We start from the raw sequence: 57,671 nt of genomic DNA, 5'->3' as shown, positions 1-57,671 counted from the left end.
ACGGCGACGCCCGCCTCGGACATGATCTGGTCGACGTCAGCGTCGGTGCACGACACCGCGGCCGGGTCGCCCTCGTACGCCTCGTCAGTGGTGCCGAGGAGGAGGTGGCCCTCCCACGGGATCGCGAACGACACGCGCACGTCGTCAACGGGGATGGTCAGCGCGGCCTTCCACTCCGACGACGTCCGCATCACCAGGTGCGAGCCCTTCGACAGGCGGATCGACGGGTCCGCGGCGGGATCCTCCATGCGCCGCAGCACGTCGAGCCACGGGCCGGTCGCGTTGACGACGACTTTGGCGTTCACGCCGAACTCGCCCAGGGAGTCGCGCAGGTCGACGCCGGTCACCTTCGCGCCGGTCTTGCGCAGGCCCACGACCGAGATGTGGTTGAGCAGCACGGCGCCGGCCTCGGCGGCGGCGCGCGCGGCGGTGATCGCCACGCGGCTGTCGTTCATCTGGTGGTCGTAGTACATCGCGGCACCGCGCAGACCGTCGGCGCGCAGGTCAGGCACCCACTCCACAGCCCTGCGCGCCGACAGCACCTTCCCCATGCCGTCGCCGAAGCCCGACAGCGCGGAGTACAACGTGACGCCCGCGCCCAGCACGAACCGGCTGTGCGGGCCGCCCTTGTAGACGGGGACGAGGAACGGCAGCGGGCGCACCAGGTGCGGAGCGAGGTGGTCGCCCAGCGCGCGGCGTTCCTTGTGGTTCTCGTGCACCATCGGCACGGCAGACGGGCCCATCGCGAGGTAGCGCAGGCCGCCGTGGACCAGCTTCGACGACGCGGACGAGGTGGCGCCCGCGAAGTCACCGCTCTCCACCAGTGCGACCCGCAGCCCCGACCGCGCCGCGGCCCACGTGGTCGCGATGCCCAGGATGCCGCCGCCGATCACGACGACGTCGAACTCGCCGTGCTGAAGCTCTTCACGGGCGCGTGCCCGCTGGTTCAGGTCAGTCATCGTCCTCGTCCATCCACCCGACGGTCCGCTCGACCGCCTTCTTCCACTTCCGGTAGCCGCGTGCTCGCGCCGCCGGTTCCATCGACGGCTCCCATTCGGCCGCCTTGTGCCAGTTCGCTTTCAGGGCGTCGGTGTCCGGCCAGTAGCCCACCGCCAGACCGGCCGCGTACGCCGCGCCGAGGCACGTCGTCTCCGCGACGATCGGGCGCACCACCGGCACGTCCAGGACGTCCGAGAGGAACTGCATGAGCAGGTTGTTCGCCGTCATACCGCCGTCGACCCGCAACGTCGTGAGGTCCACACCGGAGTCGGCGTTCATCGCGTCCACGACCTCGCGGGTCTGCCACGCCGAGGCCTCCAGCACGGCCCGTGCGAGGTGTCCGCGCGAGATGTAGCCCGTCAGTCCGGCGATCACGCCACGCGCGTCACTTCGCCAGTGCGGTGCGAAGAGTCCGGAGAACGCGGGCACGAAGTACGCACCGCCGTTGTCCTCCACGGTCCGTGCGAGCGTCTCGATCTCCGCGGCCGACGAGATCAGGCCGACCTTGTCGCGGAACCACTGCACCAGCGCGCCCGTCACCGCGACGGCGCCTTCCAGCGCGTACGCGGCGGGTTGGTCGCCGATCTTGTAGCCCACGGTGGTCAGCAGGCCGTTCTGCGAGTGCACGGGCTTGTCGCCCGTGTTGATCAGCAGGAACGCGCCCGTGCCGTACGTGCACTTGCCCTCGCCCGGTGCGAAGCAGGTCTGCCCGAACAGCGCGGCCTGCTGGTCACCCAGCGCCGACGCGACCGGGACGCCCTCGTGCGAGCCGTACACCTCGGAGGAGGACCGGATCTCGGGGAGCATCGCTCGGGGGACGTCCATCGCGGACACCAGCTCGGGGTCCCAGTCGAGGGTCTCCAGGTTCATCAGCATGGTGCGCGACGCGTTCGTCACGTCGGTGACGTGGCGGCCGGTCAGGTTCCAGATCAGCCAGGTGTCCATGGTGCCGAACAGGACCTCGCCGCGTTCGGCCCGCTCGCGCAGCCCGTCGACGTTGTCCAGCAGCCACCGGAGCTTCGGGCCGGAGAAGTAGGTCGCGAGGGGCAGGCCCGAGCGTTCGCGGAACCGGTCCTGGTCACCGAGCTGGTTGATCAACGCGTCGGTGCGCGTGTCCTGCCAGACGATCGCGTTGTGCACGGGCTCGCCGGTCGCTTTGTCCCACACGACCGTTGTCTCGCGCTGGTTCGTGATGCCGAACGCGGCGATGTCGGCGTAGGTCAGTGAGGCGTGTGCGAGGGCGTCGCGCACGACGGCCCGCACGTTCGCCCAGATCTCGGTCGCGTCGTGCTCCACCCAGCCCGGCTTGGGGAAGATCTGCCGGTGCTCGCGCTGTGCGACCGACACGATCCCGCCGGTCTGGTCGAACACGATGCACCGGGACGACGTCGTGCCCTGGTCGATCGCCGCGATGTAGCTCACCGTGCACACTCCTTTGTGCGGACCATTCGACAATGTCGAACGATTCCACACTACTACCAGGAGAGCCCGCCCAGCTCCCTCGAGACGCTGCGAGCTGCCTCACGTACGTAGGACACGAGTTCGAGCCGCGGCGGCTGATCGGGTGACTCGCACAGCCGCTCGACCGGCCCCGAGACGCCGACCGCGCCCACGACCACGCCGCGTTTGTCCCGGATCGGGGCGGCGACCGAAGCCTCGCCCTCCACGAGTTCGTGCAGGTCGTAGGCCCAGTCGCGGTCGCGGACCTCGTCCATCGCGGCCTGCAGCCCGTCGGCGTCGAGCGTGTGCCGGGTGAACCGCTGCAGGTCGCTGTCGGGCCACTCGCCGAACGCGACCAGCGCCTTGCCGAGAGCCGTCGCGTGCCACGGCAGGAGCGCGCCGGTGTCCAGCGTCTGCCGGCTGTTGTCCGGCCGGAACACGTGATGCACGACGAGCACGTGCTTGCCGTGCATCACCCCGATGCGCACCGCCTCACGTGCACGCATGGCCAACGTGTCCGACCAGTTCAACGCCTTGGCGCGCAGCTCGTTGCCGTCCAGGTAACTCGTGCCGATCTGGAACAACGCGGCGCCCAGCCGGTACTTGCCGCCCTCGACCTCCTGCTCGACGAAGCCGACCTCCTGCAGCGTCCGCAGAATGCCGTGCACCGTCGGTTTCGCCAGGTCGAGGGCACGGGCGATCTCGCCGACGCTCAGCTGGTGCGCGCCGCCGTGGGCGAGCAGCTTGAGCACCTCGGCCGCGCGCTGAATGGACTGAATAGGTCCGGGCACAACAGGCACTCTAGCTGCGAACGTTCGACAATGTCGAACAATCAAGCCTGGGCCTCGAAGTCCCGGAACGACTCGGAGCTGCGCGGGCCGGTCGCACCCTGGTACTTGCCGTCGTAGAGCTCGATCTCGCCCTCCGGCACCCAGAAGGTGACCTGGCCGATCCGCATGCCGGGGTAAACCACCAGGGGCTGCACCGCGTGGAACTGCAGCGTCCAGTTGTTGTGCGAACCGATGTCGATCAAGTCGGCCGTCATGTTCACGAACAGGCCGAGTCGTCCGAGTGAGGACTTCCCCCGGATGATGGGCACGTAGTGATCGCTGCCCATCCGCTCCACCGTGGATCCGAGGTAGACGCGATCCGGTGCCATTGTGAAGCCCGACTCGCCGATGGTGATCGTGTCGACCTTGTTGGGCAGCCGGGCGTCGAGTTCGAGGTCCTGGTAGACGAGCAGTTCGAAACCCAGCCGGAAGTCGTAGCTGTTCGGGTTGACCTGGTCTTCGTGGAACGGATCGATCTCGATCCTGCCCAGCCCCACCTGACGGGCGATCTCGCTGCCGGTAAGTATCACTGTGACCTCGTGAGCCGATGGGTGTTCAGGTCAAACTCGTCGGGAGAGCAGGCATCGGCGCCATGGCATCGCCGTACGCGCCACCGTACGCAGTCACGGTTCCTGAGGTTCGCCAGAAACTGACCTGGCCCAGCCGCATTCCGGCGTAGACGCGCAACGGCTGGACAACCGTGAGTTCAAGGGTCCACCGGTGGATCGCTCCCTGATGCCCGAGGTCGGCCGTGACCTGGACGAAGAGCCCGAGCCTGCCCATCGACGACCGGCCGATCAGGCTGGTCACGAAGGTGGTGCTGCCGATCACTTCGGCGGTGGTGGCGAGGTAGAGGCGTCCGGGTCGCAGCAGGTATCCCTCGTCGGGGATGCCAGTTGTCAGCCAGGGTGCGTTGGCTTTCGCGTCCAGAGTCTTCTGAGTGGTGAAGCGGATCTCCTCGCCGAGGGAGTAGTTGTAGCTGTTCGGGTTCAGCCGGCCCGCGTCGAACGGGGTGATCGTGATCTCTCCCGCCTCGACCGCCTTGGCGATGGCACTCCTGGTGAGAATCATGCCGGCATACCGTCCAGGAGGTCCCAGACCGCGGAGTCGAAAGCCTCCAGTGTCCCGTTGTTGTCGATGACCAGATCCGCGTCGGAAGCCCGGAATCCGGTCTCGGTGGTGTGGTTCGTCGCGCCCAGGGTCAGGTCGCCGCGCAGAACTCTCCGCCTCGCCGACGTCGCCGGATCCACGTCGATCATGACCAGTTGGAAGAGTTCCTGCCTGAGGTAGCCGAAGTCGGCGGGCCGGGCATCTGTGCACACGACGAGAGTTCTGCCCGTGTGTGGATGGCGCGAGCTGATTCTCTTCAGCTCCAGCAGGAAGTGCTCTTCCAGAACCGACGGGTTGATCTTGCGCAGGTGCGAGCCGAGGAAGTTCAGCAGTTCGCCGTCCTGAACGCTTTCGTCGTCGAGCGGCCTGCCGGCGATCTGGTAGACAGCGGCCTGCGCGCGGTACAGCGGGGTGGCCAGCGTGATCGTCTCGATCTCGTGGCCGCGATGGGCCGCCCAGCGCTGAGCGGACTGGGTGAACGTGCCTTTGCCCGCCCCCGGCAACCCTGTCAGGGCGATTCTAGTCATTGACGGCCGAACCCTTCGATTGCTGTGAAGCGTGCCGGTCCAACGCTGTGACCGCCGCTGTCACGGTCGCGCGGAGCTGGCTGTCCGACGCGTTCTCGAGAACCGTTCCGGTGAAGGGCGGTGAGTTCATCCCGAGCAGTGACCAGGGGATGTTTGCGACCTCGTGGTGGGGGTGGATCGACACCGGCACAACCGGATACGCACCTGGATCGGGAATTCTTCGGTCGTGCATCGTCCTGATTTCGTGCATTATGTTGCCGTTGAGCTGGTTGGAACAGCGTCCCTGGTAGGCGCGGGAAGCGATGATGATGCAGCAGTCCGTCTGCAGCACGCCGTCGATGCTGTTCTGCGCGGTGGTTCCGCCGATGCCCTGGTTCGGCTCCAGGATCACGTAGTAGCGGCGGCGTGCGTTGTGCAGTTCTTTTACTATCCGTTGTACGTGGGCGGTGTCGTCCACACAGTATGAGACAAAAATCGATGGCCCGGTGAATCCGCGCGAACTGCGGGTGTCGACCGGGATTCCTCCCCATTCGTTTCGTATCTTCGCGAGGAGCGCGGACCTGAGGCTTCGCGCGCGGTAGGCCTCCTTGATGGCGGCGAAGTCCCGGCCGCGGTCGTGCTGAGGGTAGAACATCAGCACGTCGCCCAGGATGGGCATCGTCACGCGAGGACTGCGGGCCACCTCGAAGTACGGTCCGTTCATGTCGTTGATCGCGGCGAGTTCGGGTTCCCCGGTCGGTGCGATGGTCTCGAACCGGATGCCGCTCGGTCTCGGTGTGCTTTCCTCGAACGCTTCGAAGAAGATCTCGTTCGGGATGGGTATCGTGGCGCTGTCCGCAGTGTCCGGCTCGTTGCTCTCCCGTAGCCAGCAGTGCGCGTATGCGCTGGAAGCGGTGGTGAACTCGCTCAGTGCGATGGACGTCCTCTTGTCCAGGCGTGTCTTGGACTGGCTGGTCTTGAAGCCGTTGATCTCAGCCTCCAGCAGCACGTCGTCGAGTTCGAGAAAGGACTCGAGCGTTACCTTCTTGGTGGCGAGGACCGATGAGTGGTGAAATGTCTCTGGTAGCTTTCGGACGCCGTCGAGAATGCTCCTGAGCAGCATCACGCGAAATCTGTTCTGTGGTGAGAAGTAGACGATCGAGTACAAGTGTGCACGAGTGGCGAGGAAATTTCCCAACGGGGCCGGGTCGGAACAGATCGGACCACTGTCGTCGTACGAGAGGATTGCCGAGATGACGTCCTGTGAGGTGCTGAGAACGCCGACTGTGTGATGGGCGTCCCGGTGCACGTAGTCGATCCGGTCAGCGTCGATCTCGCCGTCGAGCATGTGGCGAAACGGCAGGAACCTCGGTTTCCAGGCAGGGTCGGTCCAGCTCTCGGCGGAGATGAGGAACGCGATGAAGTCGATGTTGAGCGGTGCGAGAATTGTCTGGAGGTCCGTGTCGAGCACGCACCCCAGGTTGAAGACCGGCTTCGGCGGCCAGAGCGAGACGTCTTGGTCGATCTTGCCGCTCACCCATGCCCGGAGATCCTCGTCGGGGACGAAGTATCCTTCGGTCGCGTTCTGGTACGGCAGTTCGCCGATGTCCTGTAGGAGCGCAGCTACCAGCACGTGCTGATAGACGAATTCCGCGGTGACCGGTTTGGTGGGTTTGTACGCCTCTTCGTATTGTTTCAGCAAGCTCGTTCTGAATGCCGAATGAGCACCGCCTACCTGTTTCAACAGGTTTCGCATCACGTGCATGGTGCCGAGGGCGTGCGCGTAACGGCTGTGGTCCGCCGCGACATAGCTTTGGGAGGCGAAGCCGAGCTGTTTGATCCGGCGCAATCTCTGGATCGCCCGTGACTGGATCAACTGGGCGATGATCGGCGGACCGGGGGTGTGCAGGTCGGAGATGTCGATGAGACCGTGCACCGCATCGCGTATCGAGGACTCGGGCTGACCGGTGCCTCGATGCGGTGCATGGCTCATCAGGTCCCCCCGCCGCTTGGAGCTCGTCCAACTACGTGACCACGTCGTCGAGCCCGGCGCCAGTGCTGTTACGGGCGGTAGATGCCCAGGCCGGCCGCACGCGAACGGAACTTGAAGTGGTTGCCCCGCTCGCGCACCTCGCCGTCCGTCGCGATCGAGATGGGGGCGCCGTGGACCTCGACGTTCAACGAAGCCACTTCGAAGTGCTTGTACATGCGCGAGTGCTCTAAGGCTCCGAGCAGGGCGCCCAGGAAGAACCTGGTCCGCGAGAACTGCCGGTCCGCCCGCACGAACCGCACGTCGAGCAGCCCGTCGTCGAGCCGCGGGCGCATCGTCGGCGCGAAGCCCTTCGGCCGGTACGGCCCGTTGCCCACGAACAGCAGCCACACGAGGTGCTTGTCGCCGTCGATGGTCATCTTCAGCGGCTTGGCCCGTTGCAGCACCCGGAACAGCGCCATCGCCGCCGCCGGCCACTTGCCCCAGCGCTTCTCCAGCTTCTCGCGGATCCGCACCATGTCCGGGTAGCCGCCGAGGGACGCGGTGTTGATGAACCACTGGTCGTTGACCTGCGCTATGTCCACCCGGACGCCCACGCCGTCCGCGACCGCCTGTGCCGTGTCGTGCAGACCGGTGATGCCGACGTCACGCGCGAAGTGGTTCAACGTGCCGGAGGGGATGAGCACCAGCGGTAGGTCGCGCTCGACGGCTATGGCTGCCACGGCGGCCACGGTCCCGTCACCGCCGGCCACCCCCAGCGCCTTCGCGTCCGGCAGGTCGGAGAGCTCCTCGACCGAGACGATCTGCGCCTTCGGCCACTCCTCTGCGATCTGCGGCGTCGGATCCGGCCCGATCCCCGAGTACGGGTTCACCACCACGACCAGCCCGTCGCCCTCCTGCAACGACGTCAGGTCGGCGTGTTCGTAGGCCGAGGCGGGCTCGTTCAACCCGAGCGGCCACCAGCGGCGCGTAAGCAACGCGGCACCGACACCCGCCGCCGCGCCGGCCGCGACGTCGGTCGGCCAATGAACGCCCGTGTGAACGCGTGAATAGGCGACAGCGGCCGCGATCGGCGCCACCACCGCGGCCGCTTTGGGGGATTCCATGGCCACCGCCGTGGCGAAAGCGGCCGCTGACGCGGAGTGACCGGACGGGAATGACGACGACGTCGGCCGTTTGGACAGACGCCGCTCGACCGCGAGCAGATCCGCGGCGGGTCGCCGTCGCGGGAAAAGTGACTTGCCGACGAGGTTCGCGCTGGCAGAGGCCCCGGCGATGGCCGCGAGACCTCGCATCGCACCACGCCGGAACGGGCCTTTCCGGGTGGCCAGAATCGCCGCTATGACGAACCACAGCACGCTGTGGTTAGCGGCCTTGGAAAGTCTCTTGAAACCCCTGTCGAGCCTGCTCGGAGGCAGTCCGGCAGACGAGCTCATGAGCTTCTTGTCGAGAGCGCTGACCCGTTTCCACACCCCTCCGACACTAAACCGCAACCGGCGTGCCGCCCGAACGGATCACCCTGCTCCGCCTGCGAGTCGCCTACTGTTGAGGCATGCAGCGGCGGATCTTCGGCATTGAGACAGAATTCGGGGTGACCTGCACCTTCCACGGGCAGCGTCGTCTGTCCCCGGACGAGGTCGCGCGGTACTTGTTCCGCCGCGTCGTCTCGTGGGGACGTTCTTCCAACGTGTTCTTGCGCAACGGCTCCCGGCTCTACCTCGACGTCGGCTCGCACCCGGAGTACGCCACGGCCGAGTGCGACGACCTGGCCCAGCTCGTCACGCACGACAAGGCGGGCGAGCGGATCCTCGAGGACCTCCTGGTCGACGCCGAGCGCAGGCTCGCCGACGAGGGCATCGGCGGGGACATCTTCCTGTTCAAGAACAACACCGACTCGGCGGGCAACTCCTACGGCTGCCACGAGAACTACCTGGTCGCACGGGCCGGCGAGTTCTCGCGCATCGCGGACGTGCTGCTGCCGTTCCTGGTCACCCGCCAGCTGATCTGCGGCGCCGGCAAGGTGCTGCAGACCCCGCGCGGCGCCGTGTACTGCCTCTCGCAGCGCGCAGAGCACATCTGGGAGGGCGTGTCGTCCGCGACCACCCGGTCCCGCCCGATCATCAACACCCGCGACGAGCCGCACGCCGACGCCGAGCGCTACCGGCGCCTGCACGTCATCGTCGGCGACTCGAACATGTCCGAGGTGACCACGCTGCTCAAGGTGGGCAGCGCGAACCTCGTGCTGGAGATGATCGAGCAGGGCGTCCAGTTCCGCGACTTCTCCCTGGACAACCCGATCCGCGCCATCCGCGAGATCTCCCACGACCTGACCGGCCGCCGCACGGTGCGCCTGGCCGGCGGCAAGGAAGCGTCCGCGCTCGACATCCAGCGCGAGTACTTCGAGAAGGCCGTCGAGCACACGGCCAAGCGCTCGCCGGACCCGATGGCGGAGCGCGTCCTCGAACTGTGGGGCCGCACGCTGGACGCCGTGGAGTCCCAGGACCTCACGAAGATCGACCGCGAGATCGACTGGGCCATCAAGAACCGCCTGATGGAGCGGTACATGGCCAAGCACAACATGGACCTGTCCAACCCGCGCATCGCCCAGCTCGACCTCGCCTACCACGACATCCGCCGCGGCCGCGGCGTGTTCGACCTGCTGCAGCGCAAGGGCCAGGTCGAGCGGGTGACCGACGACGGCGAGATTGAGGCCGCCAAGGACACCCCGCCGCAGACCACGCGGGCCAAGCTGCGCGGTGACTTCATCGCCGCCGCGCAGGCCGCCGGTCGCGACTTCACCGTCGACTGGGTGCACCTGAAGCTGAACGACCAGGCGCAGCGGACCGTGCTGTGCAAGGACCCGTTCCGGGCGGTGGACGAGCGCGTCGAAAGGCTCATCTCGTCGCTTTAGTCGAGTGCGAAGCCGAGCTTTCGCACGCGCTCGAGCACCTCGCCAGGTGATGTCCGCGTCCGGAACGCCGCGGACATCACCTGACCACGAGGAAACTTCGAGTCGACGCTCCTGAACGGTTCGCGAACGCCGGGCGAGTTGCTCAGCAATGCGAGATCGATCTTGTCGACCGAGATGGGCAGGTCAACGGCGTCCTGGACCGGAATGCCGAGTGCGGTCAAGCGACGGGCGGCTTCGGCTGGTGCCAGCCCGGTTCGCTCCGCGCAGATGAGCAGGTGCAACCGGTCAGCCGGAGTGCTCTTGCCGAGCCACAGGAATTCGGCCGGCCGGGAGATCTGCCAGCTGCCGAGATCGACCGCCCTGCCGAGCAGTCTTCCGTCGAGCGGATCGACAGCGGAGGGAAGCTCCGCTGTCTCGCTGCGAAGCCCCAACGCCTTCAGCCGTGCGGCCACCTCTTCCGGGGGACGGCCGAGCAAGCTCGCCGCGGCGAGCACATGACCGAGCGGTAGCACGACGCCGGTTCGCCTCAAGGCCGGATGGTCGTCCGTCAGCCAGGGGGGCCTTTTGTCGAGGGCGCTGCTGAGCAGCACCAGGTCGTCGGGCCCTGCGTCGAGGTCGGGCACGCCCTCCGGTGGTGTGGTGAAGCCGAACAGGTCGAGCCTGCGTGCGACGTCGCGCGGCGACCTGCGGGTTCTGGCCGCCGCGATCATGATGTGCTGGAAGGACACTTCCGCACCCGCGGACAGCCAAACGTTGCGGGGGTCGCTGTAGCCATGCCCCTTGTCGGATCCGATCGCGGTGCTCACCAGTACGAGGTCGTCTTCTTCCACCTCGTCAGGTATCAGGTCTAGCGGCGGCGGCGTGTAGCCGAGTTCGACGAGCCGCCGCCCGACCTGGCTCGGCGGCTGCCCGGTCTTCAAAGCCGCTGACAACACATGACCCATCGCGACCACGTCCTGGACGTGCAACCCGTCGGACCGAAGTCCGTCGAGCGTCTGCACCTTGGTCAGGACCAGGTCGGACTGAGTGATCTGGTCGGGTGTCACATCGCCAGGGGGCACCTCGAACCCCAGTTCGGCGAGGCGCGCGGCGACCTCCGCAGGTGACCGGTCCGACTTGATCGCGGCGAGCGTGATGTGCAGCGATGGAACTGGACTTTCCACGTAGAGGCGCGCTGGCCACTTGGTGTGCGCGGTGAGGACGAACTCGTCGCCACCATCGCTCTGGTCCGGCAGTTCTCCCAGGTCCGGGACGCGGTACCCGAGTTCGGCGAGGCGGCCTGCCACTTCGGCGGGTGTCCGGTTGGTGCGGGCGGCGGCGATCAGGACGTACGGGACCGGAACCGGCTCCTCGATCCGCAACACGCGAGGCGGCCGATCTGCCTGGATCAGCGCTCGATCGGCCGGGTACATCTCAGAGGGCAGTTGCGCCGGGGCCAGAACGCTGTAGCCGAGCTCGGTCAGTCGCTCCGCCGCGGCACGAGGGGAGAAGCCTGCGTTGATCGCTGCCAGGAGCACGTGCTGGTGCGAGACCCGCACATGTGGACTCAGCCACGGCGGCTTGCCCGGCTGGAGCAAGCCGAGCAGCTGGAGATCTGCGGCTCTGGCGTGCGAGGGCAGTTCCACTGGCACCGTGTAGCCGAGCGCTGTGAGCCGTGCGGCGACCTCGGCCGGTGAGCGTTGCGCCCGGAGCGCCGCCGAGATCAGGTGTCCGGTGTCCACTGACGCGGTGTCGGGCAACCAGTCGCGAAGGGACTCCGAGCTCGGGATGGAGCCGCTCGTGAGGAGGATCTGGTCCGACGGACGTGCCGGGATCACCGATCTCGCCGCGTTCGGTGATCCAGGCCGCGGATTCGCCTGGAGCCAGGCCTCAAGCCTCCAGGCCCCGATGTGGTCGCTCCACGTCGGAGGAATCACTCCGCCGCCCAAGAGCACGTATTCGTCGAACGGGAAGCACCCGACGACCTCGATCGGCATCTCGCTGCCGGCGACCAGCCAGGGCTGGTACCTGGCGTCGACAGCGTGTTCGCAGATCTCGTCGGCGAGCCGTGGCATGTCATCGGCGAGAGCGGACAGCCACCGGTGCGACAGCGGTGAACGCTCGGCCTCCAGCAGTGCCGGGATGGCGGCCCGCATCAGCTCCTCCACCCGCGCGTGGTCGATGTCGATGATCGACTTGCGGTCGATGGTGAGCCTGGGCATGTCGTGACGCGCGAGGTTGACGACCGCGCCGAAGAGGCCCGTACCTGCCCAGATGCCGTCAGCGAGGACGGCTCCGTTCGTGTTGCACCACCACACCTTGCCGTCGCGCGTGGGCACGACCCGGCTGGCCGTTCTGCGAGCGTCGTCCGCCAGCGCGTCCGAACCGACAGGCGCCATCGTGGACAGCTGGTGAGGATCCCAGGTCTGCCGCCCGCTCATGTCGTCCGAGGTGACCTCGTAGTCGCTGAGCCAGAGGATGCGCCGCAGCAGTTCCGTGCAGTGCAGAGGAGTGTCCGTCTGCCGCAGCCACAGCCGCACCACCGTGCCCGCCTCGACGCCCTCACCGAGGTCGCGCACGCGGAACAGTGCGCCAGGACCGGCTATGTGCACTTCGAGTCGGCGGCCTGGGTTGCCCTCGCGGTCGAGCCGGCAGGTCGTCACGGTGATCTCGTCCGCCAGCATGAAGTAGCTCAGCACGCCGATGCCGAAGCGGCTGTTGGGGAACGACTCGATGCCCTCCTCGGCCCAGTCGGCCTGTTCTTCGACGTACTCCGGCATGTCGGCGAACCTGACTCCCGCGCGGGAGAACACGTCGACCAGCTCGCGATCGCCCATACCGATGCCGTTGTCGGCGCACTCGACGAACTTGCGTCCATGATCGTCGGCACCCTGTCGGAAGCTGATGCGGCCGCTCCACGACGACGGTGTGCCAATTGTCTTCGTCAGATAGGCCGTTCTGGCGTCCCGATAGCGACAGGCATCGAGCGCGTTCTGGTACAGCTCGCGGATCGCGAGCTCTGGAGTCCCGTACAGCTGCTCACCCATGAGCAGCTCCTGGATCCGGTCTTCCGCCAGCCTGAACCGGTGTCCCAGCGCGGAGGGCGGTAGACCGTGCTCCGCACCCGCCGCCAGCACCACGCCGTCCGCCGCGGCGTGCACCGGCATGGCCTTGAGGGGCGCGAGCCAGACCGATTCCTCCTCCACGACTTCCACGATCTCGGTGAGCACCGAGTCCACCATCGCGGCCTGAGCACGCAACGCCAGCGCGGTCGCGGGATGACCGCAGCTGGTGCACAACGTGAGAGTCCGGTTTCCGTTCCACTCCACCGCCATGATCGACGCGAGCGCCTCCTCTGGAACCAGTCCGTCGCGGATGCCGACGTGGTTGACGACCACACGAGACAACATGGTCGGATCGATCGCCGTGCGGTGCGCGAAGACCAGCAGATAGCCGATGAGCTGCTCGCGGACGGTCTGCTGCCGTGCGGTGCCGCCCGCGACGCGTACCACGGGCTTGAGCTTCGTGGTGCGGTCGGCACGGCGCAGGAACGCGGAGTCGATCTGCACGACTCGCAGCAGCTCCATGAGCCGTGCGGGGCTGAACACGGAGTTCAGCGGCGATGGCAGCTCGGCCGGGAGCAACGCGGCGATGTTGTCCGTGTGGTAGCAGTCTGAGCGCTGCACGAGCCATCGGTGGAACAGCCACCACCCGATGCCAGCGGCGGCGTCGGTGTTGCCCGCCCGCGCGCCCCTGCGGTGCAGGGTGCCGTGCTCGGCGGCGAACGAGCTGAAGTCCGTCGTTCCTTCGGCCTTGCGGAACGCTCCGACCGCCGGATCCAGTCCATGCCGCAACACCTTCTCGGCTTCTTGCGCCCAGAACGCCTGGTGCAGGTGGGGGAACGCGACCAGCAGCGCCACCTCGGCCGCGGTCAGCTCGAGCTCCTCACCCGGTAGAACCAGGTCGATCACCCACCTAACCCTCTCCGCGAAGCGCTCAGCGAACGTGCGGTCGAACCACGGGTCCTCGTCGAGCAGCGGACGAACCTTCTCCCAGCCAGCTGCCAGTTGCTGCACGATCGCGGCGGTGGAGTTCCGCGCCTCCTCCGTCCGCTGGGCGGGCTTGAGACGGTCCCACCCTTCGTGCTCGATCGCGCCTTGTGACCACGGATGGGGCTTCGTCATGTCAGCGAACGACCTGTCCGGCTGGCTGGCGCTGATGGGCGGCTCCTGGTCGCTGTCGGGCATGAGGAGATCTTCGTCCGCGACGACCGGTCGAGCCGACCGCCGATCGGGGCTAGGAAGCGGTCGTCGGCTCTACGAGAGTGTCCGCATGAGGATCATTGCGGCGGCACTCGCTGCTTTTCTGGTTCTACCCGGCGTGGCTTCCGCCTCGGCCGACTCCTACTGGGAGCTCAAACCGACCGGCACCGACGCGCGCCTCAGAGGCCTGTCCGCCGTGTCCGGGCACGTCGCGTGGGTCAGCGGCTCGAAGGGCACCGTTCTGCGCACCACGAACGGCGGCAGGTCGTGGGACTCGGTCGGGCCGCCCGGCACGGAGGCGTTGGAGTTCCGCGACATCGAGGCGTTCGACGCGCGCAACGCGGTGGCGTTGTCGATCGGGGAGGGCGAGTCGTCGCGGATCTACCGCACGTCGGACGGCGGTAAGAGTTGGCAGGAGTCGTTCCGCAACACCGATCCGAAGGCGTTCTACGACTGTGTGGCGTTCTTCGACAGGTTTCGCGGGCTGGCGTTGAGTGATCCTGTCGACGGCAAGTTCCGGGTGCTCAGGACGTGGGACGGCGGTCGGTCGTGGCACGTCAACGACACGAAGGGCATGCCGGACGCGTTGCCGGGTGAGTTCGCGTTCGCCGCGAGTGGGCAGTGTGTGACTACCAGTGGCAACCACGCGTGGATCGCGACCGGCGGCGGCGCGAAGGCACGGGTGTTGGAGTCGCGGGATGGTGGGCGGTCGTGGAAGGCGTCGGACACGCCGTTGCCGAGTGGGGAGGCGGCTGGGGTGTTCGCGGTGGCGTTCAAGACGCCGTGGCGGGGTGTGGCGATCGGTGGTGACTACCTGAAGCCGACTGATCCGACGCCGGCGTTCGCCACCAACGACGGGCGCGGGTGGAAGGCAGGGAAGCAGGCGCCGGTCGGGTACCGGTCCGGGATCGCCTATCGGGGCAACGGGCTGGTCGCGGTCGGACCGTCGGGTACGGACACCAGCAAGGACGGCAAGTCCTGGAAGGTCGCGGACACGGGAAGTTTCGACACTGTGGACTGCGTTGGTAACACCTGCTGGGCCGCCGGCGAAAAGGGACGTGTCGGCCGCGCTGCGCAGGGGTAGCCGGTACGAGTGTTCGAAGGATTCTCGTTGCGTCGCAGGGACGTCGGCGAGGCCGTGTTGCGAGTGAGGACCGGTGGTGCAGGGCCGCCGGTCCTCCTCCTGCATGGCCATCCTCGTACTCACACGACGTGGCACCGCGTTGCGCCGTTGCTCGCCACGGACCACACGGTTGTGTGTCCGGATCTGCGCGGTTATGGCGAGTCCAGCAAGCCCGGTGACTACTCGAAACGGGCCATGGCTCGCGACTTCGTGCGGCTGATGAGCGATCTCGGGCACGAGCGGTTCGCGGTCGTCGGGCACGACCGGGGTGCGGCCGCGGCGATTCGGCTGGCGCTCGACCATCCGGGCAGGGTCACCAAGCTCGCCGTGCTGGACGGGCTGCCGATCGGGGCGCATCTGCAACGGTGCGACGCGCGGTTCGCGCAGTCCTGGTACCACTGGTTCTTCCTGGCGCAGCAGGAGCTCGCGGCCGCGATGATCAACCAGGACCCGGATCTCTTCTACGGCGGGCGCTACCACGACACGCCGCTCGCGATGGGCGTGGAGAACTGGGCCGACTTCCAGCGCGCCATCCACGACTCCGCGACCGTGCTCGCGATGTGCGGCGACTACCGGGCGGGGCTGGAGGTCGACCGGCATCATGACGACGAGGACCGGCGCGCGAAGAAGAAGATCGCGTGTCGTGTGCTGGCGTTGTGGGCGGCCAAGGACGACCTCGGCGAGTTGTATGAAAATCTCGCGGACGTGTGGGCCGAATGGGCCGATGACGTGCAGGTACGTGCCATCGACTGTGGACACCACATGGCCGAGGAAGCGCCGGTGGAGCTGGTCAGGGAGTTGCGCACGTTGCTCTGAACGGACCGTTCACAACAGGTGATGTCAGGCTTTCCAAGCGCACAGGGTTAGGGTTTGTCCGTGGCCATCGCACGCGCCGAACGCCTCGTCAACCTGGTGCTGTGCCTGCTGTCGACCCGTCAGTACCTGACAGCGGAGCGCATCCGCGCCATCGTCCCGGGCTATCACGAAGCGCCGACGGACGAGGCGTTCTTCCGCATGTTCGAAAGGGACAAGTCCGAGCTGCGGGATCTCGGCGTACCGCTGGAGACCGGCCGGCAGTCCAACGCGGAGGGCGCGGAGGACGGGTACCGCATCGCGCGGCGCGACTACGAGCTCGGTGACATCGACCTCGAACCCGACGAGGCCGCCGCGGTGGCGCTCGCCGCGCGGCTCTGGGACTCGCCGCAGCTCACGGGTGCCGTGCACGGGGCGTTGATCAAGCTCAGGGCCGCAGGGGTGGACGTCGACCAGGACGCTCCGGCCGCCGTGGAACCCAAGGTGCGCGCCAACGAACCCGCGTTCCCGCCGCTGCTGCAGGCCGTGCAGGCGGGGCAGGTCGTCGCGTTCGACTACCGCAAGCCGCCGCCGGGCGGGCAGAAGCAACGCACGGTCGAACCGTGGGGCGTCGTCGCCTGGCGCGGCAAGTGGTACCTCGTCGGCTGGGACCAGGAGCGCGAGGACACCCGCTGCTTCCGGCTCTCCAGGGTCGTGGGCGCCGTCAAGCCCGTTGGCAAGCCCGGCGCGTTCAAGGTGCCTGAGGGCATCGACCTGATGAGCCTCATCGCGCGCACCGAGGTGGATCCGCACCACACCGCGCCCGCCAAGATCTGGGTGGCCAAGGAGCGCGCGCAGGGGCTGCGCAGGCACGCGAAGGTCGTCGAGGAACGCGACGGCGGCGACGTCGTGGAGATCGACCTGAAGTTCCCCGACTCGGCGGCCAAGTGGCTGGCCGGGTTCGGGCCCGACGTCGTGGTGCTGGAGCCCGAGGTGCTGGCCAAATCGGTGCGGGACCGTCTTTTGGGTGCCTTGGAAGGAGCGCGGTGACGGGTGCACTTCGGTTTGTGAAGGGAACTGTGCGGTGACCGCCTCCAACGAACGGCTGCCGCGGCTGCTCGCACTCGTGCCGTACCTGCTCAACCGGCCCGCCATCACGGTCAAGGAGGCCGCGGCCGACTTCGGCATCACGCCCAAGCAGCTGCGCAAGGATCTCGAGCTGCTGTGGATGTGCGGCCTGCCCGGCTACGGTCCTGGCGACCTGATCGACCTGTCGTTCGAGGGCGAGACGATCACCGTCTCGTTCGACGCGGGCATGAACCGGCCGCTGCGCCTCACCGCGGCCGAGGCCGCGTCGCTGTTGGTCGCCCTCAGAGCGTTGGCGGACACGCCCGGTGTGGTCGACACGGACGCCGTGCAGCGCGCGCTGGCCAAGATCGAGTCGGCAGCCAGAATCAATATGGCTGGCAAGGCGCAGCCCGCGGGCATGGTGGTCGGGCTCGGCGCGTTCGAGCGCGGGGAGACCGCGGAGATCCGGGCCGCCGTGCAGGACGCCGTGAAGCGCGAACGGGCCGTGCGCATCCGCTACTACTCGCAGTCGCACGACGCGATGAGCGACCGTGTGGTCGACCCGATGCGCCTGCTGCTCCTGGAGGGGCGCGGGTACCTCGAAGCGTGGTGCCGCTCGGCGCTCGGCGTGCGGTTGTTCCGGCTCGACCGCATCGACGAGGTGCAGGTTCTCGACGAGCCGTCGTCGCCTCCGCCGCACGCTCAATTGACCGATACATCGGAGGGGTTGTTCCAACCGCGGGATGACCAGAAGATCGCCGTGCTGCTTCTCGAGCCGGACGCGCACTGGGTCGCGGAGTACTACCCGGTCGACCACGCGGCGGAGCTGTCGGACGGCCGCACGCGTGTCCTCATGCGCTACGACGACTCGTCCTGGATGGTCCGCCTGCTCCTCGGGCTGGGCGGGGACGTGCACGTAGAGCAGCCGGCGGAGCTCGCCGACGAGGTCGTCCGGCAGGCGCGGGAGGCGTTGCGCCGGGCAGATCACCTGCTGTCCACCTAGGACGTATAACGTGTGTTCGTGCCGTCTACACCGACCTTGGCGCTGATCGCGCTCGGCCTGATCGTGCTGGTCGTCATCACGATCCGAGTCATCCGATCCTTGCGTCGATTCGCCCGCACCCGCACTCTGGTGGGGGACAGGGTCGGCGACCGCGTCGGACTGCTGAAGGCGCGGACCGCCGCGCTCAAGGTGGCCCTCGCGCGGCGACGGCCTTCGGAACAGGCCCGCACCAGGGCAAACCCCGCGTACGATCGACGTCGCGGGGCAGACAGGAGGACCAGCAATGCCTAACCTCGGACCCACCGAGCTGATCATCATCGCTGTGGTGATCATCCTGCTGTTCGGTGCGAAGAAGCTTCCTGACATGGCCCGGTCGCTCGGCCGGTCGGCGAAGATCTTCAAGGCCGAGACGAAGGGCCTGCGCGACCCGAACACGACGGACGACGAGCCCGTCGCGCAGCAGCCCGTCCAGCAGCCGGTTCAGCAGCTCCCGCCGGCCCAGCCGCCGGTGCCGCAGCAGCCGCAGGTCGCGCCTCCCATCGAGCAGACCACGCAGAACAAGGCCGCCAACAACTAACTGACCTTCTGGTCGCAGACTTGTAAGGACGGTCAGCGAGGTGGCAAGTCCGTTCCGGTGGTTGGCCGAGCGCCGGGAACGCGGCAGGCGCCGTCGGGGTAACGCCGACGGCACGATGTCGCTCAAAGAGCACCTCTACGAGCTGCGGTACCGCCTCGGCATGGCGATGCTGGTCATCGCCGTCGGTGCCATCTTCGGCTTCATCTGGTTCCAGGTGCGGCTCGGCCCGATCCCGTCGCTGGGCGACATCCTGACGGGGCCGTACTGCCAGGACGACCTGGCGCCGTACCGGGCCGACATCACCAAGGACGGCCGCTGCGCTCTGCTGCAGACCGAGCCGTTCGAGATCTTCCTCGTGCAGCTGCAGGTCGGCACGGCGGCGGGCGCGGTGCTGCTCAGCCCGCTGTGGCTGTACCAGATCTGGGCGTTCATCACGCCAGGGCTGTACACGAAGGAACGCAACTTCGCGCGGGTGTTCGTCGGCGCGGGCGCGCTGCTGTTCGTGGCCGGCGCGGTGCTCGCCTACCTGGTGGTGCCCGAGGGCCTGAAGGTGCTGCTCGGCTTCGGCAGCGGCAACTGGACCACGGCGCTCACCGGCAGCAAGTACATCAACTTCGTCATCACGATGCTGTTCATCTTCGGCGTGAGCTTCCTGATACCGCTGGTCGTGGTGATGCTCAACCGGGCGGGCGTGATCTCGTACGCGCGGCTGGCGAAGTGGCGGCGCGGCCTGCTGATGGGCCTGTTCGTGTTCGCCGCGATCGCGACGCCGGGCACCGACCCCGTCTCGATGGTCGTGCTGGCGATCGCGTTGTCGCTGCTGTTCGAGATGGCGATCCAGATCGCGCGGATCCACGACAAGCGCAAGGCGAAGCTGCGTGCCGCCGAGGGCTGGGACGCGCTCGACGACAACGAGGCCGCGCCGTTCGACTACACGGCGTCGGACGCGGACGGTGACATGCCTGGTGAGAAGACCATCGCTTCGGAACCCGCGAAGCGCGTGAACTACGACGACGCCACGTGACGCGGGCGGCTTTACTGGTCTGCCCCGCGTCGGGCAAGGGCAGGGCGGCCCGGATGGCCGGGTCGACGGCCGCGGCGTTGCGTCCGCACGTCTCGTCGTTGACGCAGCTCGTGGCGCACGACGCCGCCGGAACGCTGAAGATGGCTCGTGAGGCCGTCGCCGACGGGATCGACCTGCTGGTCGTGCTCGGCGGCGACGGGGCCGCTCACCTGGGCGTTCAGGCCTGCGCGGGCACGTCGACGGTGCTGGGCATCGTCCCGGCGGGTACCGGTAACGACCTGGCGGCCGCGATCGGGTCCCGGTCGGTCGAGGACGTCGTGCACGGCTCCCGCAAGACGCTGGACCTGGGGCGGTTGTCGACGGGGCAGTGGTTCGCGACGGTGCTGTGCGCCGGGTTCGACTCCGCGGTGAACGAGCGGGCGAACGCGATGCGCTGGCCCGCCGGTCCACGCCGCTACGACCTCGCGATCGTGGCGGAGCTGGCGTCGTTGAAGTCGGCACCGCTGCTGGTCACGACGGAGACCGAGACGTTCTCGCTGGACGCGACTCTGGTGGCCGTGGGGAACACGCCGAACTACGGCGGTGGCATCCCGGTGTGCCCCGAGGCCGACGCCAACGACGGGCTGTTCGACGTCACGGTCGTGGAGCACGGGAGCCGTTCGATGCTGATGCGGATGCTTCCGACGTTGCGCACGGGCAAGCACACGGAGCATCCGGCCGTACGGACGTTCCGCGCGCGTGAGGTGTCGTTGTCCGGTGGCAACGGCTGGATCGCGTACGCCGACGGCGAACGCCAGGAGGCGTTGCCCGTCTCAGTTCGCACGGTCCCAGGCGCTCTCACAGTCGTGGGTCGCTAAGTTCTACGGCTGTTGGTTCGGTTTTCGGTTTTCGGTGGGGATTCATGGAAACGCTTGAGTTTCAGTCCGAGGCGCGTCAGCTGCTGCAGCTGATGATCCACTCGATCTACTCGAACAAGGACACGTTCCTGCGCGAGCTGGTCTCCAACGCCTCCGACGCGCTGGACAAGCTGCGGCTGGAGTCGTTCCGCGACAAGGACATGCAGGTCGACGTCGACGACCTGCACATCGTGATCGAGTCCGATCCCGCGGAGCACACGCTGACGGTGCGGGACAACGGCATCGGCATGACGCGCGAGGACGTCGTGCGGCTGATCGGCACGATCGCGAAGTCCGGTACCGCGGAGTTCCTGAAGCAGCTCAAGGAACAGCAGTCAGGTGGTACCGCGGCGACGTCGGACCTGATCGGCCAGTTCGGCATCGGCTTCTACTCGTCGTTCATGGTGGCGGACAAGGTCACGCTGGTGACGAAGTACCCGCACGCCGAGAAGGGTGTCCGCTGGGAGTCGTCGGGCGAGAGCACGTACACGATCGACGACGTCGAGGACGCGCCGCAGGGCACCTCGGTCACGTTGCACCTCAAGCCGTCCGACGACGAGGACAGGCTGCCGGACTACACCGAGCCGGCGAAGATCCGCGAGATCGTCAAGCGCTACTCGGACTTCATCACCTGGCCAGTGCGGCTGGGCGGCGAGGAGATCAACTCCCGCAAGGCGTTGTGGGCGCGCCCGGCCTCCGAGGTGACGGAGGAGGAGTACGCCGAGTTCTACCGGCACATCAGCCACGACTGGAACGCGCCGCTCGAGACCATCCGCATGCAGGCGGAGGGCACGTTCGAGTACCAGGCGCTGCTGTTCCTGCCGGCCCAGGCGCCGCTGGACCTGTTCATGCGGGACGCCAAGCGTGGTGTGCAGCTCTACGTGAAGCGCGTCTTCATCATGGACGACTGCGCCGAGCTGATGCCGGAGTACCTGCGCTTCGTGAAGGGCGTCGTCGACGCGGCGGACCTCTCGCTGAACGTCTCGCGCGAGATCCTGCAGCAGGACCGCCAGATCCAGCTGATGCGCCGCCGCCTGGTGAAGAAGGTGCTGTCCTCCATCAAGTCGCTGCAGTCGTCGCGTCCCGAGGACTACGCCAAGCTGTGGGGCGAGGTCGGCCCGGCGCTGAAGGAGGGTCTGCTCTCCGATCACGACAACCGCGACGCGATCCTCGAGGTCTGCTCGTTCGCCTCGACGCACTCGACGGAGTCGTTGACGACGCTCGCCGAGTACGTGGGCCGGATGAAGGACGGCCAGGAGCACATCTACTTCATGACCGGCGACTCGCGGCTGGCCGTCGAGAACTCGCCGCACATGGAAGCGTTGCGCGCCAAGGGCTTCGAGGTTCTCATCCTGACCGACCCGATCGACGAGATGTGGGTCGACTCGGTTCCCGCGTTCGACGGCAAGCCGCTCCAGTCCGTGGCCAAGGGGCAGGTGGACCTGGAGACGGACGAGGAGAAGTCGGCAGCCGCGGCCAAGGCCGAGGAGTTCGCCGACCTGCTCTCGTGGATGGGCTCCTCTCTTGAGGAGAACGTCAAGGAGGTGCGGCTGTCGACGCGTCTCACGACCTCGCCGGCGTGCGTGGTGGGCGACGCGCACGACATCACTCCGACGCTGGAGAAGATGTACAAGGCGATGGGGCAGGAGCTGCCGAAGATCAAACGGATCCTGGAGCTCAACCCGTCGCACCCGCTCGTCGAGGGCCTGCACAAGGCGTTCGCGGACGGTGAACGGGAGTCGCTCGCGGACACCGCCGAGCTGGTCTACGGGCTGGCGCTGCTGGCGGAGGGTGGCGAGCTCGCCGACCCGTCGCGGTTCGTGAAACTCGTGGCGGACCGGGTGCAGCGCACGTTCTAGCCTGCCGCTTCAACCGCACGCGGGGAGCTTTCGTGCGCTCATGACGCACGAAAGGGCCCCGCGTGCGGGAGGCAGCTGTGCGGGGTGGCGGGCTCTGTGGCTTCAGTGGTGGTTGAAGTTAATCTATCTCGGCGGCGATTGTCGGTGTGATGTGAAAGCCTGATGGGGTGTCAAGTGCTTCGCGGTCCCCGGCCGAGGCCTACGCCGACTCCCGGCGCAACGCCCAGCGGCCCAAGCTGACCGACTTCGGCTCCGTGATCTCGTTCGAGCTGGACCCGTTCCAGCGCCAGGCCTGCGAGGCCCTGGAGGACGGTCACGGCGTGCTCGTGTGCGCCCCGACGGGTGCCGGCAAGACCGTCGTGGGCGAGTTCGCCGTCCACCTCGCCCTGAGCGAGGGCCGCAAGTGCTTCTACACGACACCGATCAAGGCGTTGTCCAACCAGAAGTTCGCCGACCTCACCGCGCGGTACGGGGCGGAGAGCATCGGCCTGCTCACCGGTGACACGAGCGTCAACGGTGGCGCGCCCGTGGTCGTCATGACCACCGAGGTGCTGCGGAACATGCTCTACTCGGGTTCGTCCACTCTGGACGGACTCGCCTACGTCGTGATGGACGAGGTGCACTACCTCGCGGACAGGTTCCGCGGTCCGGTGTGGGAAGAGGTCATCCTGCACCTGCCCGAGCACGTGCAGGTGGTCGGTCTGTCCGCGACGGTCAGCAACGCCGAGGAGTTCGGCGAGTGGCTGGTCGAGGTGCGCGGCGACACCACCGTCGTGGTCGACGAGCACCGGCCGGTGCCGCTGTGGCAGCACATGCTGGTGGGCAACCAGATGCTGGACCTGTTCGAGGGCGACGAGACGCACGCGCGGATCAACTCGCAGGTGCTGCGCAAGACCGAGGAACTGACGCGTTACCACGTGCCGTTCAGCCGTGGCCGCAACCGCGGCGGCACGAGCGGGCGGCCGCCGCGCAACACCGGGTTCAAGCCGCCGTCGCGCACGGACATGATCCAGCGGATGGACGCGGCCAACCTGCTGCCCGCGATCGTGTTCGTGTTCAGCCGCGCCGGCTGTGACGCCGCGGTCGCGCAGACGGCGCGGGCCGGGTTGCGGCTCAACTCGCCGGAGGAGACCGACCAGGTCCGCCGGATCATCGACGAGAAGACGCGCGACCTGCCAGAGGCCGACCTCACCGTGCTGGGCTTCTGGGAGTGGCGTGAGGCGCTGGAGCGGGGCATCGCGTCGCACCACGCCGGGCTGCTGCCCGCGTTCAAGGAGACCGTCGAGGAGCTGTTCGTCCGCGGGCTGGTCAAGGTCGTGTTCGCGACCGAGACGCTCGCGCTGGGCATCAACATGCCCGCACGCACGGTCGTGCTGGAGAAGCTCGTCAAGTACAACGGCGAGGCGCACGTCGACCTCACGCCGGGCGAGTACACGCAGCTCACCGGTCGTGCGGGGCGGCGTGGCATCGACGTCGAGGGGCACGCGCTGGTCGTCTGGCAGCCCGGGATCGACCCCAAGGCGGTCGGCGGGCTGGCTTCCACCCGCACGTACCCGCTGCGGTCGTCGTTCCGGCCCGGTTACAACATGGCCGTCAACCTGGTGCACCAGCTGGGCGCCTCGGCCGCGCGCGAGATCCTGGAGCAGTCGTTCGCGCAGTTCCAGGCGGACCGCTCGGTGGTCGGCCTGGCGCGCCGGATCGAGCGCAACAAGGAGGCCCTCTCGGGTTACTCCGAGTCGATGACGTGCCACCTCGGTGACTTCACGGAGTACGCGTCGCTGCGCCGCCGGGTCTCGGACCGCGAGAAGCAGCTCGCACGGCAGAACACGAACGCGCGCCGCATCGACACGGCGAAGTCGCTGGAGCGGCTGCGCAAGGGCGACGTGATCGCGGTGCCTTCGGGCCGTCGTTCGGGTCTCGCCGTGGTCATCGACCCCGGTCTGGAACCGCTGGGTGAGGCACGGCCGCTGGTCGTCACCGAGGACCGCTGGTCGGGCCGGCTGACGTCGGCGGACTTCCCGTCGCCGGTCGAGGTGCTGGGCCACATCAGGCTGCCCAAGCAGGTGGACGTGCGCTCGCCCAAGTCGCGGCGCGACCTCGCGGCGACGATCCGCAACACCGGCATCACCGTGCCGTCGCGGGGCCGCAAGGCGACCACGGCGGACGACGACCCCGAGCTGGCGACGTTGCGCCGTGCCCTGCGTGTGCACCCGTGCCACGGCTGTGACCAGCGCGAGGACCACGCGCGGTGGGGCGAGCGGTATCACCGGCTGCTGGCCGAGACCGAGCAGCTGGAGCGCAAGGTCGCGGCGACCACGCACTCGCTGGCGCGGCAGTTCGACCGCATCCGGGCGTTGCTGCGCGAGCGGGGCTACCTCAGCGAGGCCGAGGAGGTCACGCAGCACGGCAAGCGCCTGACCAGGCTCTACAGCGAGTCCGATCTGCTCGCGGCCGAATGCATCCGCCACGGCGTGTGGAAGGGCCTCAAGCCCGAGGAGCTCGCCGCCGTGGTGTCGTCGCTGGTCTACGAGGCGCGCCGGGACGGTCCCGTCGAGGCGCGGCTGCCGCAGGGCGCGGTGTCGGACGCGATGCTCAAGACCGTGCGGCTGTGGGCGGAGATCGAGGACGACGAGCGCCGGCTCAAGCTGGAGCGCATCACGCGGCAGCCGGATCCGGGCTTCGCGTGGCCGGTGTTCCGCTGGGCGCGCGGCGAGTCGCTGGAGAAGGTGCTCAGCGCCGCTGAGGCCGGTGGCAACGAGCTCGGCGCGGGCGATTTCGTGCGCTGGTGCCGGCAGGTGATCGACCTTTTGGACCAGATCCGTGAGGTGGTCGGCCGACAGGACCCGGTCGGCGCGGCGGCGGCCAAGGCCGTCGACGCGCTGCGCCGCGGAGTTGTGGCGATGATGTGAGTGGAAATCTGACGCTGACCTGTGACACAGGCCTGACGAAGGTTTTGCGAGTCGGAGTAAAGACTGACGTCAACGGTGTGATTGGATCGCGCCGCAACGTCGTACACACGGAGGTCGACAGATGAGCAGCCCGTACGGACCGTCCGGAGGGAACGATCCGCAGCAGCCCTGGGGCCAGCCGCAACAGCCGCAGCAGCCCTACGGAGGCGGGTTCCCTCCCGGCACACCGTCCGGCGGCTTCCCGGCTCAGAACCCCTACGGCCAGCCGCAGCCCCAGCCGGGCCAGCAGCCGCAGCAGCCGTACCCCGGTTTCGATCCGTCGCAGCAGCAGACGCAGCAGTACGGCGTGCCCGGCCAGCAGCCGCAGTCGAACCCCTACGGCACCCCCGCGCAGGACCCGTACGGCCAGCAGACCCAGCAGTACGGCATGCCGGGCCAGCAGCAGCCCAACCCGTACGGCGAGCAGCAGCCGAACCCGTACGGCCAGCAGCCGGGCTACGGCCCGCCGATGCCGCCGAAGAAGAAGTCCAGCGCGGCCATCTGGGTCGCCGCGGTGGTCGTCGTTCTCCTCGTCGGTGGCGTGCTGTTCACCGGGTTCGTGTCGCCGGCGTTCTTCAAGAAGAAGATCTTCGACAACACGGCCGTGCAGACTGGCATCGTCCAGATCCTGAAGGACGAGTACAAGATCTCCGACGTCGGCAGCGCGACCTGCAGCGGTGAGAACGAGGTCAAGCCCAACACCTCGTTCGAGTGCAAGGTCCAGGTCGGCGGCAAGGACAAGAAGGTCAAGATCGTCGTCAAGACCGAGGACGGCGAGTACGAGGTGGGCCAGCCCACCGGCTGATCCTCTGCTTTTCGCGTCAGCCTTCCCCCAGGAACTTTCTGGGGGAAGGTTTTTCTTTTGCTCTGTTCGGTGTTCCGGCCGAGGAGGCCCAGCCGAACGTCGGCCTCGGCGACGGTGAGGCCGTGCTCGTGGAGCGCGCTTCCGCTCCCGTCCGCTGGTTCGTGTCGGAGGCGCGGGAACGCCGCGAGATGGCGAGGGTCGCGCACGACGGCACCGCGCACCGGTTCGCCGGTGATTTGTGCTGGGAGCAGTCCAACCCGCCCGGCTCCACGCGCGGCCTGGAGGAGGTGCGGAAGGGCATCGCGATCGGCTGCCGGCCACGACGTTGCGGTCCCTCGCCATGGCCGACCACCGGGGCGTCGAGATCCCGATCGCCGCTTCCGAGGTGCACCACCTCGTCGAGGTGATCCGCGGGCGGTCGGAAACTGAGGTGCGCACGCGGTCGTGCTGAGACACGATCGCGGGCGTGACCGAGATCCGCGTTCTCACCGACGAAGCGCAGTTCCGTGCGCACATGTCCGTCTTCCGCCGTGCCATGCACTGGAGCCCGCCCAGTGACGAGCAGTGGCAGGTGATTCGCCCGTCTTACGAGCCCGATCGCGTCCTCGCCGCGTTCGACGGTGACGAGATCATCGGAACGGCCTCGTCGTTCGGCTCCTCGCTGGTCGTGCCTGGCGGTGCACTTGTGCCTCACTCGGCCATTTCACGCGTGGGCGTGCGTGCTGATTACACGCGCCGTGGCGTGCTGAGTGCCTTGATGCGCGAGCAACTCTCATCGCTGCCCGACCCCGTGGCCACCTTGCGCGCCTCCGAGGGACGCATCTACGGGCGTTTCGGCTACGGCCTGGCCGGACGGTGGCGGACCGTCGAGATCGACGCCAGGCGGGCCGTGATCCCCGGTGACCTGACCGGCCGCGTCCGGATGCTCGACCAGGACACCGCCGACAAGCTGCTGCCGGAGCTGCACGAGGCCATCGGGCTGACCAGGCCGGGCCAGATCGGCCGGTGGGCGGGCTGGTGGGCCAGGCAACGGGACCGCAAGACCGAGGCGGAGAACTCGGTCACCGTCGTCCACAGTGGACCAGACGGCGACGACGGTTTCCTGACCTACAAGGTCACCACGACGAAGGATTTCGACCACGAGCTGTCCATCGAGGACTTCGTGTGGGCGAACGACGACGCGTGGCGCGACCTGTGGATCTACGTGTCGCGCCTGGACCTGGTCGACAAGATCGAGATCGACCTCGCCCTCGACGAACCGGTGAGCTGGCTGTTCGAGGACCCGCGCGTCGTCAGGACGAAGGACGTGTTCGACGAGATCTGGCTGCGCCTGGTCGACGTGCCGCGCATGCTGTCCGCGCGCACCTACGGCGTGGCTGATCCGGTCGTCATCGAGGTGCGGGACGAGCTGCTGCCCGCCAACGACGGCCGTTACCGGGTGTCGCCGGACGGCGCCGAACGCGTCGAGGAGCCGGCCGACCTCACCATCCCCGTCGACCTGCTGGGCGCGGTGTACCTCGGCGACACGACGTTCTCGCAGCTGGCGGCGACCAGACGGATCGAGGGGACCCGGCTGGCCGACGCCGACGCGTTGTTCGCCGTGCCGCAGAAGCCGTTCTGCGGGACGTTCTTCTAGGCGCGCCGCTCCATCGCGTTCACCAGGCGCGGCACCGAGCTGCCCAGGCCCCAGCGCTGCGTGAGCTCGCGCAGCCGCTCGGGGTCGGCGGGCACGCGAGGCACCTCGTCGTCGCGGTCCAGGATGACCGGGGCGTCCAGCGCGGTGCGGACGACCACGGGTGCCACCGCCAGGTAGTCCTCGGCCGCGATGAGCGAGTTGCGGGCCTTGGTCGTGAGCTTGCGGTCCATCGGGTCCGTGACGGCTTTCAGCACGGCGTCGAGCGAGCCGAACTCGGTGATGAGCTTGGCCGCGGTCTTCTCGCCGATGCCCGCGACGCCCGGCAGACCGTCGGAGGGGTCGCCGCGCAGCACGGACATGTCGGCGTACGCGGAACCGGCGTTCTCGACCGGCAGCGAGTACTTGGCCGCCAGTTCCTCCGGGCCGAGGACCTCGGCCTTGTTCCAGCCGCGGCCGACGTAGACGACGTGCACGGGCGTGGGTTCGAAGCGCACGACCTGGAACATGTCGCGGTCGCCCGTGACGACCTCGACGGGCGACCTGGTCTCGCGGTGGGCGAGCGCGCCGATGACGTCGTCCGCCTCGTAGCCCGCGGCCTCGCCGGTGCAGATGCCGGCCGCGTCGAGGACGTCGAGGATGATCGGGATCTGCGGTGTCAGGGTGTCCGGGACCTCTTCCGACCCGTCGGTCGCGTCCTCGGCCACGCGGTGCGCCTTGTAGGACGGCAGCGCCTTCACCCGGAACTCGGGCCGCCAGTCGGCGTCGAGGCAGGCGACCAGGCGACCGGCGCCGCGTTCGGTGATGACGCGGGCGATCGTGTCGACGAACCCGCGCACGGCGTTCACCGGCGTGCCGTCGGGCGCGGTCATCGAGTCCGGCAGCGCGTAGTACGCCCGGAAGTAGAGGCTCGCGGAGTCCAGCAGCACCAGGGGAGAGCTCACGAAGGGACAAGCTACTCGTGCGCGGGCCGCTGACGCCTGCCGGGCGCGCCGCCGTGCCCGGCCGAGTGCCGAACGCGCGCGGCAGGCATCGTGGTCAACGCACTAGGCTTTCGGTCATGGCAACGATCATCGGGCCCATCGACGTGTCCGCGCTGCGTGCGCGACTCGACCGCGCTTCCGCCGCCGCCGAGCAGGCGGGCGTCGACGCCCTCCTCATCTCGCCCGGCTCGGATCTGCGGTACCTGATCGGTGCCGGTGGCGACTCGTTCGAACGCCTCACCTGCCTCGCGCTGCCCGTCGGCGGCACCCCGACGCTGGTCGTGCCGAAGCTGGAGCAGCCCGGTTACGCCGCCATCCCGACCGACGAACTGGGCGTCGAGGTCGTCACGTGGGTCGACGGCGAGGACCCGTACGCGCTGGTCAAGGCCGCGTTGAAGGGCAACAGGACGGCCGTCGCGGACATGATGCCCGCGCTGCACACCATCAAGCTCGGCAACGCGATCGGCGGCCCGCAGTCGCTGGCCGGCCCGATCATCCGCGAACTGCGCATGCGCAAGGACGCCGCGGAGATCGCCGCCCTGCGCAAGGCCGGTGCCGCGATCGACCGCGTGCACGCCCGCATGGGCGAGTTCCTGCGGGTGGGCCGCACCGAGCGCGAGGTCGCCAAGGACATCGCCGCCGCGATCGTCGAGGAAGGCCACACCGTCGCCGACTTCGTGATCGTCGGCTCCGGCCCGAACGGCGCCTCCCCGCACCACCGCGACTCCGACCGCGTGGTCGAGGCCGGCGAGGTCGTCGTCATCGACATCGGTGGTCCGGTCGCCGAGGGCTACAACTCCGACTCGACCCGCACCTACGTGATGGGCGAGCCCGCTTACGACGACGTGTGGGACACCTACGCCGTCCTGCAGGCCGCGCAACAGGCCGCCGTCGACGCCGTCAAGCCCGGCGTGACCTGCGAGCAGGTCGACGAGGCCGCCCGCAAGGTCATCGCGGAAGCGGGCTTCGGCGAGTACTTCGTGCACCGCACCGGCCACGGCATCGGCCTGGACGTGCACGAGGAGCCCTACATCGTGAGCGGCAACGCGCTGCCGCTCGAAGCAGGCATGGCGTTCAGCGTCGAGCCCGGCATCTACCTGCCCGGCCGCTGGGGCGCCCGCATCGAGGACATCGTCGTGGCCACCGAGACCGGCGTCGAGTCCTTCAACAACCGACCTCACGAGCTGGTGGTGCTTTGACCCTCGAGCAGATCGACAGAGCGATCCTGAAGGAACTGGCCTCGGACGGCCGGTGCAGTTTCACGGACCTGGCCGAGCGGGTGGGCCTCTCGGTCTCGGCGGTGCACCAGCGCGTGAAGCGCCTGGAACAGCGCGGCATCGTGAAGGGGTACGCGGCGAGGCTGGACGGCGCCGAGATCGGCCTGCCCATGTCGGCCTTCATCTCGCTCTTCCCGATCAACCCCGCCGAGCCCGACGACTACCCGAAGCGCCTCGAGCACCTGTCGGAGATCGAGGCCTGCTACTCGGTGGCGGGCGACGCCTCCTACGTGCTGCGCGTGCGGGTGGCCTCGCCGACGGCGCTGGAGGAGCTGCTGCAGAAGATCCGGGAGTCCGCGAACGTGTCGACGCGGACGACCGTGGTCCTCTCCACCCCCTACGAGGACCGGCCGCCCTCGGTCTGAACCTGGCCGTCGGCCAGCACGAGCACACGATCGGCAACGGCGTGCACGGCGTCGTGGTGCGTGGCGATCAGGACCGCGGCGCCTTCGTCGGCGACCCGTCGCAGCAATGCCACCGCGGCCACCGCGCTGACCGCGTCCAGGTGCGCGGTCGGCTCGTCCGCCAGCAGAGCCGCGGGCTGAGCCACCACGGCGCGAGCCAGGGCCGCCCGCTGCTGCTGCCCGAACGACACCTGCCCGGGATACCGGGCACCCAGTCCTGAAATCCCCAGCTCGGCCAGCAACCCGGCGACCCCGGCGACAGAACGCCCCGCCAGCCGCAACGGCAACGCGACGTTCTCCTCCAACGTCAGCTCGGACGCCAGCCCCAGCGACTGCGGCAGCACCGCACAGGCCGACCAGGACGCGAGCCCTGGCAACACCGATCCGCTGTCCGGGAAGTCGAAGCCGCACAACAACGACAGCAGCGCCGTCTTGCCCGACCCGGAAGGCCCGCTGAGCGTCACCAGCTCCCCGGCGGACACCGCCAGGTCCACCCCGCGCAGCACCGGGACGCCGCCGAACGTCCGGTGCACACCACAGGCCTGGATCACGACGCCGCCAGGGGAACGCACAGGTCCGCCAACGCGACCAGCCGCGGATCGTGCGACGCCACCACGGCCGGCACCGGCAACGACGACAAGGTCTCCAGCACCAGATCAGCCGACCGGACGTCCAGCTGGGAAGTCGGTTCGTCCGCCACCACAACGGAAGCGCCGCGCGCCAGCGCACACCCGAAGGCCAGCCGCTGCTGCTGCCCGCCGGACAGGGCCCCGATCCGCCAGGCCGACGACCCGGCCAACCCCAGGCGGTCCAGCAACGAGAGGTCCGTCGCACCGGCGGCGCGCAGGTTCTCGCCCACGGTCAGATGCGCGATCAGGTTGTCCGCGGGGTTCTGGAAGACGACCGCGATCTCCTTGCGCCGCAACGCCCGCAGGTCCGACCACGGCAGGCCGGAGGTGGCGGTGTCACGCACGAACACCTCGCCGGCGGACGGGCGTTCGACCAGCGACAGCACCCGCAGCAGCGTCGACTTGCCCGAGCCGGACGGGCCCGACAGCACGGTGAGTCCGGGTGCGATGGTCAGCGACACGTCCGACACGGCGTGCACGGAACCGTAGGACACCCCGACGCCACAAGCGCGGATCACCTGAGCAGCTCTCCCATCCGCGCGGTCCGGACACCGCGCAACGCGAGCCATGCCGCCACGACGACCACCACGAGACCGCCCAGCACCATCAAGCCCAGCAACGACGTGAGGTCAGGCAGCATCGGGGCGGGATTCAACCACGGTGCGGGATCCAGGCGCGGCACGGCGACACCAGCGCTCACGAACGATGCGAGCGCCCCGACCACGAGAGCCAGCAACGCCAACGTGCCGACCTCCATCAGGTGGCTGGACCAGAGCACGGACGGCCGCATGCCCATGCGGGTCGACAACGCGCCGGAGACGGCGTTCTGGCGGCGGCGCACCTCGATGGCCAGCAGCAGGGCGACCGCGGCCACGACGGCGAGCACGACACCGATCGCGGCCACGAAACCGAAGGTCCACTCCACGGTCAGGAACGGCAGGCCGTCGAGCACCCGCCCGCGATCAGCGACGTTCGTGTAGTGGACACCGGCATCTTGCAAGGCGGAAGTCAAGGCGGACAACGGCAACGACGACCACAGGTGCCACGAACCCACCTGTTCGACGGCGGGCACCGAGTCCCGCGCCACGACGTAGCCGCGCGTGCCCAGCTTCGGGAACGCCGGCAGCGAGGCGACCGGCTTCAGCAGCGGCAGCCCGGGAACCTGTATCTCCTGGTTCGGCGAGCGCCCGATGCGCAGGGCGGGCGCGATGTCACCGGTCCGGCGCAGCGAGGAGAGCATCGTCCGCACGGCAGGAGCGTCGTCCAGCACGGCCGCGTCGGTGAACGTCGCCGGGTCGACGACCAGCGCGCCCGTGCTCACGCCGACGAGGGTTGTGTTGCCCCGCAACGACGACGGCAGCGGCACCCGGCCGAGCGCGATGTCCTGCGACACCTGGACCGTGCTGTTGGCGCCGACGAACACGCCCGACTTCGAGTCCAGCGCCGACCGCTGTGCGCCCGCGACCGCACTGCCCACCGCGATGGTGCCGACCGCCAGCACGCCCACCAGCAGCACGCCGGTGACCGGCCCGACCGCGGCGGCGAGGCGGCGCAACGCCAGTTGGGCGGCCGGAACCCGCCACCACTGCACGCGATGCGACCAGCCCAGCGACCACCGCAACAGCCGGGTCGCGAACAACGCGGCCGCCAGCACCACGAGCAGCGGGAAGGTCAGTGCGGCCACGTCGATCCGCGGCAGTTCGCTGGCCTTCACGGCGGTGCCCAACCCGTTGCGGGACAGGCGAACCCACGCCAGCACGGCCAGCAGCGCGACGACCAGTTCCCACGGCACTAGAGAGAGCCGCCACGAACGCGCGCGGCGCTGGAACGTCCGGTCCGTACGCCACGAAGCCACGAGAACGGTCACAGCCAAAGAAGCAACCACGACAGCCAACACGAAGCCCAACGCCACCCAGAGCGTCCCCCGGGCCAAAACCACCCCAGGTGCGTACAAGGGCAACAACAGCCGTGCGGCAACCAGTCCCAGCAGCCCGCCCAGGACCAGCGGTAACCCGAGCTCCAGCACGCCGCGGCAGCCGAGAGCCAGCGGGCTCGCCCCGCGCACCCACAGCAGCCGCAGCTCGGAATGCCTGCGCTGCGCCCATTGCACGGTCACCGTGCCGACGCCGGCGAGCCCGACCAGCACGCTGACGATCACCAACGGCAGCAGCGCGGACGTCACGTTGCGCTCGGAGGTCCGGGCGGCGGTGATCACGGACGACAGCAGGTCCGTGCGGGTCAGCGGCAGCCCGAGCGACGACACCAGCGCGTTCCCGTTGTCCCGCAACGCCTCCGCCTCGGCGAGCGTCGACAACGGCTCAGTCGGGAACCGCAACGACACCGAGGCCCCCGACGAGAACTCCGGTGGGAGCGAAGCGAGGTCCGCCACCCGCGGCACCCAGATCACCGAGGTGCTGGCGCCGTCGCCGCTCAACGGGTTCGGCACGACCGTCTTCGCCTCGGAACACCACCAGCCGGACACGGGATGCGCGAGATCGGCGTAGATCGCGCTGACGACCAGCGAGGACCCGGTCAGCCGATCACCCACGCGCACCCGCGCGGCGGTGGCGATCGTCTGCGGCACCCACAGCCCGGTGCCGCCGCCTTGGACGACAGTCAGGTGCGACAGCGCGTCCGGGCGGTACCCGAACCGGCCGTAGGTGGCGATACCGTTGAAATCAGGACGGTCGATCCGCGTGTAGACCGCGCCCAGCGGACTGCGCGACGACATCGAGACGACGGTGGCCAGCGGCAGCTCGTCCCCGTCGAGCGAGGGATGCAGGGACTGCGGGCAGATCCGGCCCTGCTGGTACGCGAGAGCCGCGCTGCCGGAGGAGGACGAGTGCAGCACGGCCGCGGCCACCACGAAGCCCAGCAGCAACGTCGTCGCGATGCTCACCAGCAACGTGAGCGGACTCGACAGCGCTGCCCTGGGCGCGGCTCTCCACGGCAACTGCACCAGCGCACGCTAGCTGGCGTTCCGTGATTTTGGGAGCCTTTCGACCTGTGCCTACCGCGACCCCGCGGCCGCCAGCCTCGCGGTGACGGGTTCGAGCTCGGTGATCAGCTCATCGAGTTCGGCGGGCGAGAGTGCGTCGTACGGCGGGGCGGCGAGCTCGTCGGTCAGGGCCTCGACGCGGTGCTGGGTCTCGCGACCGGCGTCGGTGAACCGGCCGTCGGCGTCGACGAGCCCGCGCTCCCGCAGGCCGTCCATGACCGCGGCCAACCGCTTCTTCGGCAGGTGATGGATGCGCCCGAACGTCTCCGGCGGGTGGATGCCCATGGCCAGCGCGCTGAGCACATGTGCTTCTGTGCCACCGATGCGCGTGCAGACGAGAGCGGCGACGTGCCCGTCACCGCGGTGCTCGCGCAGCATGGTCGCGGAGTGCCACAGCCGTGCCACCGGATCGGCCGGCACCGGAAGAGTGCGCATCCCGGCGTACATCACCCGGCCTTCCATGGGCGCGCTCGTCGCGGCTTTCGTGGTCAGGTCGGCGGCGCGCACGAGGCCGGGGGAACCGGCCAGTTCGTCACCGAGGATCCGGCGCAGCGAGGCCGCGCTGCCCCGCTCCCGCGCGGCGAGGGACGCCTCGGGCGGGATCGTCTCCCACGCGCTCGGGATGTGCCGCGCGGCCTCACCGTCGGCGAAGCTGTAGAACGCCGCGTGCACGACCTGCGCCGGCACCCGCCCGAGCGGCGCGGCCCGGCTGGCGAAGTATCCGTCCCAATAGGTGCGGTGGCCGAGCGCGGCCATCTCCTCGTTGCACTCGTCGGCGAAGAACGTGACGAGGCAGATCGGCTCCAGGAGCTCGAACATGCGACGGGCGGTGCTGGCCATGATCTCCATCATGCCCCTGGCTCAGGAGCTGACCGAGCGCATCACGCCGAACCGGGCTCCGAACGGATCGGCGAGCACCGCGATCCGGCCGATCCCGTCCAGCTCGTAGGGCTCGACCACCACCTCGGCGGCACCGGCGGCCTGATCCGGATCGGCCACCTCGAAGTACGGCAACCAGTAGGCGGACGAATCCGGGACCACCGCACCGAACAACCGCCCCGCGCCGGTGCCCGCCGGACGGAAGAACGCGCCGGGAGCGCCCTCGATCGTGGCGACATCCCACGAGAACACCTTGCGGTAGAACGACGACACGTCGGCGGCGAGCGAGTGCAGCTCGATCCACGTCAGCGCTCCGGCGGACGACACCGCGTCGACACCGCGCAGATCTCCCGCCTGCCACACCGCGAACTCCGCGCCGGCGGGATCGGTCAGCTGTGCCATCCGCCCGCTCGTGAAGACGTCGAACGGTTCCAGCCGCACGACTCCACCGGCCGCTGCCGCCGCGCGGGTCACGGCATCGACGTCGGGCGAAGCGAAGTAGATGGTCCACGCCGAAGCAGCGCCGGGTTCGGACAGCGGCCCCACCGCGGCGACCGTTCGCCCGTCGTGAGCGAAGAAGCCGTACCCGCCGGCTTCCGGCCCCAGCGGGACGTGGGTCCAGCCGAGCACCCTGGCGTAGAAGTCAGCGGCGGCAACGACGTCCGGGCTGCCCAGATCGATCCAGTTCGGAGCTCCGGGCACGAAGTCGGTGGTGAGCAAGGGAAGTCTCCAATTCGTCTAGAACTCGCTCGGCTCCGCCCACTTCCAGCGGATGCCGACCCAGTTCACCGACACGTTCGCCTCGAAGTGGTGCACCGAGTTCGTGTGGTCGAGCTCCAGGTCGATCGTCCGGTGCGGCTCCGGTTCCTGCCAGTCCTGCAGGTAGACGTGCGGGTCGGACGGCAGCGCCGCCGGGTCGAAGTGCACCTCGATCAGGCTCTGCGCGAGGAAACACCGCACGCCGGCCGCGTACTCGAAGGTGTCGAGCTGCGTCGGGTCGTGGATGACGAACTCGAACACCCACGTCTCACCCGACGCCAGCGGCTTGTCGAACAGCAGCTCGTCGACCGTCACCTGCTCGGCGTCGTTGCGGGCCGAGCGGCCGAGACGGCAGTTGCGGATGGGCTCGTGCCGCACGTCGGCCGCCTGCACCGAGTCGTCGTAGAAGAAGTGGGCGTAGAAGCGGTCCACGCCGTCCTGACGTGCGCGGACGACCATCCGCGACTCGACCCGCGACGCGTGCCGGGCAGCGTCCACGAACACCCTGTCGTGCCGGGAGACGACCTCCAGGTCGTTGGTGTTGAAGCCGGGCATCATGCCGGGCACGACGTCCGGCCAGCCGCTCGGACCGGTGTGCTCCAGCAGGGTGAGCAGCGAGCGGGACGGCACCTCGAGGAGTTCCTCCAGCACCGCCACCGCCCGCAGCGACTTCGGGGAGATCGGCCGCACCCTGCCCTGCTGCCAGTCGCTCAGCGTCGACAACGCCACCGCCACGTCCTGTTGCGCCAGGCGTAGCCGGAGCCGTTCCAGGGTCAGTCCGCGCCGGCGGATGGCCGCGCGCAAGGCCGAGTGGAACGGTCCGACTTGCAGCAACGCTTCCAGGCTGGGCGTAGTCACGACCGCGAGCCTAGTGACTAGAGCGAGAACCCCTCCGGGAACGGGTCGGTGGGGTCGAGGAGGTACTGGCCCATCCCGGTGATCCACGCGCGACCGGCCACTGTGGGCACAACGGCGATTCGATCACCCAGCGGAACCTCTTCCAGCAACCGGCCGATGAACCTGGTGCCGATGAAGGACTCGTTGACGAAGTCTGCACCGATTCCGAGCTCACCTCGGGCGTGCAGCTGGGCCATTCGAGCGGAAGTGCCTGTGCCGCAGGGTGATCGGTCGAACCAGCCGGGATGGATCGCCATCGCGTTGCGCGAGTCGGCGCCGTCCTGGCCGGGCGCGGTGAACTGGACGTGCTTGCAGCCGCCGATCGCGGTGTCCACGGGGTGCACCGGGCGGTTCACCGCGTTGATCTGGTCCATGATGGACAGACCGGCCGCCAGGATCCGGTCCTTCTCCGCCCGGTCGAACGGGATGCCGAGCTGGTCCAGCGGCAGGATCGCGTAGAAGTTGCCGCCGTACGCCATGTCGTAGCGCACCTCGCCCAGCCCCGGCACGCCCACGACCGCGTCCAGCTCGTGGGCGTAGGACGGGACGTTGCGGATCGTCACGAGCTTCGTGCGGGTGTCGTAGTCGGCGAGCACCAGCCCGGCCGGGGTGTCGAGCCGCACGGTCGTGACGGGCTCGGTCACCTCGACCATGCCGGTCTCCACCAGCACCGTCGCGACGCCGATCGTGCCGTGCCCGCACATCGGCAGCAGGCCGGAGACCTCGATGAACAGCACGCCCCAGTCCGCGTCCTGGCGGGTCGGCGGCTGCAGGATCGCGCCGCTCATCGCCGAGTGCCCGCGTGGTTCGTTGACCAGGAACCGGCGGACGTGGTCGTGGTTCTTGATGAAGTTCAGCCGCTTCTCGGCCATGGTCTCGCCGGGGATCACGCCGACGCCGCCGGTGATCACCCGCGTCGGCATGCCCTCGGTGTGCGAGTCGACCGCGCTGAAGTACTTGGCGAACCTCATGCCGCGTCCAGTTTCTGGGTGGCCAGCACCATGTCCGCGTCGATCTGGTCCAGCTGGGCCTGCGACAACGGGCCGCGCGGGGGACGGCACGGACCGCCGTAGCGGCCGACGAAGTCCATCGAGTGCTTGATCGCCTGCACGAACTCGGTGCGCGAGTCCCAGCGGAACGCCGGCACGAGCCGTTCGTACAGGGCGCGGGCCTCGGCGAGCTTGCCCAGCTGCGCCAGTTCGAACAGTTCGGCGCACTCGGCGGGGAACACGTTGGGGTAGCCCGCGAACCAGCCCGTGGCGCCCATCAGCAGGCTCTCCAGCACGACGTCGTCCGCGCCGGCCACGACGGTGAGGTGCGGGGCGGCGGCGCGGATCTCCAGCACGCGCCGGACGTCCCCGGAGAACTCCTTCACCGCCACCACGTGCTCGATCTGGCCCAGCTCGGCGATCAGGTCGGGCGTGAGGTCGACCTTGGTGTCGATCGGGTTGTTGTAGACCATGATCGGCAGCCCGGCCTTGGCGACCTCGCGGAAGTGGTGCACGACCTCGCCGCGGTTCGCCCGGTACATGGTGGGCGGCAGGCAGAGCACGCCGTCCGCGCCGTCCTCGGCCGCCAGCTCGGCCCAGTGCCGGGCCTGGTGCGCGCCGACGCCGTGCACGCCGATGACCGCGATGCCCTTGTTCTTCACAGCGGCGATGGCGGTTCTGGCCACCTCACGGCGTTCCGCGTCGGTCAGCGACGAGTACTCGCCCAGACTGCCGTTGGGGCCCACGCCGCGGCAGCCGTTCTCGACGACCCACTGGCAGTGCTCGGCCAGCTTCTCCAGGTCAGGGCGCAGTCCAGCCGGGGCTTTCTGGTCCTCGGCGTAGGGGAGCGCGGTGGCGACGATGACGCCGTCGAGGCGTTCGGTCATGACTTCTCCTCCGGGAGTTCGGCGAGTTCGCCAAGGGGGATCGGGACCGCGATCACGCGGCGCTGGCCGTCGAACGGGACACCGGTGAGCTCGGCGGCGTTGCGGGCGCAGACGCGGCCCTGGCAGCGGCCCAGCGCGACCCGGCTGGTGAGCTTGAGTTCGCGCATGCTCGTCGCGTCGGTGAGGTTCTCGAGCCTGACCTTCTCGCACCGGCACACCGTGGTGTCCGGGGTGAGCCACGTCTGCCAGCCGGGTTGAATCTCGTGCGCTCGTTCCAGGGCTCCGGCGAACAGACGGCCCCTGCGCACGGCCTCGACGGCTGCTCGCGGCGGTTCCTGTTGTGCCGCGGCGGCTCCGGCGATGACGCCTTCGGCTTCGGCCAGGTCCGCGCCGCCGATGCCGGTCACCTCGCCGGCCGCGTAGACGTTCTCGACCGACGTTCGCTGGTGCTCGTCGACGTCGAGGAAGTCGTTGGTGCGCTTGGCGTTCGGCACCAGGTCGGTGCGGGGCAGGAAGCCGTAGCCGATGCACACGAGGTCGGCGTGCTCGGTGCGGTGGCTGACCGGGCGCCAGTGGCGGTCGAGCTTCGCGACGGTGACGCGGTGGCCGTGCTTGGCGATCACCGCGGTCCGGGTTTCCAGGTGTGTCAGCACTTTGCGGTACCGGGCGAGTTCGGCGATCTTGTGCCGGTTGGCCAGCACAGCCCTGGACTCGCGCAGCCACCTGGTGGGGGAGGAGGCCTCGTAGACGCCGACGAGCGTGGCGCCGAGATCCCGCAGCGCGGTGGCGACGGGCAGCAGGAACGGGCCGGTGCCCGCGACGATCACGCGTTCGGCGAGGGTGACGCCCTGCTTGGCGAGGGCCTGGGCGGCGCCCGCGGTGATCACGCCGGGGCCGTCCCAGCCGGGGAAGGGGAGTGGCCGGTCGTAGGCGCCGGTGGCGATGATCAGCGCGTCGAACGGGAGCTGCCGCGGACCTCGCAGATGCAGCGTGCTCCCTTCGACCAGCCAGGCTTCGGTGTTCTTGAGGTGCGTGACGCCGTGATGGCTGAACTTGGCGCGTCCACGCAGGTACTGGCCGCCCGCTTCCGGTTCCGAGTCGACCATGGTGACCTCGGCGCCCGCGTCGGCGGCGGTCCTGGCGGCGGCCATTCCGGCCGGTCCGGCCCCTACGACCACGATCCTCATGGCTTCGTCCTGATCACGTCGCCGTCGCGCAGCTGGTGGCGGCACGCACGGACCTCGGGTACGCCGTTGATCTCCGCGACACAGCCGAAACAGACGCCGATGCCGCAGAAGTACCTGCCCGGCAACAGCTCCGCGACATGCGCGACGTCGCGCTGGAGGCCGTTGAAGGTCACCTTCACACCATCACCTCCGGACGGTCGACGCGGAACGGATGAGGATCGAGGAACGGCGTACCGCCGGTGAGCAGCTCGGCGAGCAGGCGCCCGGTGGCCGGGGCGAGGCCGACGCCCGCGCCCTCGTGACCGGTGGCGTGCCACAGACCGGGCGTGCGCGGGTCTGCGCCGATGATCGGCAGGTGATCGGGGGCGTACGGGCGGAAGCCGCCGTACGCGCGCATGACCGGGACGTTCACCAGCATGGGGAAGAGCGCGATCGCCCTGCGCGCCAACGCTTTCAGCACCTTGCTCTCGATCGTGTCGTCGAAGCCCTTGCGCTGGCGGCTCGACCCGATCAGCACCGTGCCTGCCTGGGTCGACTCGACGACGCCGGACGTCTGCAGGTCCGCGTCGCCGCTCGCGACCGCGCCGACGTAGTCCGCGTCGTAGACCTTGTGCCGGATCGTGCCGGGGATCGGGGTCGTCACCAGGACGACGCCGCGCCGGGGGAGCACGTTGACGCCGAAGTTCCGCGCCCACGGGCCGGTGGCGTTGACGACCGCGCCGCAGCTGATCACGCCCTGTGTCGTCGTGACCGAGCGGCCGTCCGTTGTGGACACCTCGGCGCGGGTGATCCTGATGCCGCGCAGCAGGGTTCTGGTGGCCTTGACCGGGTTGAGCTGGGCGTCCTGCAGGTAGTGGACGGCGGCGGTGATCTCGGGGTTGAGGTGCGGCTCGTGGCTCAGCGCTTCCTCGGCGGTCAGCTCGCAGGCGTCGATGCCTGCCGCGCGTTGCCCGGCGGCGAAGGCCTTGAGGGGAACGGAGGCGTCCGGTGTCGTGGCGACGACCAGCCCGCCCTTCTCCTCCCACTCGGCGTCCTCTGCCAGCTCCGGCCACAGTTCCCGGCTCGCTTTGGCGAGTTCGAGCTCCGGCCCCGGCTCCTTGTCGCTGACCAGGACGTTTCCCTCACCGGCCGCGCTGGTGCCCGACGCCGGTCCGTGGCGGTCGATGACGAGAACGTCGAGCCCGCGTGCCTTCAACGCCTGGGCGCACGCGGCCCCGATGATGCCCGCGCCCATGACCACGACGTCCGGGTGCATCGCCACCTCCGTTCATTAGAATGAACGTTAGTGCTTCGGATACTCCAGCACCAGTACCGAGCTGACCTCACCGTCGATCGTCTCGTACAGGTGCGGGATCGAGCCGGGGAAGCACACGTAGTCGCCCGGTCCGAGTTCGTACGGTTTGTCCGCGGGCCCGACCCTCAGCTGACCGCTGGTGACCAGCACGTGCTCCTTGCCGGGATGACCTTCGCTGGTCTGGGTGTCGCCAGGCCGGACGCGCTGGTCGTAGATCTCCAGCACCGTGTCCCCGATGTCCATCCGCCGCATCAGCCGCAGGTCGACGGCGTTGCTGCTGAGCACCTCGACGTCCCGCGCCCGCACCAGCACCACGTCCGGCGGCGTCCGCTCGGTCACCAACTCGGACACAGGCACGTCCAAAGCGTTCGACAAACTGAACACTGTCTCGATCGTGGGGTTGCCGGAGCCGCTCTCCAGCTGCGACAGCGTGCCCTTGGCGATGGACGACCGCCGCGCGAGCTCCGACAGCGACAGCCCGCGCTGCTCCCGGAACGCCCTGATGTTGGCGCCAAGCACCTGACCCGCACTCATAGCCACTGATCGTTGCATAGGCTTGCGCACATGACTGCGTACACGGAGGCGGAGGGTCAAACCCTCCGCACGGCCGTTTTCGGTGCAATGGTGCTGGTGTCCACGGCGGACCCGGGCTCCGTCGACGAGGAGAGCCACGCCGGGATCAGGGCCATGTCCCTGCTGACGGACGACCTGCGCGCCATCATCGCCGCCGCCCCGCCCGCCCTGCCCAAGGGCTCGGCGTCCGATGTGGAGGCAGGCGTCCTGGCCGCGCTGCGCTCCTCCGTCGAGATCATCACCGCCCACGAACCGCGCGACGTGCCGATCTTCCGCGCCGCCGTGACGGAGATGTGCCGCTCGGTCGCCGGCGCGGACGGCGAGGTGGCCGCGGCCGAGAGGGTCATGGTGACCCGCGTCGTCGAAGCCCTCGCCTAGCGGAGCCTGCCGGCGAACTCCCCGGCCAGGTCGACGAGGTGCTGCTCGCTGGTGGCCGTGAGCTGCAGATCGATCAGCACCTCGTCCACGACCTCGCCCGCCCGCACCAGGTAGTCGGCGATCTGGCCGACCGTGCCGCGGATCGGCACCTGCCGCGGGTCCACCGGCTCGTCGGTGAGGACCGGGTTGACCCGCGTCGGCATCCGCAGCGCGCGGTCCCCGGCCATCTGCTTGAGCGCGTTCACGGTCTGCGTGAGCAGCGGCAGCGGCAGCCCGACACCGAGCCAGCCGTCGGCCTTCCTGGCGATCCGCGCGAGCCCCCGCGGCGTGAACGCGGCCAGCAACACAGGCGGATGCGGCCGTTGTACCGGCTTCACGTCGACCACCGACTCCGGCACCGTCCAAAGTTTTCCGTTGTGCGCCACGGGATCGCCGGTCCACACGGCCTTCAGCACGTCCAGGGTCTCGTCGAGCCGCGCACCCCTGCCCCCCCACGGCACGCCCGCGGCCTCGTACTCGTCGCGCGACCAGCCGAGCCCGATGCCGACGTCCAACCGGCCGCCGCTGAGCTGGTCGATCGTGGTGAGCGTGCGGGCCAGCAACGCGGGCGGGTGCCACAGCGCGTTCAACGTGCTGGTGCCGAGCCGCGCCTTCGAGGTGACGGTGGCCGCCGCGGTCAGCACGACCAGCGGGTCGAGGAACCGCGTGTACTCGGGCGGGACGACGCCGTCGTGGCTGGGGTAGCGGTCGCGCGGGTGCGTGGGCAGCAACATGCGGTCGGACACCCACAGGCTGTCGTAGCCGAGCCGTTCGGCTTCCACGGCGACTTTGAGTGATGTCGCCGTGTCCGCGAACTCGCCGTATTGGGGCAGGGCCAGGCCGATGCGCATGCGATCACCCTGGCACAGGTGGCATGGGAGCGCTCTCGCGTCGTCTCAGGTGGCGCTGACCTTCTCGTACTCGACGGCGAGTGCCCGCAGTGCTTCGGAGATGTCGTCCGGTAGCCAGCCGACCGCGAGCGTGTCGCGCACCGGTTCCAGCGCGGAATCCGCCGTGGAGGCTCGTTCCGCCGGGTCGGAGGCGTCGATGCCGGCCAGTCCTGCCTCGACCGCCTTGCCGGTGTCGCCGAGGAACGCCCAGGTCTCCGCGAGGTCCAGCAGTGCCCACTGGCCCGGACTCTCCGCGGTCACCCACACCGCCAGCGAGTGGAGCTTGCGGAAGTCGGCGATCGCCTTGTTCCGCGACTCGTCGTCCTCGGCGAGCCAGATGTCCAGGCGGGCGATGTTGGCCTGTGCGTACGTGCTGTCGTTCTTGTTGATGCGCGCGGCCTCCTGGTAGGCGGCGCGTGCCTTCTGCAGGAGCGACCTGTCGCCGGTCTCGCGTGCCTGGCGGCGATACGCGCCTCCGAGGCTCGCGTGTGCGTCACCGTCGTCGGGATCCTTGGTGACTGCCTCGGTCAACGAGCGAATCGCTGCGTGGAGGTCGTGGTGCTTGCTTTGTGCGATGCCGAGTTCCCGCCACCAGCGGGCTGAGTCGGGGTCGAGCCTGGTGGCCTTGTCGAGGTGCGAGATCGCCTTGGTGTAGTCGCGCATCTTCCAATACGCCTTGCCGATCTCGCCGTGAGCGTCTGCCCTGGCGGGGTTCACGTCGGGGTGGAGTACTTTCTCTAGCAGTGTCACCCGGTCGCTGAGGCGGTCCGCCTGCATGGCCGCGTTGAACAGATCATCACCGCGGACCCGGCGCAGCTGCTCCAGCTGTTCCTCCATGCGCCGCTGTCCGCTGCGCGAGACGACCACCAGGTCGCGGCCCTGAAGGACCAGGCTGTCGACGTGGTCTGGATCTTCGAGGCCGTTCACGATCGTGTTGACGACCTCTTCCTTGGCCGCCTCGAGTTCGCTCGGGTCTTTGCCGTACAGCGTGTATCGGTACCCGCCTTCCGCGTTGAACAGCACGTAGGACGGGTGTTGGCTGGTGAGGATCGTGACGTTGTCGCGCATGGACCACCGCACGCCGAGTTCGAGGTAAACGTTCGGGTTGGCACCGGTCAGGTCCGCGATGTAGACATCGGCGTTGATCGCCTCGCTGTACATGGTGAAGTGGATGGACCCGGCCTTTTGCCGGTCTTTCTCCACTTGCACCTCCACCTTGCGGGAGAGCCGGCTCTCGAGCATGGTGCCGATCGCCAGGTACAGATGCTTCTTGATCGCTTCTGCAGCAGTCCAGTTGGTGTGCTTGCCGACCATCGTGCCCGGCATCGCCACGAAGACCTTCAACGGCGTAGTCATCGGTTCGCTCCTAAGCGGGTCACGCTGTGCTGGGGCGCGACGCGAGCCACGCGGTGTGTTCCTTGCTGATCACGGCTTCGGCGTCGGCGACCACGTTCGACCACTCGCTCTCGGCGGTGGAGGGCAGTCGCGTGTAGATGTCGGCCAGCTCGCCGGCCGCGGCCGAGTAGGCGACCTTGAGGTTCTCGAACTGCCGGAGTCCTATCCAGGCCGCGCCGCCCGCTACCGCCGCGGCCATCACGCCGGACAGGTCGACGTCCCAGGCGCCGTTGATCCGCAGGATGGCGAACAGGATCGCGACGAACTCGCCGGCGAACAGCAGGACGCGGGCGATGTTCGCGCGGGTCTCGTTGCCCGCAGCCTTGTCGCGGTACCAGTTCAGCTGGCTGAGCACGCGGTCGTCGCGGTAGACGGCGAGGCGTTCGGCGAACGGTTTGGCGCGCAGTTCGGTCATGACGCGGTCGCCGGTGGGGTTGGTGCTGGTGAGCAGCAACGTCCTGCGGTGTTCGGAGACGGCTTCGGAGATGCTGGCTTCGAGGTCCCTGCGGGCGTTGAGGGCGGTGTCGGGGAACGGGTCGCCCGCGACGGCGTAGCGCCAGGCCAGGGACTTCACGCGTTCGGCCACGGCGCGGCCGGCGTTCCACTTCAGCTCGGGATGCATGACCCACAGCAGGAACTCGGCGAACAGCGCGACGAGGAAGCCCGCGAGTGCCACCCAGGCCCAGAAGTCGACGCCTCCGCCGATCTGCCACTTGAACGCGCCTCCCACGGCGGCGGCCACCGCGCCGAGCAGGCGGATCCGGCTGAGCAGCAGCGTGTTGCGCTGGCCGTCGCGAGATGCCGCCTCCGCGTCGTGGTAGAAGCCGGGCAGGTGGTCGTCGTTCATCCGGTTCCTTCTCTCCTCTTCCGACAACGGTGATCGTGAGACACCAAACGTGTGTTACCACGCCGCCGCCCTAACGGTGGCCGCTTCCAGGACGATGTAGGGGTGTTCACCCGTACAGCGGAGAGGTTTCCGGGATGCCCGGCGAGGGGACATATGCCGCGTTCATCTCGTACAGCCACGCTACGGATCACGCGCTCGGGCCGTTGCTGCAGGAGGGCGTCGAGAAGTTCGCGAAGCCCTGGTACCGCGCTCGCCGGCGGCGGGTGTTCCTCGACAACTCGGTGCTGGCGGCGGAATCCGATCTGACGCAGGCGATTCTCGACGGCCTGGCGAACGCCGACAACTTCCTGCTGCTCGCCTCACCGGCTTCCGCGCAGTCTCGCTGGGTCGCGAAAGAAGTGGCCTGGTGGCTGGAGAACCGCGACCGCCGGACCCTGTTCGTGCTGCTCACCGACGGCGAGGCGGTGTGGGACAACGGGGTCCTCGACACCGGGCGCACCACCGCGTTGCCGGAGGCGTTGCACGACGTTCCTGAACCGCGCTGCGTCGACCTGCGCGGCGTTCGCGACATCGCGCTGGACCCGCGCAACCCGCAGTGGGAGTCGGTGCTGGCGGACGTGGTGGCGCCGCTCGACGGCATCGAGAAGACCGAGCTGATCGGGCACCACATCACCGAACGCCGCCGCACCAAGCGAACCGTCACCGCCGCGATCTCCGTCCTGGTCGTCCTGCTGGCCGCCGCCGTGATCTTCGCGGTCCGTTCGGAGCAGCAGAGCGACCGGGCGCAGCGGCAAACGCTCGTCGCCACGTCACGCCAGCTCGTCGCGCAGGCCGCAGCCATCCGTGACTCACGGCCGGACATCGCACGTCAGCTGCTCGCCCAGGCCTACCGGATGTCACCGACCGCGGAAGTGCTCGGGGCGTTGATGGAAAGCCCGTCGATCCCACGGCTCGTGCCGACCCCATCGACGGCCGTGGACGTGGCGTTCAGCCCGCGGGAGAACGTGATCGCGGTGGCGACGAAGGAAGGGATCGCACTGTACGAGGGCATGTCCGAACGCGCGAAGATCCCGTTGACCGACGCGACCGCGGTGCGGTTCAGCCCGGACGGCGAGCTCGTCGCGGCGACCACGTCCGGCGGTGCCGTGCTGGTCGCCGAGGCCGCCGATCCGGTGCGGAGATCCGTCTGGAACGCGGGCACGACCGGACTGAGCTCGCTCGCGTTCGTCCCCGGCAAACCTGTCCTGACGGTCACCGGCAGTGCCGCGCGGACGTGGCTGCTCGACGTCACCGATCCGCCGGCGCCCAGGCTGATCACTGACTTCGCACCGAACAGTGACTCGCTCGGCACGACGAGCGCGGTCAGCGCCGACGGGAGGACCATCGCGCTGCCCGGCTCGGAGGACACCGTCGAGTTGTGGGACATCACCGGGAGCCCCACCAGGAAAGCCGTCCTCGCCGGGCACACCGGCGACGTTCGGATCCTGCGGTTCGCCTCCGTCGGAGACCTGCTCGCCAGCGGTGCCCAGGACGACACGGTCCGGTTGTGGAACACCGCGATCCCGGGGCAGTACAGCGTGCTGTCCGGCGCGAGCCTGTTCGTGCAGTCGCTGGCCTTCGCCCCGGACGGGGTGGCGCTCGCGTTCGGTGACGGCAACGGTGTGGTCCACCTGTGGGACGTGAGCGATCCGATCCGGCCGCGCACGTCCCAGCCGCTGCTCGGCCACACCGACACGATCCACGGGCTGTCGTTCAGCGCCGACTCGCGCACCCTCGCCACGGCCGGCGGGAACGTGCGGCTGTGGAACGTGCTCAACGCCGCCCGCTCGGCCGCTGTCACGGTGTTGCCCGGCCACAGCCACACCCTGGCGTTCGGGGCGAACCACCAGCTGGCCACGGGATTCCCGACGAAGCTCTACGACCTGACGAACGTCACGCGCCCCCGTGAGATCCGCACGCTCAGGACGTTCAACGTCGGCGGCAGCCCGCAGCTCGCGTTCAGCCCCGACGGCACGCGGATCGCCAGCGGGCTGCCGGTCGCGCTCACCGATCCCGCGACCGGCGACACACCGGTGCACACCGACCACGCGGCGAGCGTCGTGTTCCGCCGGGACGGCGAGCTGATCGGCGCGGCGCCGTCCCCCGGAGTCTTCCGGCTCTGGGTGCCCGACGGCGACCGGGTGCGGGCCGCCGCCGAGCTGCCGGGATCCGACGTCACCCCGCACGGCATCTCGTTCGGCTCCGACGACCGCGCCGTGACCAAAGGGGACAAGGGCGAGACCCTGCAGCTGTGGGACGTCCGCGACCCTGACGCGCCTCGGCTGCTGCGCTCCTACGACACGAGGACAGACCCGATCGAGTCCGTCCTGTTCCACCCCACCGGCGACGTCGTGATCACCGGCAGCCGGACCGGGCTGATCACCGTGTGGGACATCGCGGACGGCGTCCGGCCCGCGACCGCGCTCAGGCACCTGGGCGGCGTTCGCCACCTCGCGCTGCACCCCGACGGGAAGCGGCTGGCCAGCGCGGGCGTGTCTGGCGAGGTCGTGTTGTGGGACATCACCGATCCTGCACGTCCGGTCGAGGTGTCGACCTTGCGCGCGGGCGGGCGCTACACCGCCGCGGCCATCGCGTTCAGCCCGGACGGCACGATGCTCGGCGGTGCGGACGGCGTGCGCACGACCATCTGGAGCATCGACGTGCCGCAGTTGCTCTCGCGGCTGTGCACGGATTCATCCCGCATTCCGGAAACCGAGTGGCGGCAGTACCTTCCGGACGTCCCTTACGACCCGCCGTGCGCGTGAAGGGAGCCTCATGAGACGCGTTCTCCCGCTGGTGCTGGTCCTCTCCGCGTGCGGTGGTCCCGCGAGCGGACCCAGGATCACCGGACAGACAGAGCCGGGCCCGACGGTCGCGGTGACGACGAACCCGCCGTCCTCGGCCGCCGGGCGGGCGCTCGGACCCGCGCCCGATGATCTTCGTGCGGTGGACTGGCGGCAGGCCACGCTGCCCGCCGTGTTCTGTCACGTCGAGAAACCGGTGCGGCTCCTGGACGGCACCGCCCGTGCGACCTCGGCGCTGTGGGGCACGGTCGAGGTGTTCCTGGACGTCGACGTGCACTACGGCGACGTCGACGGCGACGGCAGGGAGGAGGCCGCGATCTCGCTCGGCTGCGACAACACCGGCGGTACCGCGTCCAGCCAGCTCGCGTTCGCGTTCGCGGTGGTGACGGCTCGAGGTGGACAGCTGGAGCTGGTGGGGGAGATCGCCGCGACGACGATGCGGGACGACGCGCCACACGTGCCGTTGCTCGCTGAGCCGCAGTTCGAGAAGGGCGCGATCACCGTGAAGGAGCTCTGGTACCGGCCGAGCGACGCGAACTGCTGCCCGACCGGCGCCTCGCTGACCAGGTGGTGGCTGCGCGACGGCACGTTGAAGGCCGATCCGGCCGTGCAGGTGTCCTGACAGATCGGATGGGTCTGGTCGACCCAGGCGTAACAGGGACTTGACCCGCGTTGTTCCGGTTGTAATCATCGGACCTCTCGCCGCCGCCCCGACGAGAATGCGTGGGTCATGGCTCTACGACGTTTGTGCGCGGCCGTCGTGGCCGCGTTGCTCGCTGGTCTGCTCACGGTGGCCGTGTCGGCACCGGCGCAGGCCGAGGTGCAACACCCGAGACAGGAATGGCTGCGCAAGTCCACCGCCGGCCTGTTCCTGCACTGGGGCATGTTCACCGCCCCGAAGCACCTGAACTGCGCCGAGTGGGAACGTGACGTCACCGGCGGAGGGTGGACCCCCGACTACTGGATCGACGAGGCCCGCAAGCTCGGCGCCTCCTACGTCGTGCTGGCGACGTTCCACAGCAGGCTGGGCTACGCACGCCCGTGGCCGTCGAAGATCCCCGGCAGCTGCGCGACGCAACGCGACCTGCTCGGCGAGCTGACCAAGGCGGGCAAGGCCAAGGGCGTCAAGGTCATCCTCTACATGACCGACGACCCGCAGTGGCACAGCGAGCAGGGCGTGCAGATGCTCGACTCGAAGGCCTACTCCGACCACAAGGGCGAGCAGGTCGACCTCACCACGCGTGAGGGCTTCGGCAAGTACAGCTACGACCTCTTCTTCGAGGTCATGAAGAACTACAACGACCTCGCCGGGTTCTGGATCGACAACGACAACGAGTACTGGGAGCGCAACAAGCTCTACGAACAGATCCGGCAGCTGCAACCCACCTGGTTGTTGAGCAACAACAACGAGGACACGCCGATCATGGACACGGTCTCGAACGAGCAGAAGACCGGCATGTTCCCGTCCTACGACTACCCGGCGGCGACGTTCACGCCGATGCCGCGCCTGTCCGAGGCCTGCTACAAGCTGCCCAACACGGGCGACTGGTGGTACGACGGCGGCAACCACGCCGTCGACACGCGCCTGAACACCGGCCGCTACATCACCAACGCGGGTGCCTCGATCAAGTCGCTGATGGCCGAAACGCCGATGGTGAACGGCAAAATGCCCGCGCAGCAGGAGGCGTACAACAACTTCATGTCCTCCTGGGTGCCGCCGATCCAGGAGTCGATCCAGGGCGTCGAGGGCGCCGGGTACATGTACGGCGGCATGCAGCCGGGGTTCTGGAACGACGGCGCGCACGGCGTGATCACCATCAACCCCAAGACGGGCAAGCAGTACGTGCACGTGGTGACGAAGCCGCGCGCTGACTTCGTTCGGTTGCGGGACAACGGCTATCGCGTGACCGGCGTCAAGGATCTGCGAACCGGCGAGCGGATGAGCTTCTCGCAGTCCGGCGGGCACCTGACGATCCAGGGCATCACGAAGTGGGACGAGTACGACACGGTGTTCTCCGTGGAAACCGCTGGGCAGCAAGGCTTCTACACCGGCGTCAAGGCGTCGGCGACGTCCTCCGAGGACGGCTTCCCCGCGGCGAACCTGACCGACGGCAGCTACGAGAAGTACTGGGACGCCAACGCGGCCCAGCCCGTCTCGATCTCGCTGGACCTCGGCCGGCGCAAGGAGGCCGCGTTCCTCGCGATCAACCAGCGCGAGTCGTCCCCGACGCACGCCCGTGTGTCGTTCGGCCGTCCGGAGGATTCGAGTCGCATCAAGGACTACCAGCTGACGGCGTCCAACGACGGCCGCAACTGGTGGCACGTGCGGACCGGTGCGTTGCCTTCCGCTCGTGGCACGCAGTTCATCGACATCGGGTCGCAGGAGGCCCGGTTCCTGAAGCTGACCGTGCTCAACACGTGGGGCGGACCGCGGGCGCCGGTCTACTTCAAGGAACTGAAGATCGACGAGATCCGGGTCGGTCACAGCTATCCGCGTTCGGTCCGGGACGGTGGTCTCGAGGCGGAGGACGCGGCGCGGTCGGGTTCGGCGCGCAGTGAGTTCTGCGAGGCGTGTTCCGGCACGCGGCAGGTGACCGGGCTCGGCGGTGGCGAGCGCAACGCCGTGACGTACCGGGATGTTTCCGTTGCCACGGCGGGGACTTACCGCCTGCAGCTCGACCTGACGTCGTCCGCGGCCTCCTCCGTCGCGGTGTCCGTGAACGGCGGTGCGCCGGTTTCCGTCGCGGTGCCCGCGGATCGGGCCGACGTGCCCGACCCGACGTCGGTCGCGGTGCCGTTGACCGCGGGCCGCAACACGCTGAAGGTGTTCAGCACCGGCAGGTCCCTCGGCCTGGACCGGATCTCGGTCGGCGGGCTGCCGCCGTCGAACTACACGCCGAAGACGACACTGACCGTCGAACCCCATGGCGTGCAATGGGTTTCGCCAGGCCAGCAGACCGTGAAGATCACCGCACGACTGCGTCTCGACGCCGACGACCAGATCGACAACGTGTCGCTGGCACCGGTGCTGCCCGCCGGCTGGACGCTGACCGGCGCACCCGCGACGCGCACGTCGATGCGGCTGGCGGGCCTGCTGGAAGGCACCTGGACCGCGACCTCGCCCGCCGGGCAGGACGTGGGTTCGGTCAGCATCCCGGTGACCGCGTCGTTCCAGCTGCTGAGCTCCGACCGCAAGGTGTCGGGTTCGGTGCCGCTGCGCACCAGGCCCGCGGACCGCGTGTTCGTGCGCGAGGCGGAGGACTCGGCGAACGTGTTCGGCAGCACGGGTCTGACCAGCTGCGGATCGTGCTCCGGTGCGGAGAAGGTGCGCAACATCGGCGGCAGCCCGGACGCCGCGGTGACGTTCCCGAACGTCGTCGTGCCCGCGGCGGGTGCGTACCGGATGTTCATCCAGTTCACGGTGAACGGGCCGCGCTCGTACTTCGTGACGGTGAACGGCGGCGCGCCCGTGGAGGTCAAGCTCGACGGGGTCGGCAACAACACCCCTTACGTGGCCGAGGTTCCGGTGACGTTGAACGCGGGCGCGAACTCCATCAGGTTCGGCAACGACAAGGCCGGCGCTCCTGATCTGGACCAGATCGCGATCGCCTGATCTCCCGGCGGAACGGCACCCCGCCTCGGTAGGGTGCCGTTCCCATGGGGGAATTCCACAGGTTGCACCTGGCGGCGGCGTTCGGCACGGCGCAGGAAGTGGCGGCGCGGCTGGAACAGACCGACGACGTCGACGTGATCTTCGACGGCCGCACGGCGTTGTGGCAGGCCGTGAACGCGCGGAAGTTCGACAGCGTCGAGCTGTTGCTGGCCGCTGGCGCTGATCCGGCGCGCCCCATGATGTCCGGCTGGTCGCCTGCCCGCCTCAGTCTCACCACCGCGCATCCTCTGGCCACCGACGAGGTCCTCACCCCGGAGGAACAGGCCGCTGTGGAGGAACGCGACCGGCTCGTCGCGGCGCTCGCCGGATTTCCCGAGGCGGACGGCTTCAGCCTTGCCTGCGTCGCGGGCATCGACGCCGGCGAGGCCACGCGGCGACTGAAGGCGTACGTGGTGCCGGACGACGAGGTTCCGGACGTCACCGACTGGTGGGAAGAACCGTTCGAGGACGACAACGAGCTCGCGATCGGCGTCACCGACGTGCCGGGCGGATGCGTTCTCATGCAGCCCTGGTACTTCACCGCCTCCACCCCGGTGGTGGCGAACCGGCTTTCGGCAGGCACGGTCGTGTACGCCATGTACGCGAATCCCAAGAGCGGCAACCAGGGCAGGATCGACCGCGACGGTGAGATCGTCGGCTGGGACCTGCATCCCGGCGGGTCTCCCAGCGAAGCGGACACGACGTCCGAGGTGTTGCTGGCGCACCTGTACGCCCACGACGCCGTCGCGTACTGCTGCGCCTACGTGGGGCTGCGGCCGGAGGACGACAGGGCGTTCACTGAGCCGAACCGGTGGCTGCTCCTTCCCGATCGGGACTACTGGCACGCATGATGGAGGGATGCTGGAGGCACTGAGGCGTCAGCTGAGCGAGAGTCTCTTCGAGCGGGTCGCGGGTCCGGAGCGCGAGAAACACGCGCGGCGGATCCACGAGACGCCCGGACCGCGCATGTTCGCCGACGACCGGCCCATCCGGCACGTTCACGCTGATCACGCCATGTTCATCGGCGGGCTGCGGGCGTTGCTGCTGCAGTCGTTGCACCCGCTGGCGATGGCCGCGGTCGCCCAGCACTCCGACTACCGCACCGATCCGTGGGGACGGTTGCAGCGCACGAGCCTGTTCATCGGCGTCACCACCTACGGCACGGTTGCGGACGCGCAGAAGGCGATCGCACGGCTGGGGCGCGTGCACGAGCACATCCACGGCACCGCGCCGGACGGTCGTCAGTACCGCGCCGACGACCCGCACCTGCTGGCCTGGGTGCACGTGGCGGAGGTCGACAGCTTCATGCGCTGTCACCGGAAGTACGGCGAGAAGCCACTCGACGACTACGACGAGTACGTCGCGGACATGGCTGTCATCGGGGAGGCGCTGGGCGTCGTGGATCCGCCGCGCACGACCGCCGAGCTCGAAGCGCGGCTCGACTCCTACCGGCCAGAGTTGAAGAGCACTCACGACGCCCGCGAGGCGGCGAGGTTCCTGCTGCTCAAAGCCCCGTTGCCGGTGTTGGCCCGTGGTCCGTACGCGATCCTGTCCGCCACCGCGGTCGCCAGCCTGCCGGTGTGGGCGCGGATTCCGTTGCGGCTGCCCTATCTGCCGATCGCGGAGGCCACCGGCGTGCGGTTGGCGGGCCACGCGTTGATGCGCGGCCTGCGCTGGGTCACCGGCTGAGGAAGTCCGTCACCAGGGGAGTCGCCACGTCGCGGAACTCCTCGAAGTAACCGTGCCGCGCGCCCTCGATCAGGTGCATCCGCGCGCCGGGGATGCGTTCGGTGATCAGGGGAGCGTTCGCCGTGGGGTTGAAGACGTCCTCGGTGCCGTGCACGACGAGAGTCGGCGCGGTGATCGACGGCAGGACGTCCCACGCGTTGTGCTCGGCGCTCGCGAACAGGTGCCGCTTGCGTGCGTGGGGCGGCATCTGAGGGTCGCCGAGCGTGTTGAACGGGCCGCGGTACGCCGGTGTGTACATCAGCTCTTCCAACGCCCTGCGCGCCTTCATCGCGTCGATCTGCGCCAGCGACCTGCGCACCTCGGCGCTGCGCTCGATCGCGTGCGGGCCGCCGGGGGAGGTGCAGCCGAGCACGAGCCGTTCGACCCGGTCGCCGTGCGAGGCCGCGATCCACTGCGCGATCCGGCCGCCCATGGAGGTGCCGTAGACGTGCGCCGTGCCGATGCCGGCGTCGTCGAGGATCGCGACGCAGTCCGACGCGAAGAGCTGGGTGCTGTACGGGGCGTCGGGCTTGTCGCTGGAACCGGTGCCGCGGTGGTCGGTGACGATCGTCGTGAACGCCGCCGAGAAGTCCGGCCGCACCTGTGACCACCAGCGGGAGGAGTTGGCCTGGCCCGCGATCAGCAGCAGGGGAGGACCGGAGCCTTCGACCGAGTAGAAGAGCTTGGTCCCGTCGGCGGCACGAGCAAGAGGCACGACTGAACAGTCTAGAACCTTGACTCGGGGGTAGATGGTCTAGTCCAATTCGAGGTGACCCCCTGCCGGCCGCCAACGCGTGAGGGATGGAACCCATGCTGTTGTTCGCTCGAATATCCGCGGTGGCCGCACTGGTGCTCGGCACCGTGATCGTGAGCCTCGCCCCTGCCAACGCCGCCGGTGTGACGGCGACGTTCTCCAAGAACGGCTGGGCCACCGGGTACACCGCGACGGTGACGATCAAGAACGAGACCAGCGCGGCCATCAGTTCGTGGAAGGTCGAGTTCGACTACCCGGCCTCGACCTCCGTCGGTGCCTACTGGGACTCGCTGCTCACCAAGAGCGGCAACCACAACACGTTCGTCAACCGCGAGTACAACGGCTCGGTCGCGCCCGGCGCCAGCGTCACGTTCGGCTTCAACGCCGCCGGCACCGCCGACCCGGCGAACTGCACGATCAACGGCGCGGCGTGCACCGGTGGCACCGGGCCGACGACGTCTTCGACCACGACGACGACCACCACCACTACTACTACGACGACGACCACGACGACGACCGGCCAGCCGCCGACCGGCAGCCTGCCGCGCAAGGTGCTCGTCGGCTACCTCCACGCGAGCTTCGCCAACGGCTCCGGCTACATCCGCATGAGCGACGTGCCGGACGAGTGGGACGTCATCAACCTGTCGTTCGCCGAGCCCACCAGCGCGACGAGCGGTGACCTGCGGTTCAGCCAGTGCCCGGTGGCGGAGTGCCCGAACGTCGAGTCCGAGGCCGAGTTCATCGCCGGAATCCGTGCCCAGCAGCAAAAGGGCAAGAAGGTCAACATCTCCATCGGCGGGCAGAACGGCCAGGTGCGGCTCGAGACCACGGCGGCGCGCGACGCCTTCGTGCGATCGGTCGGCGCCATCATCGACAAGTACGGCCTGAACGGCCTCGACGTCGACTTCGAGGGCCACTCGCTGTCGCTGAACCCCGGTGACCTCGACTTCAGGAACCCGACCACGCCCGTGGTCGTGAACCTGATCTCGGCGCTGCGGACGCTGAAGTCCCGCTACGGAGCCAACTTCGTGCTCACCATGGCACCGGAGACGTTCTTCGTGCAGGTCGGCTACCAGTTCTACGGCGGCACGGGCACCGGCGACGCGCGCACGGGTGCGTACCTGCCGGTGATCGAGGCCATGCGCAACGACCTGACGTTGCTGCACGTGCAGGACTACAACTCCGGACCCGTGATGGGGCTGGACAACCAGTACCACAACATGGGTGGTGCGGACTTCCACGTGGCGATGACCGACATGGTGCTCGCCGGGTTCCCGGTGCGCGGTGACACGTCGAAGTTCTTCGCGCCGTTGAAGCAGGAACAGGTCGCGATCGGCCTGCCCGCCGCGCAGTACGCGGGCAACGGGTTCACGTCCGTCGCGGACGTTCACACCGCGCTGGACTGCCTCACCAAGGGCACGCGGTGCGGCAGCTACAAGCCGAAGGGCGTGTACCCCAACCTGCGCGGCCTCATGACGTGGTCGATCAACTGGGACAAGTACAACAACTACGAGTTCTCCAAGGCCCACCGGGCTTATCTGCCCCGATGAGACGGGTGGGGGCGGCACCGCCGCCCCCGCTTCTCACGCCAGCGTGGACCAGAACTGCAGTTCGTACGCCTGCAACAGGCGGCCGTAGCGCCACGCGTGCTTCGGCTGCCAGCCGGCGTCGAGGGAGGCCTGGATCGCGGCGATCGCGCGTTCTTCGAGCTGCGGCGCGGGCGTGGCGAAGAAGTCCACGAACGCGCACGCCTCGTCGTCGAACCCGTAGTGCTCGCGCAGCCCCTTCGCCATCCGCGCGCAGTAGCCGCCCCACGCGGTGAAGTTCGCCAGGATCGCGAGGATCACGTCGGTGGGCTCCCCGTTGAGCGCCATCCACGCCTGGTAGGCCGGGTAGGCCTGGCAGCCGGGGAAGGGCTCGTAGTTGTGGAAGTCCTTGGACGACATGCCGGCCGCGTTCGCCAGCGGCTCCAGCATCGGCAGCACCAGCTCCTCGCCGCCCGCCAGCAACGTGAAGAACGCCCGCGCGTTCGGCTCGCTCGCCTTCGAGGCGAGGGCCAGGAATGTTCGCCAGTCCGACGACACGATGTGGTTCTCCTCCGCGGCGAACGTGGCGATCACAGCGCGCGGAGCCTGTCCGGTTTCGATCAGTTTGACCACGAGGTTGTCGTGCTCACCGGGGTGCAGCTCCGTCCGGATGCGCGTGACCAGCTCTTTTGCGTTCATGGATCATGATTCTTCCGCACCGGGGAAATCGTTCGCCAGACCGGCGGCCCTTCCGGGACCATCTTCGCTCGTGGCTGAACACACCTACCGGGTACTCGTCCGGGGACGCTTCACCGACCTCACCTCCGACCAGCGCGCGTCGCTCCAGGAACACCTCAAGGGGTTCGACTTCCTGCGTGACGGCGGCTTCAGCGAGGAGGGTGCGCTGATGTTCGACGAGAAGCTCGACTTCTTCAGCTACCGCGTGATCCTCACCGCCGAATCGAAGCCGGACGACGCGGGACTGCGGCGCGCGACCACCGCCCTCGACGCGCTGGGCGTCGACTTCAAGGGGTTGCGCGCCACCGTCACCGACATGGACGAGATGAAGGTCAACCGGCCGAAACGGCTGGGCTGAGCGGGGTTTCGAGGGCTGCGGCGGCGTCCAGGGCAAGGTCCTCCCGGTACATCCGGGAGATCACCTGGACGCCCGCAGGCAGTCCGTCGCGCAGCCCCGTCGGCACCGCCACCGCGGGCACGCCGACGAAACTGCTGGCCTCGCACAGCTTCGTCGCCTCGAAGTACGCGGCGAGCGCCTCAGGGCTGCCGCGGTCCTGGTCCGGCTCGAACGACGGCGTGGTGCTGACCGGGCCGAGCAGCACGGGGTAGCGGTCGAGCAGATGTGCCCACTCGCGCTGGACGGCCAGCCGGGTGGCGGTGAGCGCGAGGAACTCCGCCAGGTCGAGACCCGGTCCCAGGAGTTCGTGCGGAGGGCAGGGCCCCGCCCTCCCAAGGGGGCTGACCACCTGGCCTCACCAGGCTATTCGCGAAATCGGCCTGTCAATGCGCCGCTGGGCGATCTGTGGACAACCCGCGCTCGTCGTCACCTTGTCCACAGATCGCCCAACGGGGGCTTGACAGCGCGTTTTCGCAGGTAAGTTTGCGTTCTTGGGTCCCGGGTGGTCAGCCCCCGGGAGGGAGGGGCCCTGCCCGCAGCCGACTTCGCCACCACACGGGGGTCGGCCGGATCCGCGCCGCACAGCAGGCCGCACAGCAGGCCGCACAGCAGGCCGCACAGCAGGCCGCACAGCAGGCCGCACAGCACGCGCAGATCGGCGACGGTGCGGGCGAGCGGGCCCTCCACCGTCATGACCTGGGTGGGGAATGGTGGGTCGGGCTGGCCGAACGCGGCGCCCTGCGGGTAGCGGCCGTAGCTCGGCTTCAGGGCGCAGACGCCGTTGAGGAACGCCGGCAGCCGCAGCGATCCGCCGCTGTCGTTGCCGATCCCGATGTGCACCATGCCCGTCGCCACCGCGACCGCGTCACCGCCGGAGCTGCCACCGGGTGACTTCGTGGCGTCCTACGGGTTGACGGTGTGCCCGGCCAGCTCGCTGTACGTGTGCATGCCGCGGGCGTTCATCGTCGGCATG

General features: G+C 68.8%; 51 protein-coding genes and 1 pseudogene (2 of these 52 running past the window's edge). 23 read left to right on the top strand and 29 right to left on the bottom strand.

From position 1 onward, the window contains the following. The 8 genes from SK803_RS35350 to SK803_RS35315 form a co-directional block, all read right to left on the bottom strand. Positions 1–959 carry the 5' portion of a glycerol-3-phosphate dehydrogenase/oxidase gene (locus tag SK803_RS35350; RefSeq protein ID WP_319970537.1) on the bottom strand. It extends 562 nt beyond the left edge of the window, so only the first 959 of its 1,521 coding nucleotides appear in the window; it begins with the start codon at positions 957–959; its stop codon lies beyond the left edge, outside the window. Then, complete coding sequence (gene glpK / locus SK803_RS35345; RefSeq protein WP_406601629.1) at positions 952–2,430, bottom strand: glycerol kinase GlpK; 1,479 nt, start codon at positions 2,428–2,430, stop codon at positions 952–954. Before glpK ends, SK803_RS35350 begins: the two co-directional genes overlap by 8 nt. 44 nt (positions 2,431–2,474) lie before the next feature. Next, the gene (locus SK803_RS35340; RefSeq protein WP_319970535.1) at positions 2,475–3,230 is read right to left on the bottom strand and encodes an IclR family transcriptional regulator; all 756 of its coding nucleotides are present in this window, start codon (positions 3,228–3,230) and stop codon (positions 2,475–2,477) included. Between the two features lie 41 nt (positions 3,231–3,271). Further along, positions 3,272–3,799 (bottom strand): dCTP deaminase, encoded by a 528-nt coding sequence (gene dcd, locus SK803_RS35335; RefSeq protein WP_319970534.1) that lies wholly within the window; start codon positions 3,797–3,799, stop codon positions 3,272–3,274. Positions 3,800–3,824: 25 nt separating this feature from the next. Continuing rightward, complete coding sequence (locus SK803_RS35330) at positions 3,825–4,340, bottom strand: dCTP deaminase (protein ID WP_319970533.1); 516 nt, start codon at positions 4,338–4,340, stop codon at positions 3,825–3,827. After that, positions 4,337–4,906, bottom strand: a complete 570-nt coding sequence (locus tag SK803_RS35325) for a hypothetical protein (RefSeq protein WP_319970532.1) — start codon at positions 4,904–4,906, stop codon at positions 4,337–4,339. The genes SK803_RS35330 and SK803_RS35325 overlap by 4 nt, the downstream gene beginning before the upstream one ends. Beyond that, complete coding sequence (locus SK803_RS35320) at positions 4,899–6,878, bottom strand: TIR domain-containing protein (protein WP_319970531.1); 1,980 nt, start codon at positions 6,876–6,878, stop codon at positions 4,899–4,901. The genes SK803_RS35325 and SK803_RS35320 overlap by 8 nt, the downstream gene beginning before the upstream one ends. 68 nt (positions 6,879–6,946) lie before the next feature. Continuing rightward, entirely contained in the window at positions 6,947–8,311 is a 1,365-nt protein-coding gene (locus SK803_RS35315; RefSeq protein ID WP_319970548.1) for a bifunctional phosphatase PAP2/diacylglycerol kinase family protein, read from the bottom strand. Between the two features lie 116 nt (positions 8,312–8,427). Here SK803_RS35315 and pafA point away from each other — a divergent pair, with 116 nt between their 5' ends. After that, positions 8,428–9,786, top strand: coding sequence for a Pup--protein ligase (pafA, locus tag SK803_RS35310; protein ID WP_319970530.1), 1,359 nt, complete (start codon positions 8,428–8,430; stop codon positions 9,784–9,786). Here pafA and SK803_RS35305 read toward each other — a convergent pair. Beyond that, a complete protein-coding gene (locus tag SK803_RS35305; RefSeq protein ID WP_319970529.1) occupies positions 9,783–14,012 on the bottom strand; it encodes a wHTH domain-containing protein in 4,230 nt (1,409 codons plus the stop codon). The genes pafA and SK803_RS35305 overlap by 4 nt on opposite strands. Positions 14,013–14,097: 85 nt before the next feature. Here SK803_RS35305 and SK803_RS35300 point away from each other — a divergent pair, with 85 nt between their 5' ends. The 12 genes from SK803_RS35300 (at position 14,098) to SK803_RS35245 (ending at position 27,758) form a co-directional block, all read left to right on the top strand. Further along, positions 14,098–15,111 (top strand): WD40/YVTN/BNR-like repeat-containing protein, encoded by a 1,014-nt coding sequence (locus tag SK803_RS35300; RefSeq protein WP_319970528.1) that lies wholly within the window; start codon positions 14,098–14,100, stop codon positions 15,109–15,111. 9 nt (positions 15,112–15,120) lie between these two features. After that, positions 15,121–15,966 carry an alpha/beta fold hydrolase gene (locus SK803_RS35295; protein WP_319970527.1) on the top strand — a complete coding sequence of 282 codons (846 nt, stop codon included), beginning with the start codon at positions 15,121–15,123 and terminating at the stop codon, positions 15,964–15,966. 60 nt (positions 15,967–16,026) lie between these two features. Further along, positions 16,027–16,992, top strand: coding sequence for a helix-turn-helix transcriptional regulator (locus tag SK803_RS35290; RefSeq protein WP_319970526.1), 966 nt, complete (start codon positions 16,027–16,029; stop codon positions 16,990–16,992). A 34-nt stretch (positions 16,993–17,026) separates the two neighbouring features. Next, positions 17,027–18,013: a helix-turn-helix transcriptional regulator gene (locus SK803_RS35285; RefSeq protein WP_319970525.1), complete on the top strand. Its 987-nt coding sequence runs from the start codon at positions 17,027–17,029 to the stop codon at positions 18,011–18,013. An 18-nt stretch (positions 18,014–18,031) separates the two neighbouring features. After that, positions 18,032–18,304: a bacteriophage holin gene (locus tag SK803_RS35280; RefSeq protein ID WP_319970524.1), complete on the top strand. Its 273-nt coding sequence runs from the start codon at positions 18,032–18,034 to the stop codon at positions 18,302–18,304. Continuing rightward, complete coding sequence (tatA, locus tag SK803_RS35275) at positions 18,297–18,590, top strand: Sec-independent protein translocase subunit TatA (protein WP_319970523.1); 294 nt, start codon at positions 18,297–18,299, stop codon at positions 18,588–18,590. Before SK803_RS35280 ends, tatA begins: the two co-directional genes overlap by 8 nt. Positions 18,591–18,705: 115 nt before the next feature. Beyond that, positions 18,706–19,614 (top strand): twin-arginine translocase subunit TatC, encoded by a 909-nt coding sequence (gene tatC, locus SK803_RS35270; protein ID WP_319970547.1) that lies wholly within the window; start codon positions 18,706–18,708, stop codon positions 19,612–19,614. After that, entirely contained in the window at positions 19,611–20,471 is an 861-nt protein-coding gene (locus SK803_RS35265; protein WP_319970522.1) for a diacylglycerol/lipid kinase family protein, read from the top strand. The genes tatC and SK803_RS35265 overlap by 4 nt, the downstream gene beginning before the upstream one ends. Before the next feature lie 44 nt (positions 20,472–20,515). Next, on the top strand, positions 20,516–22,369 hold the full coding sequence (gene htpG / locus SK803_RS35260) for a molecular chaperone HtpG (protein ID WP_319970521.1): 1,854 nt from the start codon (positions 20,516–20,518) through the stop codon (positions 22,367–22,369). A 167-nt stretch (positions 22,370–22,536) separates the two neighbouring features. Then, positions 22,537–25,278, top strand: coding sequence for a DEAD/DEAH box helicase (locus SK803_RS35255; protein WP_319970520.1), 2,742 nt, complete (start codon positions 22,537–22,539; stop codon positions 25,276–25,278). A gap of 121 nt (positions 25,279–25,399) precedes the next feature. Continuing rightward, positions 25,400–26,122 carry a DUF4333 domain-containing protein gene (locus SK803_RS35250; protein ID WP_319970519.1) on the top strand — a complete coding sequence of 241 codons (723 nt, stop codon included), beginning with the start codon at positions 25,400–25,402 and terminating at the stop codon, positions 26,120–26,122. A 466-nt stretch (positions 26,123–26,588) separates the two neighbouring features. Next, positions 26,589–27,758 (top strand): GNAT family N-acetyltransferase, encoded by a 1,170-nt coding sequence (locus tag SK803_RS35245; protein ID WP_319970518.1) that lies wholly within the window; start codon positions 26,589–26,591, stop codon positions 27,756–27,758. Here SK803_RS35245 and SK803_RS35240 read toward each other — a convergent pair. Beyond that, complete coding sequence (locus tag SK803_RS35240) at positions 27,755–28,699, bottom strand: 5'-3' exonuclease (RefSeq protein WP_319970517.1); 945 nt, start codon at positions 28,697–28,699, stop codon at positions 27,755–27,757. The two genes, SK803_RS35245 and SK803_RS35240, sit on opposite strands and share 4 nt — an antisense overlap. Before the next feature lie 116 nt (positions 28,700–28,815). On the opposite strand from SK803_RS35240, the gene SK803_RS35235 reads away from it, so the two are divergent. Both SK803_RS35235 and SK803_RS35230 read left to right on the top strand, forming a co-directional pair. Continuing rightward, a complete protein-coding gene (locus SK803_RS35235) occupies positions 28,816–29,937 on the top strand; it encodes a M24 family metallopeptidase (RefSeq protein WP_319970516.1) in 1,122 nt (373 codons plus the stop codon). Then, complete coding sequence (locus tag SK803_RS35230) at positions 29,934–30,380, top strand: Lrp/AsnC family transcriptional regulator (protein WP_045313945.1); 447 nt, start codon at positions 29,934–29,936, stop codon at positions 30,378–30,380. Before SK803_RS35235 ends, SK803_RS35230 begins: the two co-directional genes overlap by 4 nt. On the opposite strand, the gene SK803_RS35225 is transcribed toward SK803_RS35230, so the two are convergent. From SK803_RS35225 to SK803_RS35170, 12 genes are read right to left on the bottom strand one after another with little or no spacing between them, the layout of a single operon-like run. After that, a complete protein-coding gene (locus tag SK803_RS35225; protein ID WP_319970515.1) occupies positions 30,353–30,991 on the bottom strand; it encodes an ATP-binding cassette domain-containing protein in 639 nt (212 codons plus the stop codon). The two genes, SK803_RS35230 and SK803_RS35225, sit on opposite strands and share 28 nt — an antisense overlap. Continuing rightward, positions 30,967–31,566 (bottom strand): ABC transporter ATP-binding protein, encoded by a 600-nt coding sequence (locus SK803_RS35220; protein ID WP_319970514.1) that lies wholly within the window; start codon positions 31,564–31,566, stop codon positions 30,967–30,969. Before SK803_RS35220 ends, SK803_RS35225 begins: the two co-directional genes overlap by 25 nt. Next, complete coding sequence (locus tag SK803_RS35215) at positions 31,563–34,007, bottom strand: ABC transporter permease (protein ID WP_319970513.1); 2,445 nt, start codon at positions 34,005–34,007, stop codon at positions 31,563–31,565. Before SK803_RS35215 ends, SK803_RS35220 begins: the two co-directional genes overlap by 4 nt. Positions 34,008–34,058: 51 nt before the next feature. Further along, positions 34,059–34,886 carry an SCO6745 family protein gene (locus SK803_RS35210; protein WP_319970512.1) on the bottom strand — a complete coding sequence of 276 codons (828 nt, stop codon included), beginning with the start codon at positions 34,884–34,886 and terminating at the stop codon, positions 34,059–34,061. Between the two features lie 21 nt (positions 34,887–34,907). Beyond that, positions 34,908–35,645, bottom strand: a complete 738-nt coding sequence (locus tag SK803_RS35205; protein ID WP_319970511.1) for a VOC family protein — start codon at positions 35,643–35,645, stop codon at positions 34,908–34,910. Between the two features lie 18 nt (positions 35,646–35,663). Further along, positions 35,664–36,542, bottom strand: a complete 879-nt coding sequence (locus SK803_RS35200; protein ID WP_319970510.1) for a hypothetical protein — start codon at positions 36,540–36,542, stop codon at positions 35,664–35,666. Positions 36,543–36,559: 17 nt separating this feature from the next. Continuing rightward, a complete protein-coding gene (locus tag SK803_RS35195) occupies positions 36,560–37,552 on the bottom strand; it encodes a proline racemase family protein (RefSeq protein WP_319970509.1) in 993 nt (330 codons plus the stop codon). Next, on the bottom strand, positions 37,549–38,457 hold the full coding sequence (locus SK803_RS35190; RefSeq protein WP_319970508.1) for a dihydrodipicolinate synthase family protein: 909 nt from the start codon (positions 38,455–38,457) through the stop codon (positions 37,549–37,551). The genes SK803_RS35195 and SK803_RS35190 overlap by 4 nt, the downstream gene beginning before the upstream one ends. Beyond that, positions 38,454–39,644: an FAD/NAD(P)-binding oxidoreductase gene (locus tag SK803_RS35185; RefSeq protein WP_319970507.1), complete on the bottom strand. Its 1,191-nt coding sequence runs from the start codon at positions 39,642–39,644 to the stop codon at positions 38,454–38,456. The genes SK803_RS35190 and SK803_RS35185 overlap by 4 nt, the downstream gene beginning before the upstream one ends. Then, positions 39,641–39,823: a 2Fe-2S iron-sulfur cluster-binding protein gene (locus tag SK803_RS35180; protein ID WP_319970506.1), complete on the bottom strand. Its 183-nt coding sequence runs from the start codon at positions 39,821–39,823 to the stop codon at positions 39,641–39,643. The genes SK803_RS35185 and SK803_RS35180 overlap by 4 nt, the downstream gene beginning before the upstream one ends. After that, positions 39,820–40,899, bottom strand: a complete 1,080-nt coding sequence (locus SK803_RS35175; protein ID WP_319970505.1) for an NAD(P)/FAD-dependent oxidoreductase — start codon at positions 40,897–40,899, stop codon at positions 39,820–39,822. The genes SK803_RS35180 and SK803_RS35175 overlap by 4 nt, the downstream gene beginning before the upstream one ends. Positions 40,900–40,926: 27 nt before the next feature. Continuing rightward, positions 40,927–41,472: a helix-turn-helix domain-containing protein gene (locus SK803_RS35170; protein ID WP_319970504.1), complete on the bottom strand. Its 546-nt coding sequence runs from the start codon at positions 41,470–41,472 to the stop codon at positions 40,927–40,929. Positions 41,473–41,502: 30 nt separating this feature from the next. Between SK803_RS35170 and SK803_RS35165 the strand changes: the two genes are divergently transcribed. Next, positions 41,503–41,889 carry a hypothetical protein gene (locus tag SK803_RS35165; RefSeq protein WP_319970503.1) on the top strand — a complete coding sequence of 129 codons (387 nt, stop codon included), beginning with the start codon at positions 41,503–41,505 and terminating at the stop codon, positions 41,887–41,889. On the opposite strand, the gene SK803_RS35160 is transcribed toward SK803_RS35165, so the two are convergent. Genes SK803_RS35160 through SK803_RS35150 form a run of 3 tightly spaced genes read right to left on the bottom strand, consistent with a single transcriptional unit; the run spans position 41,886 to position 45,060 of the window. Continuing rightward, complete coding sequence (locus SK803_RS35160; protein WP_319970502.1) at positions 41,886–42,779, bottom strand: TIGR03619 family F420-dependent LLM class oxidoreductase; 894 nt, start codon at positions 42,777–42,779, stop codon at positions 41,886–41,888. The genes SK803_RS35165 and SK803_RS35160 overlap by 4 nt on opposite strands. A 45-nt stretch (positions 42,780–42,824) precedes the next feature. Further along, the gene (locus SK803_RS35155) at positions 42,825–44,174 is read right to left on the bottom strand and encodes a tetratricopeptide repeat protein (RefSeq protein WP_319970501.1); all 1,350 of its coding nucleotides are present in this window, start codon (positions 44,172–44,174) and stop codon (positions 42,825–42,827) included. Positions 44,175–44,193: 19 nt separating this feature from the next. Next, a complete protein-coding gene (locus tag SK803_RS35150; RefSeq protein ID WP_319970500.1) occupies positions 44,194–45,060 on the bottom strand; it encodes a DUF4231 domain-containing protein in 867 nt (288 codons plus the stop codon). Between the two features lie 134 nt (positions 45,061–45,194). On the opposite strand from SK803_RS35150, the gene SK803_RS35145 reads away from it, so the two are divergent. The 5 genes from SK803_RS35145 (at position 45,195) to SK803_RS35125 (ending at position 53,244) form a co-directional block, all read left to right on the top strand. Next, on the top strand, positions 45,195–47,864 hold the full coding sequence (locus SK803_RS35145; RefSeq protein WP_319970499.1) for a TIR domain-containing protein: 2,670 nt from the start codon (positions 45,195–45,197) through the stop codon (positions 47,862–47,864). 10 nt (positions 47,865–47,874) lie between these two features. Beyond that, on the top strand, positions 47,875–48,525 hold the full coding sequence (locus SK803_RS35140) for a hypothetical protein (RefSeq protein WP_319970498.1): 651 nt from the start codon (positions 47,875–47,877) through the stop codon (positions 48,523–48,525). 108 nt (positions 48,526–48,633) lie between these two features. Then, the gene (locus SK803_RS35135; protein WP_319970497.1) at positions 48,634–51,516 is read left to right on the top strand and encodes a CBM35 domain-containing protein; all 2,883 of its coding nucleotides are present in this window, start codon (positions 48,634–48,636) and stop codon (positions 51,514–51,516) included. Between the two features lie 44 nt (positions 51,517–51,560). Then, on the top strand, positions 51,561–52,406 hold the full coding sequence (locus SK803_RS35130) for a hypothetical protein (RefSeq protein WP_319970496.1): 846 nt from the start codon (positions 51,561–51,563) through the stop codon (positions 52,404–52,406). A 7-nt stretch (positions 52,407–52,413) separates the two neighbouring features. Further along, on the top strand, positions 52,414–53,244 hold the full coding sequence (locus SK803_RS35125; RefSeq protein WP_319970495.1) for an oxygenase MpaB family protein: 831 nt from the start codon (positions 52,414–52,416) through the stop codon (positions 53,242–53,244). Here the strand turns inward: SK803_RS35125 and SK803_RS35120 are convergent. Continuing rightward, positions 53,234–53,998, bottom strand: a complete 765-nt coding sequence (locus SK803_RS35120) for an alpha/beta fold hydrolase (protein ID WP_319970494.1) — start codon at positions 53,996–53,998, stop codon at positions 53,234–53,236. The two genes, SK803_RS35125 and SK803_RS35120, sit on opposite strands and share 11 nt — an antisense overlap. Before the next feature lie 95 nt (positions 53,999–54,093). Here SK803_RS35120 and SK803_RS35115 point away from each other — a divergent pair, with 95 nt between their 5' ends. Continuing rightward, positions 54,094–55,587 carry a chitinase gene (locus SK803_RS35115; protein WP_319970493.1) on the top strand — a complete coding sequence of 498 codons (1,494 nt, stop codon included), beginning with the start codon at positions 54,094–54,096 and terminating at the stop codon, positions 55,585–55,587. A 33-nt stretch (positions 55,588–55,620) separates the two neighbouring features. Here the strand turns inward: SK803_RS35115 and SK803_RS35110 are convergent, their stop codons facing one another. Continuing rightward, positions 55,621–56,262, bottom strand: a complete 642-nt coding sequence (locus SK803_RS35110; protein WP_319970492.1) for a thiaminase II/PqqC family protein — start codon at positions 56,260–56,262, stop codon at positions 55,621–55,623. A 70-nt stretch (positions 56,263–56,332) separates the two neighbouring features. On the opposite strand from SK803_RS35110, the gene SK803_RS35105 reads away from it, so the two are divergent. Further along, a complete protein-coding gene (locus tag SK803_RS35105) occupies positions 56,333–56,659 on the top strand; it encodes a DUF6204 family protein (RefSeq protein WP_319970491.1) in 327 nt (108 codons plus the stop codon). Here the strand turns inward: SK803_RS35105 and SK803_RS35100 are convergent. Then, on the bottom strand, positions 56,634–57,047 hold the full coding sequence (locus SK803_RS35100) for an amidase family protein (RefSeq protein WP_319970490.1): 414 nt from the start codon (positions 57,045–57,047) through the stop codon (positions 56,634–56,636). The genes SK803_RS35105 and SK803_RS35100 overlap by 26 nt on opposite strands. Positions 57,048–57,124: 77 nt before the next feature. Continuing rightward, positions 57,125–57,671 (bottom strand): annotated as a pseudogene (locus tag SK803_RS35095) (amidase family protein) (it continues 191 nt past the right edge of the window).

Origin of the sequence: Lentzea miocenica (assembly GCF_033949945.1) — a bacterium.
Taxonomy (GTDB): domain Bacteria; phylum Actinomycetota; class Actinomycetes; order Mycobacteriales; family Pseudonocardiaceae; genus Lentzea; species Lentzea miocenica.
The sequence above is the reverse complement of the archived record's forward strand: the minus strand, read 5'-3'. Positions and strand labels throughout refer to the sequence as shown.

Bases quoted from the DNA above. Each gene is read 5' to 3' on its own strand.
- SK803_RS35330 (WP_319970533.1), bottom strand. From the start codon at position 4,340: ATGATTCTCACCAGGAGTGCCATCGCCAAGGCGGTCGAGGCGGGAGAG.
- SK803_RS35325 (WP_319970532.1), bottom strand. From the start codon at position 4,906: ATGACTAGAATCGCCCTGACAGGGTTGCCGGGGGCGGGCAAAGGCACG.
- SK803_RS35320 (WP_319970531.1), bottom strand. From the start codon at position 6,878: ATGAGCCATGCACCGCATCGAGGCACCGGTCAGCCCGAGTCCTCGATA.
- SK803_RS35315 (WP_319970548.1), bottom strand. From the start codon at position 8,311: ATGAGCTCGTCTGCCGGACTGCCTCCGAGCAGGCTCGACAGGGGTTTC.
- pafA (WP_319970530.1), top strand. From the start codon at position 8,428: ATGCAGCGGCGGATCTTCGGCATTGAGACAGAATTCGGGGTGACCTGC.
- SK803_RS35305 (WP_319970529.1), bottom strand. From the start codon at position 14,012: ATGCCCGACAGCGACCAGGAGCCGCCCATCAGCGCCAGCCAGCCGGAC.
- SK803_RS35300 (WP_319970528.1), top strand. From the start codon at position 14,098: ATGAGGATCATTGCGGCGGCACTCGCTGCTTTTCTGGTTCTACCCGGC.
- tatA (WP_319970523.1), top strand. From the start codon at position 18,297: ATGCCTAACCTCGGACCCACCGAGCTGATCATCATCGCTGTGGTGATC.
- tatC (WP_319970547.1), top strand. From the start codon at position 18,706: ATGTCGCTCAAAGAGCACCTCTACGAGCTGCGGTACCGCCTCGGCATG.
- htpG (WP_319970521.1), top strand. From the start codon at position 20,516: ATGGAAACGCTTGAGTTTCAGTCCGAGGCGCGTCAGCTGCTGCAGCTG.
- SK803_RS35250 (WP_319970519.1), top strand. From the start codon at position 25,400: ATGAGCAGCCCGTACGGACCGTCCGGAGGGAACGATCCGCAGCAGCCC.
- SK803_RS35235 (WP_319970516.1), top strand. From the start codon at position 28,816: ATGGCAACGATCATCGGGCCCATCGACGTGTCCGCGCTGCGTGCGCGA.
- SK803_RS35210 (WP_319970512.1), bottom strand. From the start codon at position 34,886: ATGGCCAGCACCGCCCGTCGCATGTTCGAGCTCCTGGAGCCGATCTGC.
- SK803_RS35195 (WP_319970509.1), bottom strand. From the start codon at position 37,552: ATGAGGTTCGCCAAGTACTTCAGCGCGGTCGACTCGCACACCGAGGGC.
- SK803_RS35190 (WP_319970508.1), bottom strand. From the start codon at position 38,457: ATGACCGAACGCCTCGACGGCGTCATCGTCGCCACCGCGCTCCCCTAC.
- SK803_RS35185 (WP_319970507.1), bottom strand. From the start codon at position 39,644: ATGAGGATCGTGGTCGTAGGGGCCGGACCGGCCGGAATGGCCGCCGCC.
- SK803_RS35175 (WP_319970505.1), bottom strand. From the start codon at position 40,899: ATGCACCCGGACGTCGTGGTCATGGGCGCGGGCATCATCGGGGCCGCG.
- SK803_RS35170 (WP_319970504.1), bottom strand. From the start codon at position 41,472: ATGAGTGCGGGTCAGGTGCTTGGCGCCAACATCAGGGCGTTCCGGGAG.
- SK803_RS35165 (WP_319970503.1), top strand. From the start codon at position 41,503: ATGACTGCGTACACGGAGGCGGAGGGTCAAACCCTCCGCACGGCCGTT.
- SK803_RS35160 (WP_319970502.1), bottom strand. From the start codon at position 42,779: ATGCGCATCGGCCTGGCCCTGCCCCAATACGGCGAGTTCGCGGACACG.
- SK803_RS35155 (WP_319970501.1), bottom strand. From the start codon at position 44,174: ATGACTACGCCGTTGAAGGTCTTCGTGGCGATGCCGGGCACGATGGTC.
- SK803_RS35150 (WP_319970500.1), bottom strand. From the start codon at position 45,060: ATGAACGACGACCACCTGCCCGGCTTCTACCACGACGCGGAGGCGGCA.
- SK803_RS35145 (WP_319970499.1), top strand. From the start codon at position 45,195: ATGCCCGGCGAGGGGACATATGCCGCGTTCATCTCGTACAGCCACGCT.
- SK803_RS35140 (WP_319970498.1), top strand. From the start codon at position 47,875: ATGAGACGCGTTCTCCCGCTGGTGCTGGTCCTCTCCGCGTGCGGTGGT.
- SK803_RS35135 (WP_319970497.1), top strand. From the start codon at position 48,634: ATGGCTCTACGACGTTTGTGCGCGGCCGTCGTGGCCGCGTTGCTCGCT.
- SK803_RS35130 (WP_319970496.1), top strand. From the start codon at position 51,561: ATGGGGGAATTCCACAGGTTGCACCTGGCGGCGGCGTTCGGCACGGCG.
- SK803_RS35125 (WP_319970495.1), top strand. From the start codon at position 52,414: ATGCTGGAGGCACTGAGGCGTCAGCTGAGCGAGAGTCTCTTCGAGCGG.
- SK803_RS35115 (WP_319970493.1), top strand. From the start codon at position 54,094: ATGCTGTTGTTCGCTCGAATATCCGCGGTGGCCGCACTGGTGCTCGGC.
- SK803_RS35110 (WP_319970492.1), bottom strand. From the start codon at position 56,262: ATGAACGCAAAAGAGCTGGTCACGCGCATCCGGACGGAGCTGCACCCC.